The 55809-nt window shown below is 58.3% G+C and carries 52 protein-coding genes, 4 tRNA genes and 1 pseudogene (1 of these 57 only partly in view); 24 read left to right on the top strand and 33 right to left on the bottom strand.

What is annotated here, in order from left to right; all coding sequences use genetic code 11:
* Nucleotides 1–341 precede the first annotated feature (341 nt).
* From ACR0LZ_RS13900 to ACR0LZ_RS13915, 4 genes and pseudogenes are all read right to left on the bottom strand, one after another.
* Nucleotides 342–2147 carry a site-specific integrase gene (locus ACR0LZ_RS13900; RefSeq protein ID WP_480750593.1) on the bottom strand — a complete coding sequence of 602 codons (1806 nt, stop codon included), beginning with the start codon at nucleotides 2145–2147 and terminating at the stop codon, nucleotides 342–344.
* Between the two features lie 57 nt (nucleotides 2148–2204).
* A pseudogene (locus ACR0LZ_RS13905) lies at nucleotides 2205–2435 on the bottom strand (DUF6538 domain-containing protein); the annotation flags it as partial.
* Between the two features lie 44 nt (nucleotides 2436–2479).
* A tRNA-Asn gene (locus tag ACR0LZ_RS13910) sits at nucleotides 2480–2554 on the bottom strand.
* A gap of 68 nt (nucleotides 2555–2622) precedes the next feature.
* Entirely contained in the window at nucleotides 2623–3537 is a 915-nt protein-coding gene (locus ACR0LZ_RS13915) for an MBL fold metallo-hydrolase (protein WP_480750442.1), read from the bottom strand.
* A 44-nt stretch (nucleotides 3538–3581) separates the two neighbouring features.
* Here ACR0LZ_RS13915 and ACR0LZ_RS13920 point away from each other — a divergent pair, with 44 nt between their 5' ends.
* Together ACR0LZ_RS13920 and ACR0LZ_RS13925 are read left to right on the top strand one after the other, a co-directional pair.
* A complete protein-coding gene (locus ACR0LZ_RS13920; RefSeq protein WP_480750443.1) occupies nucleotides 3582–4901 on the top strand; it encodes an ATP-binding protein in 1320 nt (439 codons plus the stop codon).
* A gap of 95 nt (nucleotides 4902–4996) precedes the next feature.
* Complete coding sequence (locus tag ACR0LZ_RS13925; RefSeq protein ID WP_480750444.1) at nucleotides 4997–5224, top strand: hypothetical protein; 228 nt, start codon at nucleotides 4997–4999, stop codon at nucleotides 5222–5224.
* A 32-nt stretch (nucleotides 5225–5256) separates the two neighbouring features.
* Here the strand turns inward: ACR0LZ_RS13925 and ACR0LZ_RS13930 are convergent.
* Nucleotides 5257–5333 (bottom strand) — tRNA-Ile (locus tag ACR0LZ_RS13930).
* A 107-nt stretch (nucleotides 5334–5440) separates the two neighbouring features.
* On the opposite strand from ACR0LZ_RS13930, the gene purM reads away from it, so the two are divergent.
* The 3 genes from purM to rnd all read left to right on the top strand — a co-directional run bounded on the left by purM (nucleotide 5441) and on the right by rnd (nucleotide 8358).
* Nucleotides 5441–6487, top strand: a complete 1047-nt coding sequence (purM, locus tag ACR0LZ_RS13935) for a phosphoribosylformylglycinamidine cyclo-ligase (RefSeq protein WP_480750445.1) — start codon at nucleotides 5441–5443, stop codon at nucleotides 6485–6487.
* Nucleotides 6484–7080, top strand: coding sequence for a phosphoribosylglycinamide formyltransferase (gene purN, locus ACR0LZ_RS13940; protein ID WP_480750446.1), 597 nt, complete (start codon nucleotides 6484–6486; stop codon nucleotides 7078–7080). Before purM ends, purN begins: the two co-directional genes overlap by 4 nt.
* Nucleotides 7081–7197: 117 nt before the next feature.
* The gene (rnd, locus tag ACR0LZ_RS13945) at nucleotides 7198–8358 is read left to right on the top strand and encodes a ribonuclease D (RefSeq protein WP_480750447.1); all 1161 of its coding nucleotides are present in this window, start codon (nucleotides 7198–7200) and stop codon (nucleotides 8356–8358) included.
* A gap of 6 nt (nucleotides 8359–8364) precedes the next feature.
* On the opposite strand, the gene ACR0LZ_RS13950 is transcribed toward rnd, so the two are convergent.
* On the bottom strand, nucleotides 8365–8874 hold the full coding sequence (locus tag ACR0LZ_RS13950) for a hypothetical protein (protein ID WP_480750448.1): 510 nt from the start codon (nucleotides 8872–8874) through the stop codon (nucleotides 8365–8367).
* A 149-nt stretch (nucleotides 8875–9023) separates the two neighbouring features.
* On the opposite strand from ACR0LZ_RS13950, the gene ACR0LZ_RS13955 reads away from it, so the two are divergent.
* The gene (locus tag ACR0LZ_RS13955) at nucleotides 9024–9434 is read left to right on the top strand and encodes a SufE family protein (RefSeq protein ID WP_480750449.1); all 411 of its coding nucleotides are present in this window, start codon (nucleotides 9024–9026) and stop codon (nucleotides 9432–9434) included.
* A 9-nt stretch (nucleotides 9435–9443) separates the two neighbouring features.
* Here the strand turns inward: ACR0LZ_RS13955 and ACR0LZ_RS13960 are convergent, their stop codons facing one another.
* The 3 genes from ACR0LZ_RS13960 to ACR0LZ_RS13970 all read right to left on the bottom strand — a co-directional run bounded on the left by ACR0LZ_RS13960 (nucleotide 9444) and on the right by ACR0LZ_RS13970 (nucleotide 12075).
* Nucleotides 9444–10109 (bottom strand): DUF1638 domain-containing protein, encoded by a 666-nt coding sequence (locus ACR0LZ_RS13960; RefSeq protein ID WP_480750450.1) that lies wholly within the window; start codon nucleotides 10107–10109, stop codon nucleotides 9444–9446.
* 76 nt (nucleotides 10110–10185) lie between these two features.
* On the bottom strand, nucleotides 10186–11223 hold the full coding sequence (locus tag ACR0LZ_RS13965; protein WP_480750451.1) for a Hint domain-containing protein: 1038 nt from the start codon (nucleotides 11221–11223) through the stop codon (nucleotides 10186–10188).
* A 153-nt stretch (nucleotides 11224–11376) separates the two neighbouring features.
* Complete coding sequence (locus ACR0LZ_RS13970; RefSeq protein WP_480750452.1) at nucleotides 11377–12075, bottom strand: corrinoid protein; 699 nt, start codon at nucleotides 12073–12075, stop codon at nucleotides 11377–11379.
* Nucleotides 12076–12373: 298 nt separating this feature from the next.
* Between ACR0LZ_RS13970 and ACR0LZ_RS13975 the strand changes: the two genes are divergently transcribed.
* Complete coding sequence (locus tag ACR0LZ_RS13975) at nucleotides 12374–13441, top strand: PA0069 family radical SAM protein (protein ID WP_480750453.1); 1068 nt, start codon at nucleotides 12374–12376, stop codon at nucleotides 13439–13441.
* Between the two features lie 53 nt (nucleotides 13442–13494).
* Here ACR0LZ_RS13975 and ACR0LZ_RS13980 read toward each other — a convergent pair whose 3' ends face one another.
* Entirely contained in the window at nucleotides 13495–14790 is a 1296-nt protein-coding gene (locus tag ACR0LZ_RS13980; protein ID WP_480750454.1) for a citrate synthase, read from the bottom strand.
* Between the two features lie 122 nt (nucleotides 14791–14912).
* The gene (gene gltX, locus ACR0LZ_RS13985) at nucleotides 14913–16313 is read right to left on the bottom strand and encodes a glutamate--tRNA ligase (RefSeq protein WP_480750455.1); all 1401 of its coding nucleotides are present in this window, start codon (nucleotides 16311–16313) and stop codon (nucleotides 14913–14915) included.
* A 77-nt stretch (nucleotides 16314–16390) separates the two neighbouring features.
* Between gltX and ACR0LZ_RS13990 the strand changes: the two genes are divergently transcribed.
* The gene (locus ACR0LZ_RS13990; protein WP_480750456.1) at nucleotides 16391–18406 is read left to right on the top strand and encodes a ComEC/Rec2 family competence protein; all 2016 of its coding nucleotides are present in this window, start codon (nucleotides 16391–16393) and stop codon (nucleotides 18404–18406) included.
* A gap of 7 nt (nucleotides 18407–18413) precedes the next feature.
* On the opposite strand, the gene lexA is transcribed toward ACR0LZ_RS13990, so the two are convergent.
* The 6 genes from lexA to ACR0LZ_RS14020 form a co-directional block, all read right to left on the bottom strand.
* The gene (gene lexA / locus ACR0LZ_RS13995; protein WP_480750457.1) at nucleotides 18414–19112 is read right to left on the bottom strand and encodes a transcriptional repressor LexA; all 699 of its coding nucleotides are present in this window, start codon (nucleotides 19110–19112) and stop codon (nucleotides 18414–18416) included.
* Nucleotides 19113–19190: 78 nt separating this feature from the next.
* Entirely contained in the window at nucleotides 19191–20363 is a 1173-nt protein-coding gene (locus ACR0LZ_RS14000; protein ID WP_480750458.1) for a molybdopterin molybdotransferase MoeA, read from the bottom strand.
* Nucleotides 20360–20833, bottom strand: coding sequence for a cyclic pyranopterin monophosphate synthase MoaC (gene moaC / locus ACR0LZ_RS14005; protein ID WP_480750459.1), 474 nt, complete (start codon nucleotides 20831–20833; stop codon nucleotides 20360–20362). The genes ACR0LZ_RS14000 and moaC overlap by 4 nt, the downstream gene beginning before the upstream one ends.
* Nucleotides 20833–21645 (bottom strand): indole-3-glycerol phosphate synthase TrpC, encoded by an 813-nt coding sequence (gene trpC / locus ACR0LZ_RS14010; protein WP_480750460.1) that lies wholly within the window; start codon nucleotides 21643–21645, stop codon nucleotides 20833–20835. Before trpC ends, moaC begins: the two co-directional genes overlap by 1 nt.
* Entirely contained in the window at nucleotides 21642–22661 is a 1020-nt protein-coding gene (trpD, locus tag ACR0LZ_RS14015; RefSeq protein WP_480750461.1) for an anthranilate phosphoribosyltransferase, read from the bottom strand. The genes trpC and trpD overlap by 4 nt, the downstream gene beginning before the upstream one ends.
* The gene (locus tag ACR0LZ_RS14020) at nucleotides 22658–23239 is read right to left on the bottom strand and encodes an anthranilate synthase component II (RefSeq protein ID WP_480750462.1); all 582 of its coding nucleotides are present in this window, start codon (nucleotides 23237–23239) and stop codon (nucleotides 22658–22660) included. The genes trpD and ACR0LZ_RS14020 overlap by 4 nt, the downstream gene beginning before the upstream one ends.
* A 196-nt stretch (nucleotides 23240–23435) precedes the next feature.
* Here ACR0LZ_RS14020 and ACR0LZ_RS14025 point away from each other — a divergent pair, with 196 nt between their 5' ends.
* Nucleotides 23436–24911, top strand: coding sequence for a divergent polysaccharide deacetylase family protein (locus tag ACR0LZ_RS14025; RefSeq protein WP_480750463.1), 1476 nt, complete (start codon nucleotides 23436–23438; stop codon nucleotides 24909–24911).
* A gap of 20 nt (nucleotides 24912–24931) precedes the next feature.
* On the opposite strand, the gene ACR0LZ_RS14030 is transcribed toward ACR0LZ_RS14025, so the two are convergent.
* From ACR0LZ_RS14030 to fabI, 6 genes are all read right to left on the bottom strand, one after another.
* Nucleotides 24932–25480 (bottom strand): HutD/Ves family protein, encoded by a 549-nt coding sequence (locus ACR0LZ_RS14030; protein WP_480750464.1) that lies wholly within the window; start codon nucleotides 25478–25480, stop codon nucleotides 24932–24934.
* A 14-nt stretch (nucleotides 25481–25494) separates the two neighbouring features.
* Nucleotides 25495–27006 carry an anthranilate synthase component I gene (gene trpE / locus ACR0LZ_RS14035; protein WP_480750465.1) on the bottom strand — a complete coding sequence of 504 codons (1512 nt, stop codon included), beginning with the start codon at nucleotides 27004–27006 and terminating at the stop codon, nucleotides 25495–25497.
* Between the two features lie 12 nt (nucleotides 27007–27018).
* Nucleotides 27019–28860, bottom strand: a complete 1842-nt coding sequence (locus tag ACR0LZ_RS14040; protein WP_480750466.1) for a peptidylprolyl isomerase — start codon at nucleotides 28858–28860, stop codon at nucleotides 27019–27021.
* A gap of 79 nt (nucleotides 28861–28939) precedes the next feature.
* Nucleotides 28940–30115, bottom strand: coding sequence for an aminotransferase (locus ACR0LZ_RS14045; protein WP_480750467.1), 1176 nt, complete (start codon nucleotides 30113–30115; stop codon nucleotides 28940–28942).
* Between the two features lie 75 nt (nucleotides 30116–30190).
* Nucleotides 30191–30700, bottom strand: coding sequence for a xanthine phosphoribosyltransferase (gene gpt, locus ACR0LZ_RS14050; protein WP_480750468.1), 510 nt, complete (start codon nucleotides 30698–30700; stop codon nucleotides 30191–30193).
* Between the two features lie 5 nt (nucleotides 30701–30705).
* On the bottom strand, nucleotides 30706–31512 hold the full coding sequence (gene fabI, locus ACR0LZ_RS14055) for an enoyl-ACP reductase FabI (RefSeq protein WP_480750469.1): 807 nt from the start codon (nucleotides 31510–31512) through the stop codon (nucleotides 30706–30708).
* Nucleotides 31513–31647: 135 nt separating this feature from the next.
* Between fabI and pdxH the strand changes: the two genes are divergently transcribed.
* The 4 genes from pdxH (at nucleotide 31648) to ACR0LZ_RS14075 (ending at nucleotide 33500) form a co-directional block, all read left to right on the top strand.
* Complete coding sequence (gene pdxH, locus ACR0LZ_RS14060; RefSeq protein ID WP_480750470.1) at nucleotides 31648–32253, top strand: pyridoxamine 5'-phosphate oxidase; 606 nt, start codon at nucleotides 31648–31650, stop codon at nucleotides 32251–32253.
* 121 nt (nucleotides 32254–32374) lie between these two features.
* Nucleotides 32375–32902 (top strand): cold-shock protein, encoded by a 528-nt coding sequence (locus ACR0LZ_RS14065; protein WP_480750471.1) that lies wholly within the window; start codon nucleotides 32375–32377, stop codon nucleotides 32900–32902.
* Nucleotides 32903–32912: 10 nt separating this feature from the next.
* On the top strand, nucleotides 32913–33380 hold the full coding sequence (locus tag ACR0LZ_RS14070) for a DUF192 domain-containing protein (RefSeq protein WP_480750472.1): 468 nt from the start codon (nucleotides 32913–32915) through the stop codon (nucleotides 33378–33380).
* Between the two features lie 43 nt (nucleotides 33381–33423).
* Nucleotides 33424–33500, top strand: a tRNA-Pro gene (locus ACR0LZ_RS14075).
* Between the two features lie 8 nt (nucleotides 33501–33508).
* On the opposite strand, the gene ACR0LZ_RS14080 is transcribed toward ACR0LZ_RS14075, so the two are convergent.
* Nucleotides 33509–33748: a hypothetical protein gene (locus ACR0LZ_RS14080; protein ID WP_480750473.1), complete on the bottom strand. Its 240-nt coding sequence runs from the start codon at nucleotides 33746–33748 to the stop codon at nucleotides 33509–33511.
* A gap of 747 nt (nucleotides 33749–34495) precedes the next feature.
* Between ACR0LZ_RS14080 and ACR0LZ_RS14085 the strand changes: the two genes are divergently transcribed.
* Both ACR0LZ_RS14085 and ACR0LZ_RS14090 read left to right on the top strand, forming a co-directional pair.
* A complete protein-coding gene (locus tag ACR0LZ_RS14085; RefSeq protein WP_480750474.1) occupies nucleotides 34496–38134 on the top strand; it encodes a vitamin B12-dependent ribonucleotide reductase in 3639 nt (1212 codons plus the stop codon).
* A gap of 552 nt (nucleotides 38135–38686) precedes the next feature.
* A complete protein-coding gene (locus tag ACR0LZ_RS14090; protein WP_480750475.1) occupies nucleotides 38687–38923 on the top strand; it encodes an EF-hand domain-containing protein in 237 nt (78 codons plus the stop codon).
* Between the two features lie 52 nt (nucleotides 38924–38975).
* Here the strand turns inward: ACR0LZ_RS14090 and ACR0LZ_RS14095 are convergent, their stop codons facing one another.
* The gene (locus ACR0LZ_RS14095) at nucleotides 38976–40520 is read right to left on the bottom strand and encodes a trimethylamine methyltransferase family protein (RefSeq protein WP_480750476.1); all 1545 of its coding nucleotides are present in this window, start codon (nucleotides 40518–40520) and stop codon (nucleotides 38976–38978) included.
* A 386-nt stretch (nucleotides 40521–40906) separates the two neighbouring features.
* Here ACR0LZ_RS14095 and ACR0LZ_RS14100 point away from each other — a divergent pair, with 386 nt between their 5' ends.
* Nucleotides 40907–41425 (top strand): outer membrane protein, encoded by a 519-nt coding sequence (locus ACR0LZ_RS14100; RefSeq protein ID WP_480750477.1) that lies wholly within the window; start codon nucleotides 40907–40909, stop codon nucleotides 41423–41425.
* 13 nt (nucleotides 41426–41438) lie between these two features.
* Here ACR0LZ_RS14100 and ACR0LZ_RS14105 read toward each other — a convergent pair whose 3' ends face one another.
* Both ACR0LZ_RS14105 and ACR0LZ_RS14110 read right to left on the bottom strand, forming a co-directional pair.
* On the bottom strand, nucleotides 41439–42626 hold the full coding sequence (locus ACR0LZ_RS14105; protein ID WP_480750478.1) for a pyridoxal phosphate-dependent aminotransferase: 1188 nt from the start codon (nucleotides 42624–42626) through the stop codon (nucleotides 41439–41441).
* Between the two features lie 119 nt (nucleotides 42627–42745).
* The gene (locus ACR0LZ_RS14110) at nucleotides 42746–43228 is read right to left on the bottom strand and encodes a hypothetical protein (RefSeq protein WP_480750479.1); all 483 of its coding nucleotides are present in this window, start codon (nucleotides 43226–43228) and stop codon (nucleotides 42746–42748) included.
* Between the two features lie 289 nt (nucleotides 43229–43517).
* Between ACR0LZ_RS14110 and cysS the strand changes: the two genes are divergently transcribed.
* The 3 genes from cysS to ACR0LZ_RS14125 are packed head-to-tail and all read left to right on the top strand — an operon-like array spanning nucleotide 43518 to nucleotide 47314.
* Nucleotides 43518–44900: a cysteine--tRNA ligase gene (gene cysS, locus ACR0LZ_RS14115; RefSeq protein WP_480750480.1), complete on the top strand. Its 1383-nt coding sequence runs from the start codon at nucleotides 43518–43520 to the stop codon at nucleotides 44898–44900.
* A complete protein-coding gene (gene cimA, locus ACR0LZ_RS14120; RefSeq protein WP_480750481.1) occupies nucleotides 44900–46534 on the top strand; it encodes a citramalate synthase in 1635 nt (544 codons plus the stop codon). The genes cysS and cimA overlap by 1 nt, the downstream gene beginning before the upstream one ends.
* Nucleotides 46535–46537: 3 nt before the next feature.
* Nucleotides 46538–47314 carry a squalene/phytoene synthase family protein gene (locus ACR0LZ_RS14125; RefSeq protein ID WP_480750482.1) on the top strand — a complete coding sequence of 259 codons (777 nt, stop codon included), beginning with the start codon at nucleotides 46538–46540 and terminating at the stop codon, nucleotides 47312–47314.
* Nucleotide 47315: 1 nt separating this feature from the next.
* Here the strand turns inward: ACR0LZ_RS14125 and ACR0LZ_RS14130 are convergent, their stop codons facing one another.
* Both ACR0LZ_RS14130 and ACR0LZ_RS14135 read right to left on the bottom strand, forming a co-directional pair.
* The gene (locus tag ACR0LZ_RS14130; RefSeq protein WP_480750483.1) at nucleotides 47316–47906 is read right to left on the bottom strand and encodes a YceI family protein; all 591 of its coding nucleotides are present in this window, start codon (nucleotides 47904–47906) and stop codon (nucleotides 47316–47318) included.
* A 154-nt stretch (nucleotides 47907–48060) separates the two neighbouring features.
* Nucleotides 48061–49284: an MFS transporter gene (locus tag ACR0LZ_RS14135; protein ID WP_480750484.1), complete on the bottom strand. Its 1224-nt coding sequence runs from the start codon at nucleotides 49282–49284 to the stop codon at nucleotides 48061–48063.
* A gap of 104 nt (nucleotides 49285–49388) precedes the next feature.
* Here ACR0LZ_RS14135 and ACR0LZ_RS14140 point away from each other — a divergent pair, with 104 nt between their 5' ends.
* Together ACR0LZ_RS14140 and ACR0LZ_RS14145 are read left to right on the top strand one after the other, a co-directional pair.
* Nucleotides 49389–50021, top strand: a complete 633-nt coding sequence (locus tag ACR0LZ_RS14140; RefSeq protein WP_480750485.1) for a DNA-3-methyladenine glycosylase family protein — start codon at nucleotides 49389–49391, stop codon at nucleotides 50019–50021.
* Complete coding sequence (locus ACR0LZ_RS14145) at nucleotides 50018–50683, top strand: alpha/beta hydrolase (RefSeq protein ID WP_480750486.1); 666 nt, start codon at nucleotides 50018–50020, stop codon at nucleotides 50681–50683. Before ACR0LZ_RS14140 ends, ACR0LZ_RS14145 begins: the two co-directional genes overlap by 4 nt.
* 93 nt (nucleotides 50684–50776) lie before the next feature.
* Here ACR0LZ_RS14145 and ACR0LZ_RS14150 read toward each other — a convergent pair whose 3' ends face one another.
* A complete protein-coding gene (locus tag ACR0LZ_RS14150) occupies nucleotides 50777–51379 on the bottom strand; it encodes a pseudouridine synthase (RefSeq protein ID WP_480750487.1) in 603 nt (200 codons plus the stop codon).
* 214 nt (nucleotides 51380–51593) lie between these two features.
* Between ACR0LZ_RS14150 and ACR0LZ_RS14155 the strand changes: the two genes are divergently transcribed.
* On the top strand, nucleotides 51594–52178 hold the full coding sequence (locus ACR0LZ_RS14155; protein ID WP_480750488.1) for an HNH endonuclease: 585 nt from the start codon (nucleotides 51594–51596) through the stop codon (nucleotides 52176–52178).
* A gap of 8 nt (nucleotides 52179–52186) precedes the next feature.
* Here ACR0LZ_RS14155 and ACR0LZ_RS14160 read toward each other — a convergent pair whose 3' ends face one another.
* Nucleotides 52187–52651 (bottom strand): disulfide bond formation protein B, encoded by a 465-nt coding sequence (locus ACR0LZ_RS14160; RefSeq protein ID WP_480750489.1) that lies wholly within the window; start codon nucleotides 52649–52651, stop codon nucleotides 52187–52189.
* Nucleotides 52648–53226 (bottom strand): YqaA family protein, encoded by a 579-nt coding sequence (locus ACR0LZ_RS14165; protein ID WP_480750490.1) that lies wholly within the window; start codon nucleotides 53224–53226, stop codon nucleotides 52648–52650. Before ACR0LZ_RS14165 ends, ACR0LZ_RS14160 begins: the two co-directional genes overlap by 4 nt.
* 137 nt (nucleotides 53227–53363) lie before the next feature.
* Here ACR0LZ_RS14165 and ACR0LZ_RS14170 point away from each other — a divergent pair.
* Nucleotides 53364–53449 (top strand) — tRNA-Leu (locus tag ACR0LZ_RS14170).
* Between the two features lie 484 nt (nucleotides 53450–53933).
* Here the strand turns inward: ACR0LZ_RS14170 and ACR0LZ_RS14175 are convergent.
* Nucleotides 53934–54356, bottom strand: coding sequence for a hypothetical protein (locus ACR0LZ_RS14175; RefSeq protein WP_480750491.1), 423 nt, complete (start codon nucleotides 54354–54356; stop codon nucleotides 53934–53936).
* Between the two features lie 200 nt (nucleotides 54357–54556).
* Between ACR0LZ_RS14175 and ACR0LZ_RS14180 the strand changes: the two genes are divergently transcribed.
* A protein-coding gene (locus ACR0LZ_RS14180) for a winged helix-turn-helix domain-containing protein (RefSeq protein ID WP_480750492.1) crosses the window boundary here: on the top strand, nucleotides 54557–55809 show its 5' portion. Its footprint extends 379 nt past the window's final position; the window shows 1253 of its 1632 coding nt (coding positions 1–1253); the start codon lies at nucleotides 54557–54559; its stop codon lies beyond the right edge, outside the window.

The following is a 55809-nucleotide window of genomic DNA, read 5'->3' on the forward strand; positions in this document are numbered from 1 at the left end:
CAGCGATGGCCGTATCGAACGTCTATGGAAGCGAGAGGGGCTGAAGGTCCCGCACAAGCAGCCGAAGAAAGGACGGCTCTGGCTGAACGATGGCTCATGTGTCCGACTCAGTCGCCAGATCCTACGCAAAGCCTGCATGCGTGACAATTTTGAACCGTTAAGGGACTGATTGTGCGAAGAAATACCCACGCGGAAATGACGAAACATAGAAATCCAGAAATCGGGAAATGACAGTGCCTTGATGTGATTAAGGGCAAACAGGTTGCCCCGTCTGCCCAAACTCACCACCTGTTTCCAAGTGGCTACCGCCCAAATTTCCTGTGCAAAGGAAGGTGCGCAGATCACACCACACGCAAGCGTTTTCTCGTTGCCTCCAAGTCAGACACTTTCGCCTTCTCGCCATGGGCAAAGGGGCTTTGGATCATCGAAACGTCGATGTCCACGCGCTGCACAATCTCGTGCAGATATTCGAGATCATGGCCATCGCCTCCGTAGTGCTTGAGGTTCACCGTCTCCATCTCGTGCCCCATGAGAATATGGCGCAATTCACTGTCGGTGCGGGCCTTGATCTGTTCGACATTGAACTGCGTGCGGAAGCTGTGGAAGTCGATGCGCTTTTCATAGACATCGTTGGCCTTGCGGAAGCGTGTGAAATCCTTGGTGAAGTTCTCTGACAGGGTTTTGCGGTTTTTCCCACGCGTCAGGTGCGGAAATAGCCGATCCTCACCTTCGCGCCGCCGCATAGCCACCAAATCAAGGAAACCAAGTGCAATCAGACTGTTGTGGAGAGGCACACGGCGCGTTGCCGCTTTGGATTTCAAACGCTGCCATGGTGCGCCTACCTTGATATCGAAATAGACAATACCGTTTTCAGTCCGGATATCATCAAGGCGCAGCTGTAGCACCTCTTCTTCACGTAGACCGTGAAGAACCGCAATGATCACTGCCCAGAACATGGGATCGCCAATGTCGGCAATCCGACCTTGGAATAGCGGGGTTCGGAACAGCTTCGGCAACTCATCTCCCCAGATCTTGCGACTGTTGTCTTCTTGCAGAATTTCGAGACGTTCCAGTTCCCCCTTGGACCACATCACATTTTCCATGAAATTCTCTGAGAGGTAGCCAAGGGCCTCCATATAGCGCACGACACGCTGGGCGTCCTGCATATGCCGATAGACCGTGTTCACACGAAGCCGCGCAATGTTTTCCTGATGCTCAGCGGCTTCGATATTGCCCTGACTTGCACCAGCTTTTTTCAATTGCGCATGAACGCGTGCCTTGTTTTTCTGCTCGTCAAAATCTGTCGCCTCAACGATTTCACGGATCGTTCGCATTTCCTTGGAGGATTTGCCGTGGTTCGCTGGCACCCTTTGGATGATCGAAAACGCCTCGATGAAATCCGCTTTCGTCAAATCGCATAGCTGTTTGTCGCCAATGACGTCGATCATCAGCTTGGCGTTGGCCTTCAGATTTGAAAACGAGTTCCGTTCCCAAGACTCGCCTTTGGCTTTGACTGCAAGCTCTTCCGGTCGCTTGCCCTCTTTGCCCGCCAAACGCGCCTCACTGTATTTCTCATATGCTTCCGATAGCTTGATAGACGCCTTTTTCGTCGGCTTCGGGGGCGAAGGTTGGATCGGTTCAGACGCGGCCAGTGGCGCGCTGGCAGGCGCAGAAGTGGTTACGGTCGCTGGCTCTGCAACCACTTGAGCAACCGGCGCTGCGTGCATCGCTGTGGCCGCAGGTTCCACACGATAATCAGGCATTGAGGGTGCAGAGTCCGCTTTCAAAGCCGCCTCAAAGAAGTGACTGGGCGCAGTGAAAACACCCTGATCGCGCTTTGACCGCTCCACACTGAGATCCAGCAAAACGCGGGTCGCCTCATAGGCCAGAGCCACCCAATCACTGTTATCTTCCGAAACCTGCACGCCCAGGCGCTCCGCCGCCGCGCGGACAGGCTCTCGCGCCACCTCACGATTGCGCAAAAGCAGGGCGTCTCGCAGAGTCGCTTGCAGCGCGTGTTCGCGTTGCAGGGCCTGTTGCGCTTCTTCACGGGTGCGTTCAGGTGCAATGGTGCGTGCATAATCCGACGCTGCGATTTCAAATCGCACCAGCTCGGTCAAAACCCGTTCCATCAGACCTGTTTCCATGTTCGCAACGCCCCTCGAATAGTCGAAGGCAAGGGAGCTGAGCCACGTCAAGCGGCGGGCCAGCACCTCGGCCTCACGAACCACATCGGTCTTCAAGGAAAATACGAAAAACCGGTTTGAGGCGTTTTTTGAAAAAAGTTCCGGGACGCGCCGTCGCCAGTAAAACGACGATGGTCTGCGTTCCAGATGCAGGCATGTGTTTGATCTTCTCAATGCTCCGACTCCCGCATGGGGTTTGTGTAATCGGATGTGACAGAGAATGTGCCCAGAACGACAAAAGCGCCCCAAGGCGGAGCGCTTTGTCGTTTATTTCCAACTTCTTATGAGGAAGTTGGCTCCGGCGGTAGGGATCGAACCTACGACCAATTGATTAACAGTCAACTGCTCTACCGCTGAGCTACGCCGGAACGGTGCGCGCCGTATAGCAACACCGGTTTTCGGCGTCCAGAGGGTTCGGCACGGGAAACGCACATTTTTAACCACTGTGCCGAAACCGCGAGGCCGAAGACAGGGAATCGATCGGTTGAACTTTGGATTTCCCCAAAAGATCAACAAGATGAGCAAAAACATTGCGTTCGGCCGCGGGCAGAAGTGCCACGGGTGTGTCGGTATAGATGCGCTCTGCCAGTTCGCGGGCAGTGAGCGGGGTAGAGTCGAGTTGTTCCAGTATCGCGCGCTCACGTCCCAGCCTGTGCGAAATCAGCCAGTCGAGGCGACCCGCGGGGTCGATCACCGGGGCTCCATGGCCGGGGTGGAATACCGTCCAATCTTTTTTGCGCAACCGGCGGCAGGACGCCATGAAATCGGTCAGGTCGCCGTCCGGCGGAGACACCAGAGAGCTGGCCCAGCCCATCACGTGATCAGCGGTAAAGCAGTGACCGCGCCACGCCAAGGCTATGTGATTGCCAAGATGTCCGGGTGTGTGGATGACTTCCAGTTCCCAACCGTCACCCTGGACGATCTCGCCGTCCGCGACCTCGACACCCGGGCGAAAGTCTTTGTCGATGCCTTCGCCGCCACCAGCCATGCCGTCGGCGGCAAGTTCCCTCATCACGGCGCTGCGCCCGGCCTCTGGCCCACCAAAGGCGAAGACGGTTGCTCCGGTTTGTTCGGCCAAAGGGGCGGCCAGCGGCGAATGATCCAGATGTGTGTGGGTGACGAAAATGTGGCTGATGCGTTGGCCGGGCAGCAATGCGGCTTGAATGGCGGCCAGGTGGGCCTTCTGCAATGGACCCGGATCGATAATTGCAAGATCGGTATGCCCCACCAGGTAGGTGTTGGTGCCGCGATAGGTCATGGGAGAGGGGTTGGGGGCGAGGATGCGGCGCAGGCCCGGTTCAAGTTCGAAGGGTACGCCGACAGGCGGTTGGAAATCGTCGGGCGGTTGCATCTTGACCTCTTCCTCTTGTTCCGGTGGCCCGCTACGCTTAGCGCATGTCCTTCCGCTGGCTCAAACCTTATATGCCGCGTAGTCTCTATGCACGAGCGGCCCTGATCCTGGCGCTGCCGATGGTGGTGGTTCTGCTGGTGGTTGCGGTAGCGTTTCTGCAGCGCCATCTGGAAGACGTTACCATGCAGATGACGCTGACGGTGTCACGCGAAATCAGTTTGCTGCAGGATCAGATGCAAGGCACCTCGAACCGGCAAGACGCGCTTGCCAAAATGGGGCCGACACTGAATGCGCTTGACATGCAGGCGCGGTTTCTGGAAATGCCGGAGGTTCCCGATAGGGATATGCGGCGCTGGTACGATCTGACCGGAAAGATCGTGCAGGAAAACATACACCGGCTGTTGCCAGATGCGAGAGCTGTGCTTTTGCCCAGCAGCCGCGAAACCGAGGTGATTCTGAATACGCGTCTTGGTGCGTTGCAGTTGACGTTCGACCGTCGCCGCCTGTCGCCCGCAGCACCTCATCAGCTGATCGTGACGATGGTGTTTTTTGCAGTGCTGATGACGTCGATTTCCTTTCTTTACATGCGCAACCAGCTCAAACCCATTGCCAAACTGGCGGACGCGGCGCAGGCGTTCGGGCGGGGAAGAGTGGTGCCCTATTCACCACGAGGCGCGATAGAGGTGCGTACCGCCGGCAGCGCGTTTCTGGACATGCGCGCCCGGATCGAACGGCAGATCGAACAACGTACCCTGATGCTGTCTGGCGTGAGCCACGATCTGCGCACGCCGTTGACGCGTCTGAAACTCGGGCTCGCGATGATGCCCGACGACGAGGCGGCACCGCTATTGCAGGACGTCGATGAAATGCAGCGTTTGCTGGACACATTTCTTGATTTCGCGCGAGGAGCCTCGGAAGGCGCACCCGAAGCGGTCGACATAGCATCGTTGCTGGGCCAGATCGTCGAGGATGCCAGACGGGCAGGGCGTCAGGTGGAATTGGGCACATGCGAGGGTTCGGAGCCTGTGACATTGCGTCCGACGGCGATTCGACGGGCGGTCGAGAACCTGATCGGCAATGCGGTGCGCTACGGCACGAGGGCCGACGTGAGCTGTGCCGTCACGTCGAAATCCCTGCGCATTCGGGTCGAGGACGATGGGCCGGGCATCCCGGTCGAACAGCGCGGCGAGGCGATCAAACCATTCGCGCGGCTTGATCCCGCGCGCAATCAGAATCAGGGCGGCGGTGTTGGGCTGGGCCTGGCCATTGTCGCCGATGTGGCCCGTGCCCATGGGGGGATGTTGCGGTTGGGCGAAAGCGAAAAGCTGGGCGGTTTGCGCGCGGATATCGTTATCGCGCGGTAAAAGCCGGAGCGCTTTGGCAGATCGGATGGTATAAGGGGAATGCGCCCGGTTCGAATGAACCCAATTTACCGAGACGCCAGCCAAGGAGGGATAGAATGCCGCAGTTCAATGACATGTTCGAGTTGTCGGTCGAGGATGTGGATCTGATCGAAATGGCCTTGCGGACCGCCTCGGCGTCTATTTCACACCGACCGGCGGAAGAGGATGACGCAAACCGAGCCAAACGCGCAGAAACCGTGCGCCGAATCCATGACCTGCTAGGCCGATTGCACGATCAGAAGATTTTCTATCGTCCAAAGGACGGTGTCTATGTCGGCGGCTAAAAACGCAGTTTTCGTAAGTGAAAAGGGCGGATTGGTAGGCCCGGAGGGACTCGAACCCCCAACCAAAGCGTTATGAGCGCTCTGCTCTAACCAATTGAGCTACAGGCCCGCCTGAGCGCATTGCGTATCACGCGTGTCGCCCGCGTCAAGCCTGACCGTTGCATGCAGGCGCACAATCGACTAACCCGCGCTCAAAGCATTCATGAGGGTTCAGCCATGACAACGGGCAAAAGCGGCATGACGTATGCCGATGCGGGCGTGGATATCGATGCGGGCAACGCACTGGTCGACCGTATCAAACCTGCGGCAAAGCGAACCGACCGGCCTGGCGTGGCAAGCGGGCTGGGCGGTTTTGGCGCGTTGTTCGACCTCAAGGCGGCTGGATACAGCGACCCGATTCTGGTGGGGGCAACCGATGGTGTCGGCACCAAGCTGCGGATTGCCATTGATACCGGGGTGGTTGACGGGGTCGGCATCGATCTGGTGGCGATGTGCGTGAACGACCTGATCTGTCAGGGCGCGGAACCTTTGTTTTTCCTTGATTATTTCGCAACAGGAAAGCTGGAGACGGAAACGGCCGCGCGGATCATCGAAGGCATTGCCGAAGGCTGCGTGCGCTCGGGCTGTGCACTGATCGGTGGTGAGACGGCAGAAATGCCCGGGATGTATCCGGCGGGGGATTTCGACCTGGCAGGTTTTGCTGTCGGCGCGATGGAGCGCGGAACGGCGCTGCCTGCGGGCGTGCAGGAGGGTGACGTGCTGCTTGGGCTGGCCTCGGACGGGGTCCATTCCAATGGCTATTCATTGGTTCGCCGGTTGGTGGAACATTCCGGACTTAACTGGGAATCGGAGTGTCCATTTGCCGAAGGCGCGATGGGAAAGGTGCTGCTGACGCCGACTCGGCTTTACGTGAAATCTGCTCTGGCGGCGATCCGGGAGGGGGGCGTGCATGCGCTGGCCCATATCACCGGCGGTGGGCTTACCGAGAACCTGCCGCGGGTCCTGCCGGAAGGCGCTGGAGCGACCATTGACCTTGATGCGTGGGATCTGCCACCCGTGTTCCGGTGGATGGCCGAAACCGGTGGTATAGCCGAGGCCGAGATGCTCAAGACCTTCAATTGCGGTGTAGGCATGATTGTTGTCTGTGCGCCTGACAAAGCCGATGATCTGGCCGCGCTGCTGCGGGCCGAAGGGGAAACCGTATCGCGCATCGGCAGCGTAACCGGAACACCCGGTGTGACTTACACAGGCGCGCTGTTGTGAGTCATAAGCGCGTTGCCATCCTGATATCCGGGGGGGGGTCGAACATGGTGTCGCTGGTCGACAGCATGTCCGGTGACCACCCGGCGCGACCGTGCCTTGTGATGTCGAACGACGCGCAGGCCGGCGGATTGCAGAAGGCGGCGGATCGCGGTGTGCCGACCGCAGTTGTCGATCATAGGCCTTTTGGCGGGGATCGCGCGGCGTTTGAGGCCGAACTGGTGAAACCGTTGCTGGAGGCCGCAGTCGACATTGTCTGTCTCGCCGGGTTCATGCGCGTGCTCACAGGCGGGTTCGTGTCACAGTTTCAGGGACGGATGCTGAATATCCATCCCTCGCTTCTCCCCAAGTACAAGGGGCTCAACACCCATGCGCGCGCCATCGCGGCGGGTGACGCCGAACACGGCTGCACCGTGCACGAGGTGACCGCAGCGCTGGATGACGGCCCCATTCTGGGGCAGGCGCGAATTCAGATCGAACCCGGCGATACGCCCGAATCCCTCGCGGCGCGGGTGCTGGAGTGGGAACATAAACTTTATCCGGCGGTTTTGCGGCGGTTCTCTTCTGGCAACACAACGCCGGTTCTGTTGCCGTGATCCCTTGTCGGCGTTTACAGCCGCGCCAGCTTTGTCCTATGGTTCAGGAATTGCTCGGGGATGTGTGGGGTCTTTGAGTTTTGGAATGAATAAAAAGTGCAAGAAACAAAACCGCTTATGAAAACCCTTACCACCACGCCCGAGCTTGCGGAATTCTGCAAGGCCGCCGCCGCGCACCCTTATGTCACCGTCGATACCGAGTTTCTTCGCGAGCGGACCTATTACTCGAAACTGTGTCTCGTTCAATTGGCCCTTCCCGCCGAGGGGGAGGACAGCGCCGTGCTGGTCGATCCGTTGGCGGAAGGGATGTCGCTGGAACCGTTGCTGGAACTGTTTCGCAACGAAAATGTGGTCAAAGTGTTTCATGCGGCGCGGCAGGATCTGGAAATATTCTGGGTCGAATCCGGTGTATTCCCCGAACCGTTGTTCGATACCCAGGTGGCCGCGATGGTATGCGGATTTGGCGAGCAGGTAGGCTATGAAACCCTTGTGCGCAAGATCTGCAAGCAGGGGGTGGACAAGACCTCGCGGTTTACCGACTGGTCGCGCCGCCCACTGACCGACGCGCAAAAGACCTATGCGCTGGCGGACGTGACGCATTTGCGCAAGATCTATGAGTTCCTGGCGGCGGAGCTGAAGAAAACCAGACGGGACCACTGGGTTGCGGAAGAATTGCAGATCCTGACCGATCCGGCCACGTATGACATTCGCCCCGAAGAGGCGTGGCGTCGCATCAAGACACGCACGAATTCGGCCAAGTTCCTTGCAATGGTCCGGGAACTGGCCAAATTCCGCGAAGCTTATGCGCAGGAAAACAATGTTCCGCGCAACCGGGTCTTCAAGGACGACGCTTTGATCGAACTGGCCTCGACCAAGCCCAGAACCCCGGCCGATCTGGGGGGGTCACGCCTGCTGCTGCGCGAGGCGCGAAAAGGGGCCATTGCCGATGGCATTCTGGCGGCGGTGGCGCAGGGTATTGAATGTCCCCCGGACAAACTGCCAAAGATCGACAAGAGCCGGGACAAGATTCAGGTCAACCCCGCCTTGGCCGATCTGCTGCGAGTGCTTCTGAAATCGAAAACTGAAAGCGCAGGTGTTGCTGCAAAACTGATCGCCAACAGCGCCGAGCTTGATTTGATTGCGGCCGGAGAACGCGATGTACCATCGCTGTCGGGGTGGCGGTATGAAGTGTTCGGAGAAGACGCCCTGCGGCTTTGCGACGGTCAGATTGCGCTGGCAGCCAAAGGGCAGACCGTTCGGGTCGTTCCGCTGGGCTGACCGGCGTCAGCGCCTGCGGGTTTCGCGAGCGTTTTGCGCAGCCGAGACGCGGATGAGCCGAATACCCTCAAGATCCTGTTTGCTCAGATTGACCGCCTCGGTGATTGTGCGAGTGCGTTCCGTCCCTTGCGCGGTGGCATAATCGGGATAGACAACGCGGAATGTGAAGGCGAGAACGCCGTTCTTTTGATCTTCTTCGGATGAATTCAGCCGCAATTGTGCGTCATAGGCACCCTGTCGGGCAGCAACGCCTGTTGCAACCAGTATCGCGCCGGTCGATGTGGGATCCACCCGGAGCTCGGTAACCGTGGCAATAGGAACGCTGATGTCCACGGCTTCAGGCCCATCAAACAGACCTTTGCCGCCTCTTTGCGGGATCAGTGCGTTGGTTTCATCAACCTGTGTTGGTTCGCTTGGCGTGCTTTTGCCGAACCAGTTGGACGGATTTGCGCGAGAGTCGCGCCAACTGCCGCAGGCAGACAGCGTCAAAGCGGCAACCATAAGGAGAACTGGCAAAGATTTGTTCATGACAACCAACACGTTGAAGGAGCAACCTGAAAACGGGTTAGCCTAAATGAACCGGCTTGAAAAGACGTGGCGGGGCTGGACACGGCCCTGGCGCGGGCTTAGGTCACAGTTTGACGAAGATTTGAGAGGATCGCCGCATGGCCAGCCCCGCCTTTGAGGAAATTGTCGAAGACTTCGAGTTCCTGGAGGACTGGGAAGACCGCTATCGTCATGTGATCGAGCAGGGCAAGGCGATGGAGCCCCTTGACGAGGCGCTCAAGGTACCCGCGACCAAGGTGCATGGCTGCGCCAGTCAGGTTTGGTTGCATCCGACCATCGAAAACGGAGTTTTCAGTTTTGATGGTGACAGTGATGCCCTGATCGTGCGCGGCTTGATCGCGGTTTTGCGCTCGCTTTACAATGGCTTGCCAGTGGGTGAGGTTCCCAAGGTCGACGCACGGGCGGAACTGGAGCGGTTGGGTCTGAACGAGCATCTGTCGGCCCAGCGGTCAAATGGTCTGCGCTCGATGATCGAACGTATCCGCGATGTCGCATCAGAGAACGTGTGAGCGGTGCCTTTATTCTAAAACCTGCTCAGACCAATCGGTAAGCGTGGTTTCAAGATCGCCATAACCGGTGAAGCGATATTCGAATTCCAGCCCCATCCGCGCGGCGCAGGTCTTTGCCTTGTCGACCAATGCCGGATCGTTCGTCTGCGCCTGATAGACCAGTTTGGTGTAATTACCAAAATACATGTCCCTGAGCTGTGGATGGCGATCAAGCCCCAAAGGTTTCCATACGAACGCATCAAACTGACGGGTCAGGAAATCGGTGAGGTAAAACGCCGTCGTGTCACTTTCGTCGCGCGCCGAAAAAGCGTCATTGCCTTCGAAAAAGGAATAGCAGTGTGGTCCGGCAACCATTTCGACACCCAGATCGTCACAGGCCCGCTGCAACAAGCCTCCGGTCCCGCAATCGGCGTAGACAACAAAGATCTTCTCGTATTTGGATCTATGCTTGGCGACCGCTTGTTGTACCGCCTCGGTGATTTTTTCCGGTGTGACGTGAAGGATAGCTGGCAGGCAGGTGAGATCCATGTGATCCCATCCATTGCGGTCGCGGATGTCCAGGATTTCCCGCGCCAGCGCGCCACATGCGACCAGCAGGATACGCCCCGAGCTGGTCTTTGCGTCGAACCCGGTGGTCGTAAGATGGCGATCCTGGGGCGGTTGATGTGCGGTCAATCGAGATCTCCTTGTGCGTTGCACTCAGAGTTATCTTCATTGACCGCCGGGGCAAGTCCTGTTCCGACACTGGAAATCAGGCAACCGACACCTGAGTTTCAAACGTAGACAAAGTGGGGCGGGCACTGGGGCCATATGAGGCCAGTCCGTTTGCTTCCATTTCAGGAAAGAGAGACAGGATTTCCTGTTGCGTCGCCTTTTCCATGCTGTTCCAAGCCAATTCGCCGGGATGAAAGCTTTCGCTTATGCACCCATCGGCCCAGATCAACTCGTGACGATCGAAAAGCAGGTGGAAATAGGTGATGTTACCCCCGGGCTGCAACACGATATTCTTGCCGTCGATCAGCGACTTGGCAGGTGCCAGCGCTTCGCGCTGGCCCGTATGAAGTTCGACTTTCCAGTTGCGCACCAGCATGCGGTGTTGTTGCGAGACCAAAAGATCCCGGGTGTTGCCAATGGCGCCTGCGCGGAACAGCACCGGAGCATATGCGCCGGTTGCCTCTACCGTACGGCTGCCGATCCAGCGCAACTCCTGCGGGCCGCTATCCAGTGTACAGATTTGGTCGTCGGGTCTGAGGGTTTCGACGCGCTTCCAGCCTTTGGCGGTCTTGATACGTGTACCTTTGGCGAAACAGGTGACTATGTTCCATGCTTGCCGATCAGCGTTGGTGCCGGCAATGCCTGTGTTTCGTGCAACGCTGTCCAGAGAAATCGATTGTATAGCGCCGGCTTCGAGAGCATCCTGATCGGTATTGGGCGAGAATTCGGGTACGAGATAGGTATTTCCATCAACGTCTTGCGAAATCACAGCGGATATCGTGGCAGTTGAGCCATCGACATAAGTCAGCTTGGCATTGTAAATTGCCACGCCGTCAAAGGTTTGCGCTGGACCATTGTCGATGGAGAATTGCTCGAACGGTGGGTTGTTCATGTCATAGAACGTGCCGACATCCCCGACAGGACTCCAGGTAACAGCGTTTGTATACAATGGCTCGGTTTCGCTTCCGACCGTGAGACCAACAAGAGCCTCTGCATTTTCTGCGTTGTTGTTGCTTTCGACAGTGTCGATCTCGGAAAATGTACCCAGAAAAATAGCGTTGAATGTAGTTGGCATGTGAACCCCTGGAACTTTTAACTATCGCTAAATAACAAGGGGTTAAGATGGGGTAAATTAGGTGGTCGGGGATTGTGGTGCGGTTCACGCACTTGTCATAGGAAAAGGCCGCTCCGTGATCGGGCGGCCTTTTCATAGAGTGGGTGGGGCGTTTCAGCCAGCCATCTGGTTGTGCTTGCGCGAGACGAAATCCTTGGCGGTTTCAACCGCAACTGCCGCGTCACGGCAATAGGCGTCAGCGCCGATGGCCTTGCCAAATTCCTCGTTCAGCGGGGCACCGCCGACCAGAACGATGTATTCGTCACGCAGGCCTTGTTCGACCAGGGTGTCGATCACGACCTTCATATACGGCATGGTGGTGGTCAGCAGAGCGGACATGCCCAGAATGTCGGGCTTTTCGTTCTCAAGCGCTTCCAGATAGTTCTCGACCGGGTTGTTGATGCCCAGATCGACAACTTCAAAGCCCGCGCCCTCCATCATCATCGACACGAGGTTCTTGCCGATGTCGTGGATGTCGCCCTTGACGGTGCCGATGACCATCTTGCCGACGCGCGGTGCGCCGGTTTCGGCCAAAAGCGGCTTGAGGATGGCCATGCCACCTTTCATCGCGTTGGCGGCCAGCAGAACTTCGGGAACGAACAGGATGCCGTCACGGAAGTCGGCGCCGACGATGGTCATGCCACCGACCAAAGCCTTCGTGAGGATGTTATACGGTGTCCAACCCCGTTCAAGCAGGATGTTTACGCCTTCTTCGATCTCTTCCTTGAGGCCGTCATAAAGGTCGTCAAACATCTGTTCGACGAGTTCCTCGTCGTTCAATTCCGACAGGACGATGTCTTCTTCATCCGACATAAGCCGTTTCCCTGAGCTAAAGGGGCAAAGCCCCCGAGTGGCAATTTGGTCCGTTTTGCCAGTTTGCCATAATTTCACTGTGTCGATTGCGACATGGGCCGCTACGCAACCGACGTATAGGAAATATTTTGCCTCAGATCGATTGAATGTTCTTCAGAAAGAAGCTGAGGCCGCCTCATATCCATCTCGTGCAGCTTCAACTCGCACAAGGTTGGGTTTTGCTTAAATGGCTGACCGAGAATATTGCAGATGTTCACGTATTGTTCTAAATGGATTGTGGTTCATGTGGGAGATTGCAATGCCGCTGCACGTACATGCGCCCGGCAGGGGCGTGACGTCGAACAAAACGGGACAGTTCGAAAAGCACAGTACCGTGTCCGTGGACGACGGTTGGGATCTGGAAGAAGACGTGCCAACACTGCGCACGGTGGTGAGCGACGAGATCGCCCGAAGCCTGATCACGTTCAACCGGTCCCCGGACTTGCCGTTCGATCGTTCGATCAACCCGTACCGCGGGTGCGAACACGGATGTTCCTATTGTTTTGCGCGCCCAACGCACGCTTATCTGGGGCTGTCACCAGGGCTGGATTTTGAAACGCGGCTTGTCGCGCGACCGAATGCGGCTGAAATCCTGCGTCGGGAATTGAGTGCGCGGTCCTACAAGGTTGGCGCGATTGCCTTGGGCACAAATACAGACCCGTACCAGCCGGTAGAAAAAAATCGCTTTATCACAAGAGCTTGCCTGGAGGTTCTGGAAGAATTTCGGCATCCGGTGGCGATCGTGACCAAAGGGGCATTGATCGAGCGCGATCTGGATGTTCTGTCTCGTTTGGCAAAGCAGGGGTTGGTGCGCGTGGGGATATCCGTCACGACGCTGGACCCGGTTCTGTCGCGCAGGATGGAGCCGCGCACACCCGCGCCCAGGCGCCGATTGCAGATGATCGAACGGTTGACCGGAGCAGGCGTGCCCGTGCGCCTGATGACTTCGCCGATAATTCCCGGCCTGACGGATCACGAACTGGAGGACATGCTGCAGGCCGGGCGGGATGCGGGGGCCGATGCGGCCAGCTGGATCATGTTGCGGCTGCCACGCGAGGTGTCGCAGCTGTGGCAGGAATGGTTGGCGCAGCACTATGAGGGTCGCGCGGACAAGATCATGTCGCGTCTACGCGATATGCATGGCGGCAAGGACTATGATCCACGCTGGGGACATCGCATGCGGGGCGAGGGGCAATATGCCGAAATGATTTCGCAGCGGTTCAAGGCCGCAACGCGCAGAATCGGATTGTTGATCCAAACACCACCACTGAGGTGCGATCTGTTTCGGGTGCCCGCCCAGTCCGGCGATCAGTTGTCGCTGTTCTGAAGACGAAAATGCCCCGCCGATGGCGGGGACATTTTTCCGGCTGTTTCTGTCGGTCAGCGCTTTTCGATGTCGACGTAGTCGCGAAGAGTTTCGCCTAGGTACAACTGACGCGGACGACCGATCTTGTTCTGTGGATCGGCGATCATCTCTTTCCACTGGCTCACCCACCCAACGGTACGCGACAAGGCGAAGATAGGCGTGAACATGGAGGTCGGAAAGCCCATCGCTTCGAGGATGATGCCCGAGTAGAAGTCGACATTCGGGAACAGCTTCTTGTCGATGAAATACGGGTCTTCCAACGCCTGCTTCTCCAGCGCCTTGGCAACCTGAAGTTTGGGGTTGTTCTCAACGCCCAACAGATCCAGCACCTCGTCGGCGGACTGCTTCATCACTTTGGCGCGGGGGTCAAAGTTCTTGTAAACGCGGTGGCCAAAGCCCATCAGACGGAACGGATCGTTCTTGTCCTTGGCGCGGGCGATGTATTCGGGAATGCGGTCAACCGAACCGATCTCTTCCAGCATTTCCAGGCACGCCTGGTTGGCGCCGCCATGAGCAGGCCCCCAGAGACAGGCGATACCGGCTGCGATGCAGGCAAACGGGTTCGCACCCGAAGACGAGGCCAGACGCACGGTCGAGGTCGAGGCGTTCTGTTCGTGATCGGCGTGCAGCGTCAGGATGCGATCCATCGCGCGGCTGAGGATCGGGTTAACCTGAAAGTCCTCGGCCGGAACGGCAAAGCACATGTACAGGAAATTGGACGCATAATCGAGGTCGTTGCGCGGATACATAAACGGCTGGCCGACAGAGTATTTATAGGCCATCGCGGCAATGGTCGGCATCTTGGCGATAAGGCGATGCGTTGCGATTTCACGCTGCCGTTCGTCATTGACATCGGTGGAGTCGTGATAGAACGCGGACATCGCACCGACGACACCCACCATGGTTGCCATCGGATGAGCGTCGCGACGGAACCCACGGAAGAAATAGTGCATCTGCTCGTGGATCATCGTGTGGCGGCTGATCGTGGTCTCGAAATGCTCGAGTTCCTCAGCCTGCGGCAGATACCCGTAAAGCAGCAAGAAGCAGACTTCAAGGAAATGCGATTTCTCGGCCAGCTGGTCGATCGGATAGCCCCGGTGCAGCAGTTCGCCCTTTTCACCGTCGATATATGTGATGGTGCTGTCGCAACTTGCTGTCGAAGTAAAGCCGGGATCATAGGTGAACACATCCGCCATGCTGTAAAGCTTGCGAATATCAATCACGTCCGGGCCAGCAGTCGGAGAAAAGACCGGCAGCTCAAAGCTTTTACCATGTACAGTCAGAGTGGCTGTTTTTTGGCTTTCAGTCATGGGTGTCCCTTCCTCAATCATACGCGGCGCGGACCGATGTCCGTACCTGCGGGCAACGGCTGCGCATGGCTGCGCAGTCCTGGTCTTTGCGGAGCAGCGTTGCCCGACCGAAGGTGCGGGACCTAGTTCACTGCATCGGAAAGCCGTGCCAGGGTTTCTTCTCGCCCCAACACAAGCATCATGTCAAATACCGAAGGCGTTACTGCCCGACCTGCCAGCACCGCCCGCAAGGGACCGGCCAACTTGCCGAACTTGACCCCCTGCATTTCAGCGAATGCGTTGAGGTTATCCTCCAGTCCATCTCGCGTCCAGCTAGCATTTTGCAGATGCGGCGTCAATTCATTCAGTATACCGTCGGATACTGACGCGAGGGCGGCTGCTGCTTTCTCATCTGGCTCAATTGGTCGGGTCGTGAGGATAAAATGAGCTTTTTCAAGAAGTTCCGGAAAGGTTCTGGCCCGATCCTTGAGGCAATACATCGCACGTTCAAGGTCGCTTGATTGCGTTGCTGTAAGCGCGGAAAGATTTGCTGCGGCAAGATAGGCTTCGATCTCCTGCCGCAACGCAGCATCACTCGCAATCGCTATGTGCTGACCGCACAGGTTCTCCAGTTTCTTGAGGTCGAAGCGCGCAGGGCTTTTGCCGATACCATCAAGGTCGAACCATTCCTGCGCCTGAACATCGGTAAAAAATTCGTCATCCCCATGGCTCCAGCCCAGGCGCGCCAGATAATTGCGCATGCCCGCGGCCGGATATCCCATCGCCTGATACTCCTGCGCCCCGAGTGCGCCGTGACGCTTGGACAGCTTTTTGCCGTCTGGTCCGTGGATCAGCGGAATATGTGCCCACACGGGCACATCCCAACCCATGGCTTCATAGATCATCATCTGGCGCGCGGCGTTGTTGAGGTGATCATCGCCGCGGATGACGTGTGTGACCCCCATGTCGTGATCGTCCACCACCACGGCTAGCATGTAAACCGGCGTCCCGTCCGAACGCAGCAGGATCATGTCGTCAAGCTGGTCGTTGCGGATGGTGACGTCACCCTGAACCTTGTCGCGGATAACCGTGACACCATCTTGCGGCGCCTTGATCCGGATCGCGAAAGGCGTATCGGGATGTGTCGAGGGGTCGGCGTCGCGCCACGGGCTGCGATATAGCGTGGATTTTCCTTCGGCCCGCGCCTGTTCGCGAAAGGCCGCAATTTCGTCCTGTGTTGCAAAGCATTTGTAGGCTTTGCCCTGAGCCAGTAGTTCGTGCGCAACTTCGGCATGGCGCGCTGCGCCTTCGAACTGGCTGATCACATCACCATCGTGATCAAGCCCCAGCCAGCTCAGCCCCTGCAGAATCGCATCCGTGGCCTCGGGCGTGGACCGCTCGCGATCGGTGTCTTCAATCCGCAACAGGAATTTGCCGCCCCGACCGCGGGCATAGAGCCAGTTGAACAGCGCGGTGCGTGCGCCTCCGATGTGCAGAAAGCCGGTGGGAGAGGGGGCAAAGCGGGTGACGATCTTTTCTGACATATCTGGCGTTTACCTTTTGGTAACCAATGAGGTTCTAGTTTGCGCTTGTCTAACGAGCCAGGCGGGCAGGAGCAACCATGCGCATACTGGCAAGGGTCGAGGCGGCGATGCTGGCTCAGCGCGGGTTTCTGTTTCCCTGGGTGCCGGTTTTTCTGGCCATCGGGATCGGGGGGTACTTCGCTCTGAGCCGCGAACCCGGTCCGTCCGAATACGTCGGGGCGGGGCTGGTGATGCTTGTTTCGCTTCTTGCTGCATGGTTTGCAACCGCCGCGTGGGCACCAATTGCATGGGCGCTGGCGCTGTCGGCCGGGGGTCTGATCCTTGCCGGGGCGCACGCGCACAACGTGGCAGAGCCGATTCTGCAATGGCGCTACTATGGCCCCATAGAGGGGAGGGTCGTAGGCCTGGATCGGTCTGCTTCGGATGCGCTGCGGGTAACGCTCGATCAGGTGCGCCTCAACGGTGTACCGGAGGGGGAGCGCCCCGCGCGCATCCGAATTTCCCTGCACGGTGGCACCGTGCCGCTGGTACCGGGCCAAAGGATCATGACGACCGGACATCTGTCGCCGCCGCAAGGGCCGGTGGAACCCGGCGGATTTGATTTTCGTCGTCACGCATGGTTTCAGCGCCTCGGGGCCGTAGGGTATACGCGCGTGCCGGTCTTGACTGCTTCGCCGCCCGGAATGGGGCGGGAAGGTGTTCGGATATCAGCGGTGCGGACCGCGATCTCCAATCACATTCGAACCGAGTTGCCGGGGGATCTCGGTGGGTTTGCAGCTGCCGTGACCACCGGAGACCGGAGCGCGATCGGACAGCAAACGCTGGATGCGCTCAGGGCATCCAATCTGGCCCATCTGCTTGCAATTTCCGGGCTTCACATGGGGTTGCTGGCCGGATTTATTTTCTCCGCCACACGTATCGCCCTGTCCCTGATTCCCGCACTGGCGTTGCGCGTGCCGGTCAAAAAGATTGCCGCTGTGCTGGCGCTGGGGGCCGCCACCGCCTATCTGTTGCTTTCAGGCGGCAGCGTCGCGACCGAGCGCGCCTATGTCATGGTGGCAGTCATGTTATGTGCAATCCTCGTGGACCGTCGCGCAATATCGCTAAGGGCGGTGGCGGTTGCGGCCACGATCGTGCTGGTCCTGCAACCTCAGGCTTTGCTCAGCCCCGGTTTCCAGATGTCCTTTGCCGCGACCACCGCACTGGTCGCCGTGTTTGGCGCGCTCCGGAACTCTGAGATCGCGGTGATGCGCGGTCCGTTCCGGTCTGTTTTTGCGCTGGTCTTGTCTTCGGCGGTCGCCGGCCTTGCGACGGCGCCGGTCGCGGCGGCGCATTTCAATGCGCTGGCACATTTTGGCCTGTTGGCAAACCTGTTGTCCGTTCCTGTGATGGGAAGCCTTGTCATCCCGGCGGCGGTTCTGGCGGCGTTGCTGGCTCCGTTTGGACTGCAATGGATCGGTTTGGGGCTGATGGGGGTCGGCCTGCGCTGGATACTGGCCGTTGCGGAGTGGATTTCCACGCTTGACGGCGCAAGGGGTTATGTCGTCAGTCCACCGACCTATGTGTTGCCTGCGCTGGCTCTGGCCGCGTTATTCCTGATCCTGTGGCAGGGGCGCTTCCGCTGGTTTGGTGCAGTCGGCGTGGTCGCCGCGCTGTCCTTGTGGGGGCAGGGGCAGCGGCCCGAAATTCTTGTGGCGGATACCGGAGCCTTGGTCGGCGTGATGACACCAGAAGGGCGCGCACTCAGCAAGGCGCGCGGAGCGGGATTCATTGCGTCGGTTTGGCTGGAGAACGACGGGGATGGGGCAGACCAGCAACAGGCGGCGCTACGCTGGCCTCAGGATGAGGACATGCTGCGCCGGATTGATCTTGGCGATGTCGAGCTTGTCCACATTACCGGCAAAAAGATGGCCGGTGGACTCACCACGTGCTCGGAGAAACAGATCGTTGTCTCTCAGGTTCCACTAAACCTTTCGGGCGATTGCCTTTTGTTCGATCCGGCCAAGTTGTCCATGACGGGGAGCCTGGCGATTTCCGGCGGTCAGATCCAACAAAGCCGCGCGCTTTCGGGAGCGCGGCTTTGGTCACCGTAGGCAGGTATCAATACGTTCGGATCAGCCCGACCAGCCGTCCCTGCACCTTGACCTTGTCGGCAGGAAGGACGCGGGTTTCATAGGCGGGGTTCGCGGCCTCCAGCGCGATGGTGGCGCCTCGGCGAAAAAAGCGTTTCAGAGTGGCCTCCTGATCCTCGACCAACGCAACGACGATGTCGCCGTTGTCGGCGACCGAGGTTTCGCGGATCACCACGACATCGCCGTCGTTGATCCCGGCTTCAACCATCGAGTCGCCGCGCACCTCCAGCGCGTAGTGCTGTCCCTTGCCGGATAGCATGGAACCCGGAACCGCGACCTGATGCGAGACATGGCTGATCGCCTCGATCGGGACACCGGCGGCGATCCGGCCCATGACAGGCACCTCGAGCGCATGAGCCACGACCGGTTCGACATTTGCGGGACGCGGCCCTTCCGGGCGGTCGCCATCGATTACACGGGGTTTGAACCCGGTCGTTGGTTCGCCGCCCAGGCTCTCGGGCAGTTTTACAATCTCGATGGCGCGGGCGCGGTGCGCGAGGCGGCGGATGAAGCCGCGTTCTTCCAGCGCCGTGATCAAACGATGGATGCCGGACTTGGACCTGAGATCCAGCGCCTCTTTCATCTCGTCGAAACTGGGTGGCACGCCATCCCGTTGCAGGCGCTTGTGGATGAATTCCAGCAAATCCAACTGCTTCTTTGTCAGCATCGCTCATACCTCGTCGTTCATGCGTTTGCTTTTGTTCTACGCATGTTCACGTTTTGTGTCAACGGATATGAGCCAGTTCTACAATGGGAGATACAAGACCTGGGCCCCGGCATTACGTGCGGGATCGTCCGGTGGTCGCACGAGCAGGGCATCGGCGCGGGCCAGAACGCTGAGCAGAGAACTGTCCTGATCGTCGCAGGCGCGGATGCCGTTTTCGTCGATCGTGGCGCGCATATAGTGCTCGCGCGGTCCATTCCGGGACAGCGGCGCGGCAAGGCGTGCGCGGCGAAAGGCGGGCACGACATCCGACAGGCCAAGCATGCGCCGCACCATGGGCGCGAGAAACAGATAGCCACAAACCATTGCCGACACCGGGTTGCCCGGCAGGCCGACCATTGGCGTCTGCCCGATGCGCCCGGCCATCAACGGTTTTCCGGGCCGCATTCGGATCTTGTAGAACGCGCGCTCCATGCCCAGTCCGGCGGCTACATCGGCAACCAGATCGTGGTCGCCTACGGATGCGCCGCCGATGGTGACAACCAGATCGGCCCCTTTGGCCAATCCAAACGCGGTCTCCAGCGAGGATATCGTATCGCGGGCAATCGGCAGGATGCGGACATGTGCCCCGACCCCTTCAAGCAGCGCCTTGAGGCCAAACGTGTTCGACGCGATGATCTGATCGGGGCCGGGGATTTCACCCGGCATGACCAACTCATCCCCGGTCGAGATCAGGGCAATCTCGGGCTTTTTCACAACCGGAACTTCCGGGATATTCATGGCCGCCATCAGGGCGACATCCTCGGCCCGCAGAACGCGAGGTGCCTGAATTATTGTTCCTTTTGCGAAATCGATGCCGACGGGGCGGACATTCGACTTGGTACCGGGATCACGTGAAATGGTGATCAGATCTCCACGGCGATCGACATCCTCTTGAATGACAACGAAATCCGCGCCGTTGGGCATCGGGGCGCCGGTAAAGATGCGAACCGCCTGACCCGCGCCCACAGTGGTGCTGAAACGGTGGCCCGCTGCCGCCTCGCCAACCACTTTGAACATCGCGTGCAGTTCGACCTCTGCGGATTTGACGGCATACCCGTCCATCGATGAAGCCGCGAACGGGGGCTGATCGCGGGTTGCCGAGACATCTTCTGCCAGAACACGCCCGGCAGCATCCGTCAGGCCAACGGGTTCGGTTGGCAATGGCGAAACCAGATCGAACAGCAGAGAGCGGGCTTCGTCTACCGTAATCATTTCGCCTCGTAACGACCGGATTTTCCACCATCTTTCAAAAGAACGCGTATACCGCCGATTTCCATCGCCTTATCGACGGCCTTGGCCATGTCATACACGGTGAGCGCGGCTGTCGAAGCAGCCGTCAGCGCCTCCATCTCGACGCCTGTCTGGCCAGATGTCTTGACCGTTGCCTCGATGCGCACGCCGGGAAGTCCAGGGTCCAGCGTCAGTTCGACGGCAACCTTCGTAACCGGCAGCGGATGGCAAAGCGGGATCAGATCCGGTGTTTTCTTTGCCCCCATAATGCCCGCAAGCCGAGCGACGCCCAGAACATCACCCTTTTTTGCGCGACCTTCTGAAATGATTTCAAAGGTTTCCTGCGCCATCTTGATGTGAGCTTCGGCTACGGCCACCCGGTCAGTCACCGCCTTGTCCGAGACGTCCACCATATGAGCGTCGCCCTTGCTATCAAAATGCGTGAGTGACATTACATCGTACCTCGCACCAGAGGGTTGGCCAGCAGACTGCGCGTCGCCTCGGCAACATCTTCCTGGCGCATCAGGCTTTCCCCGATCAGAAAGCTGCGCGCACCATAGCGGGCGATATCGGCCAGATCCTCTGGCGTGTTCAGGCCGCTTTCACACACAATCATCCGGTCGACCGGAACAAGTTTCGACAATCTGCGCGTCGTATCAAGAGTGGTCTCAAAGGTCTTGAGATTGCGGTTATTTATTCCGATCAACGGGCTTTTGAGGTCGGTCGCACGCTCAAGTTCCGCCTCATCATGCACCTCGATCAAAACGTCCATGTCCCAATCAAAGGCGGTCTGTTCCAGCTCTGCCGCCTGCCCATCGTCGACCGAGGCCATGATGATCAGAATACAGTCCGCCCCAAGCGCCCGTGCTTCGGCGACCTGATAGGGATCATACATGAAATCCTTGCGCAATGCGGGCAGGTCGCATGCAGCACGTGCTGCCGTCAGGTATTCCTTTGCACCCTGAAAGCTGGGCGTATCGGTCAACACCGACAAACAGGAAGCCCCGCCGGCTTCATACGCCTGAGCCAGGGAAGGAGGATCGAAGTCTGCACGGATCAACCCTTTGGATGGACTGGCTTTTTTGATTTCGGCAATCAACCCGTACCCGGATCGGGCCGCAGTTGTCAGCGCTTTGGCGAAACCGCGAACCGCGTCGGCATCACGTGCTTCGGCCTCGACCTCTTGCAGAGATTTTCGTGCTTTGTCAGCGGCAACTTCTTCAAGCTTATAGGCTTTGATCTTGTCCAGTATCGTCTCGGTCATGCGCCTTCCTGTGTAATTCGGGCCAGTGCGGCGGTCTTTTCCTTTGCCTTGCCGCTGTCGATGCTCTCAGCCGCCATGGCAACGCCGTCGCGCAAGTCGCTAACCTTGTCGGCCACAACCAGTGCCGCAGCCGCGTTCAGCAACACCGCGTCGCGATAGGCCGAGGGTGCGCCATCCAGAAGCGCACGGAAGGCGACTGCGTTCTCCTCTGGCGTGCCGCCAAGGATGTCTTCGAAAGGGTGTACGGCAAGCCCGGCATCTTCGGGATGCAACTCAACATCCTTGACCGTCCCGTCTTCCAATGCGGAAACCCAGCTGACACCGGTAATGGTCAATTCGTCGGTGCCGTCCGAACCATGAACCAGCCAAGCGCGCTCTGCCCCCAGAACGCCTAGTGTTTCGGCCATGGGGCGGATCAGGTCGCGGCTAAAGGTCCCGGTCAACTGGCGCTTGACACCTGCAGGGTTGGTCAAAGGCCCCAGAATATTGAAAATCGTGCGCGTGCCCAGTTCCTGCCGGGTTGGCATCACATTGGCGATCGACGGATGGTGCATGGGCGCCATCATGAACCCGATTCCGACTTCATTCAACGCTTTTTCAACTACTTGCGGGCCAACCATCACGTTGATACCCAACTGTCCCAACGCATCCGCCGCACCCGATTTCGAGCTGAGATTGCGGTTTCCGTGTTTGGCAACCGTCACCCCCGCGCCAGCTACGACAAAGGCCGTGGCCGTCGAGATGTTCAGAGTACCCTTGCCGTCACCCCCGGTCCCCACAATGTCCATCGCGCCCTGGGGCGCTTTTACGGCGTGGCATTTCGCTCGCATCACGGCGGCGGCGGCGGCGTATTCATCCACCGTTTCGCCCCGGGTGCGCATGGCCATCAGCAATCCGCCGATCTGGCTGGGCGTGGCCTCGCCTTCGAACAGGATGGAAAAGGCGGCCTCGGCCTCGGCCCGGGTCAGGGCGCGGTCGGCGGCCGCCCCGATCAGCGGTTTCAGCGCATCGCTCATGCAGGGACTTTCATTTCTTTCAGGAAGTTTTCGAGCAAAGCATGACCATGCTCGGAGGCAATCGATTCGGGGTGGAACTGTACGCCGTGGATCGGAAGTTCCTTGTGCTGAAGGCCCATGATGGTTCCATCTTCGAGCTCGGCGGTGATTTCCAGGCAATCCGGCAGGCTTTCGCGCTCGACCACCAGGGAATGATACCGCGTGGCTTCAAACGGAGAGGGCAGGCCAGCAAACAAACCCTTGCCGGTGTGATGCATCATTCCCATCTTGCCGTGAACGATTTCATGGCAACGCACCACCTTGCCGCCAAAAGCCTGACCGATTGTCTGATGGCCAAGGCAGACGCCCATCAAGGGTGTTCGTGTTTCCGCGGCAGCTTCGGTGAGGGCGAGACAAATGCCTGCCTGATCGGGATCACAGGGGCCCGGGCTGAGCAAAATGCCCGCCGGGTTCATCGCCATCGCCTCCTGTACATCCAGCGCGTCATTTCGGCGCACGACCATCTCGGCGCCCAACTCTCCGAGATAATGAACGAGGTTGTAGGTAAACGAGTCGTAGTTGTCGATCAGCAGCAGCATCTTGGTACGTGTCTTGACTTGGGCATATTGGGACTGGCGTTGCGGTCCCGGGCCACATTACAATGTTCGGGACATACATGCTCAGGCTTGTGCGGCAGCGTCAAGGGCACTTACGTCCCTTGCATCCGCGCAGGTCAGGGCCGCATAACGCGGTGAAACCGGAATTGGCGACAGACCAGGATAGGGGCAAGCAGAGATGCAAGGTTTTCTGGGAGGGGTTCTAGTAGGCGCGGCCATGCTGGTGGGCGCGGGGGTTTATCTGTCGCTGACGTCTCCGATGGCGCGCAACCCCGAAGTGGGCAGCGTCACACCGGTCCCCGCTTCGGTCGAGCAAGCATCAACAGACGAGACGGTGGACAAGGCCGGGGCGGATGCCGATGTGGTGGAGCTTGCACCGCGCGCTCTGGACCCGGAGCCGGTGGGCGACGATAATGTCACGGTTCTCGAAGAGACAGACAAAACGCCGATTTCACGCCCGGAACTTGCAACAGATACCAATGCGATCACCTCGCCGGAGATTTCGACAGACGTCGCCGTAAACGTTGCGCCGGTGGCGCCGGTCGAACCGGTCCAGCCGGCTGCCCTGCCAACATTCCCCCAGCATGACGTCGAGTTGGTTCAGGTTGATCAAAGCCCTGCGCAGCCGTCGCCCGAAAAAGCACCTGAGGTGGCGGAAATTCAGCCGCGACAGAATGATATTCCCGCACCATTGTCTGTTCCGACAGCAGAGACTGAGTTGCCCGAGGCCGACACCGAAGTGGCGGCCCTGCAGCCGGAAAACGCTGAGCCCGACTTTTCTGCAGAACAAAAAGAGCCGGAACAACAACCGGTACCTGAAACGCCCGATCTCCCCAAGGTGCGTGAGTTACCGCAGATCGGAGGCGATGATGCGGCCTCTACCGCGTCAGGCGTGGGCACGCCGGTGGTTCCGCTGACTGAACGGGACGACGAACCGCAACAACAGTCCGACGGAGCAACGGCACAGGAAGCGGCCGGTCCACCGATCGAGGAATATGCCGCTGACTTTGAAAATCCGGGCGGTCGGCCGTTGATGGCAATCGTTCTGATCGACGATATCGGGTCCTTGGGTGCCGAGGCATTGGCGGACTTTCCCTATCCACTTACCTTTGCGATCAGCCCGGTCGATCCGGAAGCCAGTGAAAAAATGGCCCGTTACCGGACGGCCGGTTTCGAAGTCATGATGATGACCGATATGCCACTGGAAGCGACCGCAAAAGATGCCGAGGTTTCGCTGGCGGTCTGGCTTGAAACCTTGCCCGAAACGGTCGGCATTCTCGAAGGCACGTTGACCGGTGTTCAGGGCAACCGGGACCTTGCCGAACAGGTCGCGGCCATTGCGGGCGGCACCGGGCGCGGAGTGGTCATGCAGGACAATGGCCTGAACACCGCACAGAAACTGGCGGCGCGTAACGGCGTTCCCTCGGCAGTTGTGTTCCGGGATTTTGACGGTGCGGGTCAGGAGCCCAAGGTGATGCGGCGTTTTCTGGATCAGGCGGCATTCCGGGCCGGGCAGGAAGGTTCCGTGATCATGTTGGGTCGGGTGCGCCCTGACACTATCTCGGCGCTGGTGCTTTGGGGCCTCCAGGACCGCGCGAGCCGGGTTTCTCTGGCGCCGGTCTCAGCGGTTCTGAAAAGCGGGGCCGGGGGGTGATGCAGGACTGGCGGGTGCTCTCAATTCTTTGGTGAATTCACGGCTCGCAATTCGACGCACAGTGCCGTTGCGCCCGGATCCAATGCAACGTCATCGTTCGGTTCAAGAACGAAGGACCCGGACTTCAGTTTGATACTGCCGATGCCAGCCTGCCCCGAAACCATATACACCCCACAAGGGTGGTCCGGAAAACGCAAACGCTCCGGCCCACTGTGACACGTGACGCGGGGACAAAGCCGGGTGGGCTCAAAGATTAGATTGAAGTTTCGTACCGGCCCACTCCGCAGCCTTCCGCAAAGTTCAATATCACCTGAAAAAGTGAGCGGTGAAAAAGGTGGCGCAGGCAGGTTCCCCTGTACGCCTTCCAAGACCATTCCGGCGCCCGAGACAACCGTGAGAATGCGGTGCAGGCCCGGAAAAACCGAAAACGGCCCGTCCCGGTCGACCTCAGCCAGACTCAGCCGCCAGAGCAGGTGACCGTCCTGATTACCGCGCGCAATTTCATGCGTGATGCCACCACCGTTTTTCCACTGCGACGTAACGTACTGATCTGGCGTGAATATCTGCATGCCCGAACCGGATGTCACCGGTTGCCATTACCCGTGAACCGGGACGCGTCTGCAGCAGCGCGGCGGATCGCGTTGGATTTGTGCACGGTTTCCATATATTCCGCCTCGGGGTCGCTGTCATAGACAACACCACCGCCTGCCTGGATATAGAGCTTGCGATCCTTCACGATGGCGGTACGCAGGGCGATGCACATATCCATGTCGCCGCCAGCCGAGAAATAACCGACCCCGCCGCCATAGATGCCGCGCTTTTCCGGCTCCAGTTCGTCGATGATCTCCATCGCGCGCACCTTGGGCGCACCGGAAACGGTGCCTGCAGGCATTCCAGCAAAAAACGCATCCAGCGCGTCTTTGTCCTCGGCCAGTTCACCAACGACGTTCGACACGATGTGCATCACGTGGCTGTAGCGTTCAATGATGAACTTTTCAGTCGGGCGAACTGTGCCGATCCTGGCGATGCGTCCGGTGTCGTTTCGACCCAGATCCAGCAGCATCAGGTGTTCGGCCAGTTCCTTTTGATCCGCCAGCAGATCGGCCTCGAGTGCGCGGTCCTCCTCGGGGGTGGCGCCGCGGGGGCGGGTGCCCGCGATGGGGCGGATGGTCACCTCGCTGCCAAAAACCCGCACAAGGATCTCGGGCGATGCACCAATGACCTGAAAGCCGCCAAAGTTGAAATAGAACATGAAGGGCGACGGATTGGTGCGCCGCAGCGAACGGTAGAGCGCAAAAGGAGGCAGCGGGAATTCCTGTGTCCAGCGCTGCGCCGGAACCACCTGAAAGATGTCTCCTGCGCGGATGTATTCCTTGGCCTTTTCGACCGCCTCCATATAGCCGGATTTGGTGAAATTCGACACCGGCGGAGCGACTTCCTGTGCCTCGCCCAGATCACGCGTTTCGGCGGGCATGGCGCGCTCCAGATCGCGAACCGCGTCCATCACCCGCTCGGCGGCCTGGGCATATGCTGCCTTGGCGGTTTGCCCCTCGCTGATCCATGCGGGCGAGACCACCGTGACTTCGCCCTTGACCCCGTCGAGCACCGCCACAACCGAAGGGCGCATCATCACCGCGTCCGGCAGACCCAGCGGATCGGGGTTTACGTCCGGCAGATTTTCGACCAGACGCACCATGTCATAACCCAGATAGCCGAACAGACCCGCCGCCGCCTGTGGCAGGTCATCCGGCAGGTCGATGCGACTCTCGGCCAACAGGGCGCGCAGGTTGTCCATCGGGTTGCCGTCCTGCGGATCAAAGGCATCCGCATCAAAGCGGGCCGAACGGTTCAGCGCGGATTGCTGACCATGACAGCGCCAGATCAGGTCCGGTTTCATCCCGATGATGGAATAACGCCCGCGCACCTCTCCACCCGTCACGGATTCAAGCATGAAGGCGTCTTTCTGCGCGCCAGTCAGCTTGAGCATCAGTGACACAGGCGTGTCCAGATCCGCGGCCAGCCTGGCATAGACGACCTGATTTTCGCCGGCCTCATAGGCGCGCGCAAAGGTTTCGAAGTCGGGGGTCAGGGCCATGTCAGTCTCGTGTCAGAAATTGGATTGCACGGCATTCAGGGCGCGTTGATCCAGCGTCGGACGCGCGCGGGTCTGAGCGTCGCGCACATAGACGTCAAAGACGTTTTGCGCCAGCGCCTGATTGAGCTGTTCGCCCAACGCCGCGCGCATCTGTTTCAGATCATCGGTGTCCGCTGGTGGCAGGACATCGTCAAGCCTCACGATCAGGGCGGTACCGGCGCCAGAAAGCACACGCAGTTCACCCGGCTCCATCTCGAATACCTGATTCATGAAATCGACCGGAGTTCCGTCCAGATAGGCGGAACGGGTCAACCCGTTTTCAACCCGGAACGGCAGGCCGATGGCGGCGAAATCTCCGTCGGTCGCTAGCTGTGCCAGCACCGTGTTCGCCTGCTCTCCAAGAACCTTGGCGGTTTCCGCCTGCACCCACGCAGCTATGACCTTGTCGCGTGCGCTGACCAGCGGTTCGGGTCTCGGGCCAAGCTCCTCGTCCAGACGCAGCGCAAAGATCGAGCCGTCTTCGAGAAAGGCGATCTCGGGAAAATCACCTTCCTGCACGGCTTCGGCAGCATCGCGGAACCCGTTGTAAGCCGCTACGCCATCGCTGCTTTCTTCGGTCCAGTCAATCTGGCCAAGCTCCATCCCGGTCTCACCTGCCAGCTCCTCAAGCGTTGCTCCGCCCGCCAGCAGGTCATTGATGTCCTCGGATTGCGCCTCTATCTGGCGACGCGCGCGGTCAGCGGCCAGTTCATCGCGCAACTCGGCCTCGGCCTGTTCAAAGGTCACGATCTGTTCGGCCAGTGATCCGTTGATCCGGAACAGCGCCGGGCCGAGATCGGAGGGCAGGGGACCGACCACTTTGCCGACTTCGGCTGCAAAAACGGTATCGGCCGCAGCGCCAAGATCGTCAGCTGTCACGTCGCCCAGATCAATATCACGTAGTTCCAAGCCTCGATCCTGTACCAGTTGCTCGAAACTCGCACCGCCCACTTCGATCTGGGCCATAGCGCTTTTGGCGGCTTCTTCGTCGCCAAAAACCAGCCGCTCGACCAGGCGGCGCTCGGGCTGGCGGAACTCGGCTTCGCGCTGAGAGTACAGGTTTCGCACAGCATCCTCGTCCACTTCGATCGTGTCCAGCAGCATCTCGGGCGACAGCAGTGCATATGTCAGCCGCTTGGTGCGTGGCAGGGTGAACTGATCAGGGTTCTCGTCGTAATAACCCTGAACCTGTGCATCGGTCGGCGCAGAAACCGGAGCTTCGAGGTTTTCCGCGCCCAAGGTGGCCATCGTAAAGCTGCGGCGCGCGCCGATGTAATCGACCAGCGTGTCAACCATTGTGTCCGGCATGGTTACCCCTGCCATGACGGCGCCCTGCACCAATGTCCGCGCAGTCTCCTTGCGAATGTCTGCTTCGAACTCCGCCTCGCTCAACCCGACCTGCTCAAGCTGAAAACGATAGGCTTCGCGATCGAAAGATCCGTCTATACCCTGAAAAGCCGGGATCTGAACGATCTCTTTTTGCAGGTTCTCGTCGCCAACCGACACGCCCATTTGCGCCACTTCGTTGTCGAGTGAAGCAAGAGCAACGAGACGGGCCAGTGCCAACTGGTCGAGGCCGAGTTCGCGTGCTTGCGACATCTGCATGGGTTGGCCTGTCTGCGCCTCGACCGCGCGAATTTCTCGCTGCAGTTCTCGGGCGTAGGCATCGACCGAGATGGATTCATCCCCGACCTGAGCCACGGTGCGGATCGTGCCGCTGAGGTTGACCGCGCCGAACCCGGCAAGACCCAGCATAAGCAGGCCCATCAGGATCCAGACAAAGGTTTTAGACAAGCTCTTGATGCGCGCGGCCATGATGCCCCCTAGTCTTGCGGCGTTATTCTGCCCTTTTCGTTGCGGCCCTGAATACGACGCGCACTGGCGGGGGGCAAGATCAGAAGGTGACCGCCTGTAACCGCTGGAACAACTGTCCGATCCCGGCCCGATCCAGATTGGCAAACGCGACGCGAACCTGACTTTGGCCCGCGCTGTCGTGGGCAGGCATGAACATGGTGCCGGGCAGCAGCAGGACGCCTGCCTTCCTGACCAGTTCACGTGCCAGTTCGTCCGACGGCATGTCGAAGGGGTGCTCAAGATAGGCGAAATAGGCACCCAGGCCCAGCAATTTCCAGCCTTTATTCTCCAGCGCAGGCATCCCTTCGGTAATCGCGGCACGGCGGTCAAGAATTTCAGCACGTTCACCGGCCAGCCACTGCGACAGGTTCTGCATCCCCCAATGGGCTGCAAACTGACCGATCTGGCCGGGGCAGATCGCAACCGTATCCAGGAATTTTTCGATTTCGGCCAACAAGGCTGGGCTGCTGGCCAAAGCCCCGACGCGATGGCCGGTCAGACGATAGGCCTTGGAGAAGGAATAGAGATGCACCAGCGTTTCGTCCCAGTCGGGGTCGGTGAAAAGGTCGTGCGGTGCGCCGCTGCGGCTGTCGAAATCGCGATAGGTTTCGTCCACCAGCAAGCGAATGCCGTATTCCCTGGCAAGATCGTAAAAGGCGCGCACCAACTCCGCCGGGTATTCGACGCCGCCGGGATTGTTGGGTGTCACCAACGAAATTGCCCGGGTCTTGTCCGTGATCAGCAACCGCGCCTGTTCGGGATCGGGCAGCAAATCATCCCCGGTACGCAGGTCCACCGCGCGAACGCCCGCCATATCAAGCCACATCTTGTGATTGAAATACCAAGGCGTAGGCAGAATCACTTCGTCGCCTTCACCGGTAATGGCGGAAATCGCGGCAGAGAACGCCTGATTGCAGCCGCTGGTGATCGCGACTTGGGTCGCTTTGACAGAGCCGCAATAGTGTTCAGATATCTGACTGGCCAGTTCCGTGCGCAGATCGTCATTGCCCAGAACAGGACCATAAAGGTGGGCGCCATCCTCGTTGATCGCAAACTCGGCCATGGCGCGACGCAATGGTTCGGGTGGAGGGTCGACCGGGGCTGCTTGGCTGACATTGATCAGCGGTCGGTCCGCTGGAAATTCGACCCCTTGTATCCAGCGACGCGCTTCCATGACCGGCGGCGCGAATGTAGCGGCGGTTCGGGTCTGTGTCATTGTGAATCCGTCCTGGAGTGTTTCGGTATGCGCCGATGGTCCAAAAAAACGCGCCCGGTTGGGCGCGTCTCGGTTTCAATCCGTGCCGCGATAGGGCTCGACATATTGCAGGGCCATGTCCCACGGGAAAAAGATCCAGGTGTCCTGGCTTACCTCGGTGATGAAGGTATCCACCATCGGGCGGCCTTTGGGTTTGGCGTAGACGGTTGCGAAATGTGCCTTGGGATACATCTTGCGCACGAGCTCCAGCGTTTTGCCACTGTCCACCAGATCGTCGATGATCAGAACGCCTTCACCATCCCCCATCAAATCGCCATCGGGCGATTTCAGCACTTCGGCTTCACCCTGGGCCTGATGGTGATAGGACTTGACGCTGATCGTGTCGACCGTGCGGATATCCAGTTCGCGGCTGACGATCATCGCGGGCGCCATGCCGCCACGGGTGATTGCCACCACAGCGCGCCACGCGCCGTCATCCGGGCCTTGCCCGTCCAGGCGCCAGGCCAGTGCGCGGGAATCGCGGTGAATCTGGTCCCAGCTTATGTGAAAGCCCTTTTCGTGCGGCAGTCGATCCTTGGCGCTCATGCCGGTTATCCCTTTTCAACATCGGGCGCATCGACGGCCTTCATGCCGACGATGTGATAACCCGAATCCACGTGCAGGTTTTCACCGGTCACGCCGCTGCTGAGATCGCTGAGCAGATAGAGCGCCGACTTGCCTACGTCATCGATTGTTACGTTGCGGCGCAGCGGCGAGTTATACTCGTTCCACTTCATGATATAGCGGAAGTCGCCGATGCCGGATGCGGCAAGCGTCTTGATTGGGCCGGCCGAGATCGAATTGACGCGGATTCCATCCTTGCCCAGATCCTCGGCCAGGTATTTCACCGATGCTTCAAGCGCTGCCTTGGCAACGCCCATGACATTATAATGCGGCATCACCTGTTCGGCACCGTAATATGTCAGCGTTATTGCGCTGCCGCCATCAGTCATCAGCTTTTCGGCGCGCTGCATAACGGCGGTGAAGGAATAGACCGACACGTCCATAGTCAGTTTGAAATTGGCCCGGCTGGTATCGACATATCGCCCGCGCAATTCGTTCTTGTCGGAAAATCCGATGGCATGCACGACAAAATCCAGCTGCCCCCATTTCTCACCCAATGCCGAAAAAAGAGCATCGATCGAGTCCTCGTCGCTCACGTCGCAGGGCAGGACAATTTCACTGCCAAGCTGTGCGGCCAGCGGATCGACCCGTTTCTTCAATGCATCCCCCTGGTAAGAGAATGCAAGCTCGGCCCCGGCCTCGGACAAGGCGCGGGCGATGCCCCACGCGATGGATTTGTCATTGGCCAGTCCCATGATGAGGCCGCGCTTGCCGGCCATCAACTGATTTGACATGTTCGGTTCTCCGCCTGTCGTCGCGTTGTGTTGATGTGGTTTATGCCATTGGTCTGATTGCTTCAAGGCCGCTGGCTATTGCTTGAGCGGAGTTCTCGCCGTAGGGTCACCGCCAAGTCGTTCAAGGGGATGGAAATGAGCGAGCGTGATGGCATCTTTGCCGGTGCCGATCCGTTTGAAATAGCGGGCCGGTGGCTGCACGAGGCCGAACAGTCAGAACCGAACGATCCGAACGCGATCGCGCTGTCCACCGTGGATTCGAGTGGCCTGCCGAATGTGCGCATGGTTCTCCTGAAAGATATCGAGCCTGATGCGTTTGTTTTTTATACGAATTATGAAAGCGCCAAGGCGAAGGAACTGGAAACTGCCGGAAAAGCGGCCTTTGTGATACACTGGAAATCACTGCGACGTCAGATTCGCGTTCGTGGAACCATTTCCCGCGAAGAGGGGCCAATGGCTGACGAATACTACGCTTCGCGCTCCCTCAAGAGCAGATTGGGCGCATGGGCCTCGCGCCAGTCGCAACCATTGTCCAGCCGTGCGGCCCTGATGGCAGAAGTGGCGAAGGTGACGGCAAAGCTGGGTCCCAATCCACCGCGCCCTCCCTTTTGGGGCGGATACCGGTTGGTCCCGACTGAAATCGAGTTCTGGGCAGATGGCGCGTTTCGGTTGCATGATCGGTTCGTATGGCGTCGACAGGATATGGTGTCAGAGTGGTTAGTGCAGAGGTTAAATCCATGACGTTTGCGTGTCGTGAAATGCAGAACGCTGAAAAGGCTAGAGTTTTTCAGCTTGAATTTACCAACCAATTCCATACACATCGTCAGCCTATGGGATGGGCAGAAGTCACGTTGGGAAGCAAGTGCCGGAAGATTTGAACAACATGCAACGAGTCCGCGGACACGTAAAATGGTTCGACCCCGCCAAGGGGTACGGATTTGTCGTGTCCGACGCAGGCGGGCCGGATATCTTGTTGCACGTGAACGTACTTAGGAACTTTGGCCAGAGTTCGGTCGCCGACGGTGCGGGCATTGAGATTATGACCCACCGCACCGACAGGGGTGTGCAAGCCGTCGAGGTTGTTGCCATCGCACCGCCCGAACGGGCCGAATCGATGCTGCTTTCCGATTTTGCAGACCTTTCACCGGATGCGATTGAACAGGCGCCGCTGGAAGCCGCGCGTGTGAAATGGTTCGACAAGGGCAAGGGTTTTGGCTTTGCCAACGTATTCGGTCGCGACGAGGATGTGTTTCTGCATATCGAAGTCCTGCGCCGTTCGGGGCTTTCCGATCTTCAGCCGGGCGAAGCGCTTGCCATGCGGGTGATCGACGGTAAACGTGGTCGAATGGCGGCCCAGGTTCTGGCCTGGGAAGCGGCCGTCGACCATTGATTCCGCGGTGTTGAAGAAACTACTCCTGTTTTTGGGGCTGTTTCTGGCGCTCCGGGCCGAAACCGCGTTGGCGCAATGCGCGCCGACGGTGCTTGACCTCAAGAACGACACCTCTCAGATCCGCTTCAACATCGAACTTGCCGTGACACCTCAGGAACGGTCCAAAGGTCTGATGTTCCGCGAAGAGATGCCGGATCGCTCGGGCATGCTTTTCGTGTTCGACCCGCCGCAACCGGTCGTGTTCTGGATGAAGAATACGTTGATTCCGCTGGATATGATTTTCGTTGATCGAACCGGTATCGTGCAACGGGTTCACGAGAACGCAATCCCCCATGACGAAACCGCGATCTTTGGCGGTGATGACATATATGCGGTGTTCGAAATCAATGCTGGGCTGGCCCGTCGTTATGGAATTTCGCCGGGAACCCGCTTGCGGCACGAAATTTTTTCGGGTGGGCCCGCAATCTGGCCCTGTTAGGTCTTTTCAAATCAGAAACACATCGCTAGGAAGGCGCACGGTCCGGGGCGTGGCGCAGTCTGGTAGCGCACCTGTTTTGGGTACAGGGGGTCGTAGGTTCGAATCCTGCCGCCCCGACCACACTTCAGTCAGAGAGAAGTTCCACCAGTTGCCCGCAGCAGTCGCGCAACTTTTCGATCCAACCTGTCGCTTTCGATCCTGACCCGTGTTACGCCACGATCCTTGCGCGGGATATCCAGAAAAAACTCGGTATCGACCCGATGACCGCCGGATATTTCGGTGACACTCATGCGCATCACGCTTTCCGGCAATTTCTCGGGCGTGCCGTCATATGTGAGGATGAGATAGGCCGTCGTTTGGGGCGGCATCAACTGTCTGCACTCAATTGAGGTGCGGCTGGGGCGAAGAATTCTTTCGCCCGTGTCCGAACATGCGGCCTCGAACGCCCGGATGAGAGATTCGGGGTATTCCGGATAAGAAGCGCTGCGCGATGTCTCTATATCTTGTGGTGCACAGGCCACGATCAAGGTCATGAACAAGGGGAAACAAACTGCGCGCATGGGTCGACGGTCCAATTCAGGTCACAGGTCATCAACCGCGCATGGAACCATCCGCATCGCCAGGCGATAGTGATTCCCGGAACCCTGTCAGAGCCTTCGACGGTATCTGCCACGAACAGTACGCGACATAACCCGACCTGAAAACAAAGAAAAAAATCGCAGAAGGCGTTTGGACACGGTCGTATTGGCCTGTGAACAACTTGTGGAGGAATCGGATACGTCGCCGGGCCGGGCGAGAGTGAATTGGGGGGTCAACAAAAAAGATTCGAATTTGGGCCAAAAATGGCGTTGACCTTCTATGGATATATACGCCAAATTGTGTGGGCCGGATGCGTTGCCACTAAATCTGGTAGGTAATGACCAGAAAGGCAACGGGCAAGGGACGGAAAGCAATTCAAGGAAACGTGTGGTCGGTGATCGACTTCGCGCTGTGAATTTCAGCGCCGGGAATTCTTTGGCGTCTCGAACCGGTTCCCAGGGTGGGCAAGCACCCGCAGGAAGATAATTCGGCCGATCGGTCGGGGACATGTTGATTGAGAAGCTAGGGCGGCGGACATGAAGATTGAAAGAAAATTCACCAAGACCGGTCAGGATGCATATGCGGATCTGGATTTTGTGTCCGCAACCTCCGAAATCCGAAATCCGGATGGCACCATTGTCTTTCGTCTCGACAACATCGAAGTTCCTGCCCGCTGGAGCCAGGTCGCCAGCGATGTGATTGCACAAAAATACTTCCGCAAGGCCGGCGTCCCGTCGCGGCTGAAGAAGGTCAAGGAAAAGGACGTCCCCGAATTCCTCTGGCGTTCGGTGCCGGACGACGGAGCCGAGTTCGAAGGTGAGACATCGTCCAAGCAGGTCTTTGATCGTCTCGCAGGCGCCTGGGCCTATTGGGGCTGGAAAGGCGGCTATTTCTCGACCGAGGACGATGCGCGCGCCTATTTCGACGAGATGCGGTACATGCTGGCGACCCAGCGCGCCGCACCTAACAGCCCACAATGGTTCAACACCGGACTGCACTGGGCCTATGGCATCGATGGCCCGGCGCAGGGGCACCACTATGTCGACTACAAGACCGGCAAGCTGACCAAATCGAAATCCGCCTACGAGCATCCTCAGCCGCACGCCTGTTTCATCCAGTCGGTCGATGATGACCTCGTGAACGAAGGCGGGATCATGGATCTGTGGGTGCGCGAGGCGCGCCTGTTCAAGTATGGCTCGGGCACGGGCACCAACTTCAGCCACCTGCGCGCCGAAGGCGAGGCTTTGTCTGGCGGTGGCAAGTCCTCGGGTCTTATGGGTTTTCTAAAGATCGGCGACCGCGCAGCGGGCGCGATCAAATCAGGCGGGACCACCCGTCGGGCAGCGAAGATGGTGATTGTCGATGCGGACCACCCCGACATCGAACAGTTTATCGAGTGGAAAGTGATCGAAGAGCAAAAGGTGGCCTCGATCGTAGCCGGATCGAAAATGCACGAAAAGATGCTGAACGGTATCTTCGAGGCCATCCGCAGCTGGGACGGCACAGCTGATGACGCTTATGATCCCAATACAAACGACAGCCTGAAAACCGCGATCCGCGAAGCGAAAAAGGTCGCGATCCCGGAAACATACATCAAGCGCGTGCTGGATTACGCCAAGCAGGGCCACGACAGCATCGAATTCCCGACCTATGACACCGACTGGGACAGCGAGGCATACAGCTCTGTCTCGGGACAGAACTCGAACAACTCGATCCGCGTCACCAACGCATTCCTGACCGCGGTCGAAAAAGATGCCGACTGGGAGCTGATCAACCGCACCAACGGCAAGGTCGCCAAGACCGTCAAGGCGCGGGATCTGTGGGAAAAGGTCGGCCATGCCGCCTGGGCCTGCGCCGATCCGGGCATCCAGTACCATGACACCGTGAATGAATGGCACACCTGCCCGACAGACGGCCCGATCCGCGGCTCGAACCCATGTTCCGAGTACATGTTCCTTGATGACACCGCCTGCAATCTGGCGTCGATGAACCTGCTGACCTTCCTCAAGGATGGCGTGTTCCAGGCCGACGACTATATGCACGCAGCTCGCCTCTGGACGCTGACGCTGGAAATCTCGGTAATGATGGCGCAGTTCCCGTCCAAGGAAATCGCGCAACTGTCCTATGATTTCCGTACCTTGGGTCTGGGGTACGCCAATATCGGCGGTCTGCTGATGAACATGGGCTACAGCTATGACTCGGTCGAAGGCCGCGCGATCTGTGGCGCGCTGACCGCGATCATGACCGGAGTTGCCTATGCCACCTCGGCAGAGATCGCGGGCGAGTTGGGGCCATTCGCCGGTTACGAACGAAACGCCGATCACATGCTGCGCGTCATCCGCAACCACCGCCGTGCGGCGCAAGGCGTGACCCAGGGTTACGAAAAGCTCGCCGTCAAGCCGGTGCCGCTGGATCATGCCAACTGCCCCGACAAGCGCCTGATTGATCTGGCCATGTCCGCCTGGGACGAAGCGCTGAGCCTGGGCGAGCAGAACGGTTATCGCAACGCGCAGGCCACGGTGATTGCGCCGACGGGCACGATTGGGCTGGTGATGGATTGCGACACCACCGGGATCGAGCCGGATTTCGCGCTGGTCAAATTCAAGAAACTCGCCGGCGGCGGTTATTTCAAGATCATCAACCGCTCGGTTCCCTCCGCGCTTGAGAAACTGGGCTACACCTCGGCCCAGATCGAGGAAATCGTGTCTTACGCCGTCGGGCACGGCACCATCGGCAACGCGCCGGGGATCAACCACACTTCGCTGACAGGCCACGGCTTTGGCCCGAACGAGCTGCGCAAGGTGGACGAAGCGCTGGAATCGGCCTTTGACATCCGGTTCGTGTTCAACCAGTGGACACTGGGCGAAGAGTTCTGCACCGGTGTTCTGGGCATTCCTGCGGCCAAGCTGAACGACCCGACCTTCGATCTGCTCCGCCATCTGGGCTTTACCCGCAAGGATATCGAGGCCGCCAACGACCACGTTTGTGGCACCATGACCCTTGAAGGTGCACCGCACCTGAAGCCCGAGCACTATGCGATCTTCGATTGCGCCAATCCTTGCGGCAAGAAGGGTAAGCGTTTCCTCAATGTCGACAGCCACATCACCATGATGGCTGCTGCGCAAAGCTTCATCTCAGGCGCGATTTCGAAAACGATCAACATGCCGAATGACGCGACCATCGAGGATTGTCAAAAAGCCTATGAGCTGTCGTGGTCGCTGGGGATCAAGGCCAACGCGCTTTATCGCGACGGCTCAAAACTCAGCCAGCCGCTGGCCGCGGCCCTGGTCGAGGACGACGATGAAGCCGCCGAAATTCTGGAAAGCGGCTCGCCTCAGGAAAAAGCGGTGACGCTGGCCGAAAAGATCATCGAAAAGGTGGTGGTCAAGGAAATCATCCGCAGCCACCGCGAAAAGCTGCCGCATCGCCGCAAGGGCTATACCCAAAAGGCGATCGTGGGCGGACACAAGGTGTACCTGCGCACGGGCGAGTTCGAAGATGGTCAGCTTGGCGAAATCTTCATCGACATGCACAAGGAAGGTGCCGGGTTCCGTGCGATGATGAACAACTTCGCCATCGCCGTGTCGGTCGGCCTGCAATACGGTGTTCCGCTGGAAGAGTTCGTTGACGCCTTCACCTTCACCAAGTTCGAACCGGCAGGCATGGTGCAGGGCAACGACTCGATCAAGAACGCAACGTCGATCCTTGACTACATCTTCCGCGAACTGGCGGTCAGCTATCTCGACCGCACCGATCTGGCCCATGTAAAGCCCGAAGGCGCCACCTTTGACGATCTGGGCCGGGGCGAGGATGAAAACGTCTCTAACATTGCCGAGGTTAGTGAAAGTGCGGCTTCCAAGTCACTGGAAGTGCTGAAACAAATCAGTTCGACGGGATATCTGCGCAAGCGGTTGCCGCAAGAACTGGTGGTGTTCAACGGCGGTGCCAGCGCCTTTGGCGGCATGGCTGAGCCGGCGGCCGGGTTCAAGGCGCAGGCGACTGAAACCGTCGTGGTCAGCGAAACCGTGACCGCAACTGGCATGGACGCCCGCACCAAGGCCAAGATGCAGGGATACGAGGGCGACCCCTGCGGCGAATGCGGCAACTACACGCTGGTGCGCAACGGCACCTGCATGAAGTGCAACACCTGTGGATCCACGAGCGGGTGCTCGTGACCCACTAAACTGAATCGCGCCGGCGACGGCGTGTAGGGGCTTGGATCTCCCTCGGTGATCCGGTCCCGACCACACCCGGGATGACAGTCAAGTCCAAGACTTACCCGTGACGCGTCATCCCACTCGGCGGAACATGCCCATGTTCGGCCGGAACAGGGTGGGACGGAATATCGGTCCTTCCCACTCTCACATGGGGCGGGTGCGCTCGCCCTGGACGACGTCCAGGCCGCAGGCAAAAAAACACCGGGCGGTCAATGTAATGAGCCTGGACGGCGAAACTCGAAAAGGGGGCTTCGGCCCCCTTTTTTCTGTTTTCAACCCGAAATGATCGGCCAGATCGCGCCACTTTTCGGTTTTTCCGTAAGGGAAGAATTGCCGACAAGGCCAATCCACCATCAGTTGTGCGGAACGCTGCTGAACGACTCTGGCGGCTTTCGCGGGCTTTGGCTTGAAATTGCCCGCCAAGGGCGTCGGTGCTGACACAGAACGGGATAGGGGGTTTGTTGGCCTCGTCCGGACGTCAACAATTCCTTTTAATCAGGAGAAACCGCAATGACCCTGAAATATCTGGCCGCGCTGGTCGTCAGTATCCCGACCATCGCCTTTGCTCAATCCGGTGCCGATTCCAATGGCGACGGTGTTCTGACAATCGAAGAAGTGCAGGCCGTCTTTCCCGAGATTGGTGCCGATCAATTCTCGACCATGGACGCCAATGGTGACGGCGCGCTGGATCGCGACGAAGTTGCCGTGGCGCAGCAGGCAGGTCTGATACCCGCAACCGACGGGTAACTCACACGCAAATAGGGCAGCCGGATCGCTCCGGCTGCTTCTTTTCAACAGGTTACGACGGCAAGTGAATGTTGAACTTGGCGCGAATGCTTGCGTCCAATGTCGCGTCGAACCGGGCCGGAGACCGCTCGGCAAGGATCGCTTCCTTGCGTGCTATCGCTTTTGCAATAAGGTCGGGCTTGTCGCGTTCCGCCCATTCCTTGGGCGAGGTTCGGTCACCAAGCGCAGGATAGACATAGTCGATCTGCATCCGGCTCAGTGTGGCGTCGGTGCCCAGATAGTGGCCGGGGCCGCCAAGGCAAACTTCGGCCATCTGATCCAGCGCCAGAGTTTCGTCGGTCACTTCGATACCGCGTACACAGCGCAAGGCTTGTCCGATCAAATCGTCGCTCAGAATGAGTGACTCGTGACAAAAACCCAGCAGCGAGGCATGCATGCCTGCCGCCTCATAGACCATGTTCAGCCCCGACAGCCCGGCCATGACGTTCGAACACATCTGCTCCCACCCGGCCTGCATATCGGGCATCTTGGAATCCGACGCCCCCGCAGCCGCTCCGCCGGGCAGGTCATAGAACTTGTGCATCTGCGCGCAGCCCGCGCTCAGCAATGCCTGTTCTCCCGATCCGACCGTCATCGCACCCGTTCGCAAATCCAGCCCGAAAGGCCAGGTGCCAAAGATCGCCGGCGCGCCGGGTTTGACAGCGTTCACATAGACGAGACCCGCCAGGCACTCGGCGGTGGCCTGTGTAATCGCGCCGGCAACTGTCGAAGGGGCGGTCGCACCCGCCATGCCCGCAGACAGCAGCAGCACCGGCATGCCCGCCTTGATGCACTCCTCCATCACCTGACAGCTTTCGGTGGCGAACTTCATCGGTGGCACGACGAAGCAGTTCGAGTTCGACACGAATGGCCGCTCACGCCACTTGTCCTCGCCGCCCGCGATCATGTGCAGCATTTCCATCGCCGGGGCGACATAGCTGGGATCGGTGAACGACGTTCCGACGTGTTTGTACGTTCCCGAACAGCAGGCGTAGATCGTGTTCAGGTCCATCTCGCGATTGTCCAAAATGTCACGACATACCATGGGGCGTTGTACAAAATGGACATTTTCCAGGTTTTCGCAGATCCGCGAAGCATCGTGCAGATCCTGAACGGTCGAGTCGCGATAGTTGCGCCCCTCGACATCCACCATGTGAACCGCAGCGCCCGCAGTGCCATAGTGGACACGGTTGCCCGACAGGTTCAGATCGGTTTTTCCATCGCGACTATAAAGAGTTACCGACCGATTGGCCCTGGCAATCGTGTCTTCGACCAGGGCGCGGGGAAAGCGAATGCGGCCATCGTCGCCCAGGATGCATCCGGCATTCACTAGATAATCGATGCCGCTTTGCGGCGCATCGGCCAGGCCAATTTGTTCCAGAGCGTCCAGCGCCGCACGGTGAATGCGCTCCATTCCCTCTTGCGTCAGAGGTTTCAGCCAGCCGCCTTCCTGACCCGGGCGGACGGGGCGCATATGTTCGGGAAGAGAGGTTGCGCGGGCGGCGCGACGGGCTGCACGGCCACCGCTGCGAGAGGAGCTACGGGATTGATCGTTCATAAATTTTTTCCGTGTAGGGTTGTGGAAGGTGCTGAATAAAAACAGCTTTCACGGCCTTCCACGCGCGGCACGGCCCCGGTCGGCGCCGATCGTCCGACTAACCAAGCAGATTTTCGACTGCTCGCCCTGCATTAATTTCTCCATCCACGCCTGTCAGGACATTAGGCCTATGTGCGCGACTCGATCTGTTCTGTTTGCGACCACGAAATTGGTCGGTTTACAGGAATTTACCCACGGTGATCACCGAATCTGTTATGGTTGAAGCAAGGGTCGGTGATTTGCATCGTTGTATTGAAAGCCTCAGGCAGGTTGCCCACGTAAGTAGTTGAATATTTGGAAAGTACGGCATCACGGTCATGCGATGCCGAGGATCAGAAGGAAGGAAGATGAAAGTCATCTCCGCAGCATTGGCAATCCTGTTGCTCGGTTTTGCCACACCGGCAACGGCTGAGGACTGGACTGGTGTGTATGGCGGATTCAGTTTCGGTTATACGGATGCGACCGGGCCGGGAAGCCTTGGCGGGAATGACTTCAATTTCGGGCCTCATATCGGCTACGACTACGATTTCGGCAGGTTCGTGGTCGGCGGCGAACTGGAATATAACTATGCCAACATCAATCTGGGTGCCGGGGGCGGTGATATCGACGATATCAGCCGTCTCAAGCTGCGCGGCGGTTATGATTTCGGCTCGGCCCTGGGTTATGTCGTCCTTGGAGCAGCGCGTGCGCATACCTCGGGCAACAGCGATAACGCGGCCGTCTATGGCATTGGCGTTGCATATCCCATCACTGACCGGCTGGTAATCAGCGGCGAGGCGTTGCATCACGACTTCAAGGACTTGAACGGCGCGTCAGGCGATTTTGGGACAAATACGTTCAATCTACGAACAACATTCCGGTTCTGACCTTCTCCGACAATCACACCGCCGCACGTTGTTGCGTCAGCGTGGCGGCGAATCTGCAAACTTGTTCCAGCGAGCGTACAAATGCCGCGTCCTCGATTGTCATTGCAACGCGGATATGCCCTGCTGCGGCTTGCCCAAAGCTCTCTCCGGGCATGACCGCGATTCTGTGGGTGTCCAGCAACGCATTTGCAAAAGATTCGCCACTCAACCCGGTCGCCCGGATATCGAGCATAAGATACATGGCCCCCTGCGATGGCACTGGGAGAATCGCGTTTTGACGCGCCAATATCTCTTGCGCCAAGGCTCTGCGACGCAGGAAAGGGGCCGAAATCTCGTCTTCCAGCTCTTGACCCGCAGCCAGTGCATAGCTGGCTGCGTCCTGTATGAATCCCGGCACGCCGTAAGTCGTGTGTGTGGCAAGGTTAATCAGATGCCCGATAACGTCGCTTGGCCCCACGATCCAGCCGCAGCGTGACCCGGTCATCGCGTGCGATTTTGACATCGACCCGACAACCAGTGTGCGTTCGGCCATACCGGGCAGGGAGCGAGGTGAAACATGTTCACCTTTCCAGATCTGAGTGTCATAGACCTCGTCCGAAATCAGCCATAGATCTCTGGCTTTGCTGACTTCGGCAATCGCATTGATCGTCTCGCGGGAATAAATCACACCGGTAGGATTGTTTGGGGAGTTGATCAGAAGGGAAACGGCGCCTTCTGCCGCTGAATCAATATCCGTTGCTCGGGGTTGGAAGGCGTCTGTGGCGCGGGCCTTGACCGCCTTTGCAACGCCACCCACGCCGCGAATGGTGCCGGGATAGGTTGCGTAATAGGGATCGAGATAGAGAGCCGTATCGCCGGGATTGCAGACCGCAGTGTGGGCGGCAAACAGCGCCGCTTGACCACCCGGTGTGATCAACACGTTGTCTCGTGTCGTCGCCACGCCTGTTCGGGCTTGCACCCGTGCGGCTACGGTATCGCGTAACAACGCTGTTCCCGGCACCATGGCATACCCGGTATGCCCACCAAGCGCCGAATCGTTCATGACCTTGAGTATCGAAGGGTGTGTGCGAATGTCGTGCTCACCGATTGTCAGTTCGGTCACCGATGTTCCCTCGGCAATCATCCGTCGTGACCGATAGAAAACCTCCCAGCCATCCGAACCACCTCCGGTCAGATGAGTAATTCGATGTGACAGTTTCATGATCCGCTCCCTTGGTAATTCGACAGAGAGGGGCAGGACCGCTTTGATTCGTCAATCTCACGAGGACGGATTGGGAAACTCAAAAAAAGATATGCTTGTGTGGTGCCCAGGTTTGATCTTCACAGAGTAGATTTGATTACCATGCGCGATACCGGGATCATGTTGGCAACGGTTTTGAAAGCTTCGATCAACTTGACGGCGTCTGCCAGGTCGGTTTCGATCGATGACGATATCTTGGACGCCTCCTTCATGGTTTTGTGATAGGATTCTGTTTGTTTTTTGATTTTGTCTTCAATTGTCTTGCACTTTTTAACGTCACCTGCCGCATGTGCTTTTTTCAACGCCGTCATGTGCTTTGCGATGATCTTCTCATGCCCATAAATCTGTGTTGTGCAGGTTACTAGAGCACCGCGCTGATTCTCGACTCTGGTAATGGCCGTGTCGAGTTCGTTCAGGTTTTTTTTGACGTCGGTGTCGAATTTCTTTTGTTTCACCCGGAGGTCGATGACCAGCTTGGCGCATTCCTTGTCCAAGTTCTTCACTTCACTGCTGGTGTATTTGGCATTCGCTTCCTTGATTTGCCGCTGCAAGCCGGGCGGCAAGGTATCGAACAGGGGTCCCTTCGTGAACATTGGCAAATTTCCTCGCTCCTGACAAAAGACCTGCTGAGCAGCTTAGCATAGCGGGCAGTAATTCGCATGTTTTGAGCGGCAACTTGATCTGGGCGAACTTGCGAGGTATCCAGAACTCATGAACCGGAGCATTTGCATCATTATGTGCTGCATTACCTGCTGAACTTTCAGGCGGGCCGGTTTCTTTCGTTTTCATCCCTGAGACAAGTTGCTAAGCCCGCGCCAAGGCGCTTGCGCATGCTGTTGAGGACTAGACCCGATGACCACGATCAAACTGCACAACACCCGGACCCGGAAGAAAGAAGAATTCGTTCCGATCGACCCCGACAATGTGCGGATGTATGTCTGTGGCCCCACCGTCTATGACCGGGCGCATCTGGGCAATGCACGGCCGGTGGTGGTCTTTGATGTTCTCTATCGGTTGCTGCGCCGTGTCTATGGCCCTGATCACGTGACCTATGTGCGCAACTTCACCGACGTGGACGACAAGATCAATGCGCGGGCAGCCGAAACTGGACGCAAGATTGGTGACATCACCGCCGAAACGACTCAGTGGTTTCTGGATGATATGGGCCAGTTGGGTGCGCTGGAGCCCGATCACATGCCACGCGCAACCCAATATATCGGCCAGATGGTCGAGATGATCGAGGTGCTGATCGAAAAGGGCCACGCCTATGCCGCTGAGGGGCATGTGTTGTTTGCAGTGGACTCGTGGAAAGAACATTATGGCAAGCTATCCGGCCGGTCCGTCGACGACATGATCGCGGGTGCTCGGGTCGAGGTTGCGCCCTACAAGAAAAACCCGATGGACTTCGTGTTGTGGAAACCTTCGACCGACGACCTGCCGGGTTGGGACAGCCCCTGGGGCCGCGGGCGGCCGGGCTGGCATATCGAATGCTCGGCTATGAGCTATGAGTTGTTGGGGGAAAGCTTTGACATCCATGGTGGCGGCAATGACCTGATGTTCCCGCACCACGAAAACGAAATTGCCCAAAGCTGCTGTGCCCATCCCGAGGGGCGGTTCGCCAATGTCTGGATGCACAACGAGATGTTGCAGGTCGAAGGCAAGAAGATGTCCAAATCGCTGGGTAATTTCTTTACCGTTCACGACCTGCTGGAACAGGGCGTTCCGGGCGAGGTGATCCGGTTCGTATTTCTGTCGACGCACTATCGCAAGCCGATGGATTGGACCGAGAAGAAGGCGCGCGAGGCGGAGGCGACGCTGCGCAAGTGGCGGGCCGCAACTAAGGGACTTATTCCAACGCCTGAACTAGACAATGTCAGAATTGAGCCGGTTGAACGGGAAGTGGCAAATGACCTGAACACTGCGGCTGCGATTAATGTTCTCCACGCTTACTACAACGCGAAGATGTATGATGCGCTGCTCGTAGGTGCTAGACTGTTGGGTTTTCTTTTACCTCAGATGGGCGACTGGGCAGCTACCGCATCTGTCGACCTGACCGCCCATGCAGATCGTTTGGCAAAAGCACGTGCAACCGCGATGCAAAGCAAGGACTTCTCGGAAGTTGATCGCTTGAAAGCAGCTTATGTTGCGGCTGGGCTTGAAGTCCGGATGAGCAAGAACAGTGTTGAGCTGGTGCCCTGCGCCGGTTTTGATGCCGCCAAGCTGGAGGAGGTCTGATGACCAAGGAACGCCTCTATCTCTACGACACCACCCTTCGGGACGGCCAGCAGACGCAGGGTGTGCAGTTCTCGACGGCTGAAAAGATGCGGATTGCGCAGGCGCTGGATGTTCTGGGCATCGACTATATCGAAGGCGGCTGGCCCGGTGCGAACCCGACCGACAGCGCGTTTTTCGATGCCGCTCCGACCACCAAGGCGCGGCTGACGGCCTTTGGGATGACCAAAAGGTCGGGTCGGTCGGCGGAAAACGACGATGTTCTTGCGGCAGTTATGAATGCGGGTACTCAGGCGGTCTGTCTGGTCGGAAAGGCGCATGACTATCACGTGACTCATGCGCTTGGCATTTCGCTGGAGGAGAATATCGAGAATATTCGGGCCTCGATGGCGCATATCATGGGGCAGGGGCGCGAGGCGTTGTTTGACGCCGAGCATTTCTTTGACGGCTATAAAGACAACCCGGAATACGCCGTTGCGACCTGTCGCGCCGCGCTGGAGATGGGGGCCCGCTGGGTGGTGCTATGCGATACCAACGGCGGCGCATTACCCTCCGAGGTGGGGCGGATCGTGGCCGAAGTGATTGCTGCCGGTCTTCCCGGTGACCGGCTGGGTATCCACACGCACAACGATACCGAAAACGCCGTGGCCTGTTCGCTCGCGGCCGTGGATTCAGGCGCGCGGCAGATTCAGGGTACTCTGAACGGGTTGGGCGAACGCTGCGGCAATGCCAATCTGACCGCATTGATCCCGACGCTGTTGCTCAAGGAACCTTACGCTTCAACCTTCGAAACCGGTGTGAGCCACGAAGCGCTTGCCGGTTTGACGCGGATCAGCCGGATGCTGGATGAAATCCTGAACCGGGTACCGACCAAACAGGCGGCTTATGTGGGTGCGTCGGCCTTTGCCCACAAGGCGGGCTTGCATGCCAGCGCCATACTCAAGGACCCGTCGACATACGAGCATGTGGACCCCTCGACAGTTGGCAATTCCCGCGTCATCCCGATGTCGAACCAGGCCGGTCAGTCTAACTTGCGAAAACGGTTGAACGAGGCCGGACTGGCGGTTGAGCCAGGCGACTCGGCCCTGGGACGGATTCTGGAGCGGATCAAAGAGCGCGAGGCCGAGGGTTATTCCTATGACACCGCGCAGGCTTCGTTCGAGCTGCTGGCGCGAGAGGAGCTGGGGCAGCTTCCCGAGTTTTTCGAGGTCAAGCGGTATAAAGTCACCGTTGAGCGCCGCAAGAACAAGTACAACAAGATGGTCAGCCTGTCCGAGGCCGTTGTCGTGGTGAAAGTTGACGGTGAAAAGAAACTGTCGGTAAGCGAGTCCCTTGACGAAAATGGCAGCGACCGGGGGCCGGTGAATGCGCTGGCCAAGGCGCTCGCCAAGGACCTGGGACGGTATTCAGAGATCCTGGATGACATGCATCTGGTCGATTTCAAGGTGCGTATCACCCAGGGCGGAACTGAGGCGGTAACGCGGGTCATCATCGACAGCGAGGACGGCAAGGGGCGGCGCTGGTCAACGGTGGGTGTCAGCGCCAACATAGTTGATGCCTCTTTCGAGGCGTTGCTCGAAGCGATCCAGTGGAAACTGGTACGCGATTGTGGCGCGCAGGCAAGCGCGGCGGAGTAGGACGTGACGTTTGACGACGACCTGAACGCGTGCGCGGCGTTGGTGCAACGGGCCGATCCCGATCGGTTTCTAGCGACCATGGCAGCACCGGTCGACGCGCGTCGGGTGCTGTTTCCGCTTTATGCACTGAACGTCGAGGTCGCCCGCGCGCCTTGGGTCACGCAAGAGCCGATGATTGCCGAGATGCGCCTGCAATGGTGGCGTGACGCCTTGGAAGCAATTGCGAAGGGGAGACTTGTCAAGCGGCACGAGGTGGTGACGCCTTTGGCCTCGATCCTGCCTGCCGATCTGGCCGGGAAAATGGATGAATATGTCGCGGTAAGGCGTTGGGATATATATAAAGATGCCTTTGTGGATGCTGAGCATTTCGCCACTTATCTTGATCACAGCACTGGTACGCTGGTCTGGGTCGCCGCCCGTATACTGGGAGGAGCCAAAGAAGATGTTGTGCGCGACTATGCTTTTGCCACTGGCGTAGCGAACTGGTTTCGGGCCATTCCAGAGCTAGAGGTGCGCGGACGCATTCCTTTGCTGGATGGGACAACGAAAGGTATCCAGACTCTGGCGCAACTGGCTTTGGACCGGTTGCACCGCGCCCGCCAACGTCGTGTTGACGTGTCAACGCAGGCACGACCGGCGCTGTTGTGTGGGTGGCAGTCTGAGGCCATCCTGAAACAGGTGCTGAATGAACCGCGGCGCGTCTCGGAAGGGACCCTTGGCCAAAGCGAGTTTCACCGAAGGGCATCACTGATGTGGGTTGCTTCTACCGGTCGTTGGTAGATCAGTTCCAGCCGCCCGCTTTCATCTCTGCCGAGATTTCCAGCCTGATTTCATCGGAAATCAGGGGCGCGTACTGCCCGACACCAAGGTCGCTGCGCAGCAAGGTACTTGTAGCGTGCACCCCGATCCAGTCGCCGCTGTAGTAGTCAAAAAAGGCGCCCATCGGGTTGGTTCCCATGTACGTTAAGCGAACGTCCAGAATGATCGGTGCCGTCACGTCCCTTATGGTCAGATCACCGGTCAGCCTGAGGGAATCGGCGCCGGTCTGAACTGCGGACGTCGAGACGAAGTTCATTTTGGGGAACGCCGACACCTCAAAGAAGTTCTTGCTTTTCAGATCGTCGTCCAGAGCTGTGACACCTGTCGAAACGCTTGCGGCATCGACCGTGATGGTCGCCATTGTAGCGGTGACGTCATTCGGGTCGAATTCGATTGTTCCTGAAACTCCCGTCCACTCGCCGGATTGTTCGGTTATACCTGCGTGGTTGTAATATACGCGGATTTCCGTGTGGCTTGGGTCGACATGATAGGTTTCAGCAACTGCTGGGCCCGTGAAGGCAAGCGCCAAAAACGACAATGCGGCTTTGTTCATTTCGAACTCCCTGAAATACAGACGGATAATCTGATCAGGGTACCTTCCTGATCGTGGTCATCGAAACGAAACTTGGCTATTCACGGATGTTTGATCGGTTTTCGCGTTGCCAAGGCTGGCGGCCGCCCATCCCAAACCGTGATCATAGTCCGGCTCACCTTACGGAATCACGGCCGCTCAGCGTCAGCCAGATCAAAGACCCACCTGCCAATGTCAACAACGGCACCATGGCAAGGTTGACCGCTGTCCAGCCTTCGACCGGCGAGCCACCCGAACAGTTCATCAACCCGCCTGACGACAAGGATGCCAGTGTTACCCCACCGAACACCAGCAGATCATTGAGCCCCTGCATCCGCCCACGCTCATTTATGTCATGTGCGCCAGCCAGCATCGTGGTCGCGCCGATGAACCCGAAATTCCAACCAATGCCCAGCAGGATGAGGGCGACAAAGAAGTTACCAAGATTCACACCTTGCAGCGCGACAAGACCGGCACCTGCGAGAATGGCGAGTCCGCTGGAAACGATCTTTTCTACGCCGAAGCGCGCAATCAGATGCCCGGTGAAAAAACTGGGAACGTACATAGCAAGGACGTGGCTGGTCACCACGTCTGCCGCATTGCTTTCAGAGAACCCGCAACCCACGACCGCAAGGGGAGTTGAGGTCATGACGAGATTCATCAGGGCGTAAGACACCATGGCACAAATAACGGCGACGGCGATGCGCGGGGTTCGAAGCAGCTCCAGCCGAGTCCGGCCACGTGGCGCGTCATCAGAAGGTGCCGAAGGCTTGGGGATGTTCAGGAACAGAAACAGCCCGGAGCCGATAACATTCAGCATGATGACCGCAAAATATGTACCGAGAAATGGAACGACATAGGCTTGCGACGTCAGTTTTACGATCTGCGGCCCGATAACCGCTGCAGCCAAGCCGCCTGCCATCACATAAGAAATCGCCTTGGGTCTGAATTCGTCAGAGGCCGTGTCAGCGGCGGCAAAACGATAGAATCCGTGCGCGCTCATATAGACACCGGTCAACAGGCTGCCGCCCAGAAAAACCGGAAAAGAGCCAAGATAAAGGCCATAGGCGCCGACTGCACCGCCCATAGAACCGGCGGTGGCGCCGACGAGAAATCCGGCTTTCCGGCCCCATTTCTGCATGATCGCGGATATCGGTGTGGCCGCCAACATCGAGCCCAGAACGATCAGCGAGATGGGCAGGGTGGCCAAACAAGGGTTGCTGGCAAGAGACTGCCCGGCCAGGCCACCGACAATGAAAACCATTGGCATCTGCGCGCCCAAAATAGCCTGCGCTGCCACCAGAACGATCACGTTCCTTTTGGCAAGGCTGTTGTCTTGATATTGGGCCGCCATTGTCATGGCCAGATCCGTACCGGCGAATCCAAAGGTTCACAAGCGGGTTGAATGTGCTGTGGCGCACCTTAACCTGTGAAACGTTGCGTCCCTTGAAACGGAGTGTCCGGATGAGCACCGGCCGGATAATCGAAACGTCTGATTGTGTCGCCGAAGGGGCGGCCTGGCTGGCGGGTCAATGCCCGCGTATGGCGCGTGCGATGGAACTGACGGGTCCCCTGCCACTACGTCGCAGGCCAGACGGGTTTGCGCAGTTACTGAGCGCGATTGTCAGCCAGCAAGTCAGTGTCGCATCAGCCAACGCGATCTGGATCCGGCTTAGGCAGGCCAGACTCACTGGGCCGCGCAAGATCATGTGGGCGACCGACGACGACTTGCGAAACGCAGGCCTAAGCCGACAGAAGATCCGCTATGCCCGCGCTTTGGCTGAGGCGCGTATAGATTACAACGCCTTACGTTCAGCATCAGATGCGGAAATCATCACAACTCTGACCGAAGTTCCGGGCATCGGAGCCTGGACGGCCGAGATTTACGCCATGTTTTCTCTGGGACGTGCGGACGTCTTTGCACCGGGCGACCTGGCACTTCAGGAGGCTGCGCGCGTTCTTTATGACCTTTCGGAACGGCCAACAGAGAAACAACTGCGGCAAATGGCCGAAGCCTGGTCCCCGTGGCGGTCGGTTGCAGCCCGTGTGTTGTGGGCCTATTACCGCGTGGCGAAGGACAGGGAAGGGATCAGATGACACGGGTATTGAATGCGGGCCGCAAAGAGCCGGTTTCTGGCAGCACGCGCTCGGCTGTCGTGTTCGTTCACGGATACGGAGCCAATGGGGCCGATTTGCTGGGGCTGGCAGATGTGTTGGGAGAGCATTTGCCGGATACGCTGTTCGTCGCACCTGATGCGCCCGAAACCATTCCGGGGATGCCATTTGGATTTCAGTGGTTTCCGATTCCGTGGATTGACGGCTCGTCCGAGGAAGAGGCGCGTCGTGGCATGGAAATGGCTGTGGAGGATTTCAACGCCTTTCTGGACGCACTTATGGTGGATGAGGATCTATTGCCCGAACAGGTCGTTCTGTTCGGGTTCAGTCAGGGCACGATGATGAGCCTGCACGTGGCGCCGCGCCGCGAAGATCCGGTGGCAGGGATCGTGGCCTTTTCCGGACGGCTGCTGGAGCCCGACATTCTGGTCGACGAAGTAATCAGCCGGATGCCGGTTCTTCTTGTTCATGGCGATGCCGACGATGTCGTACCGCCACAATCCCTGCCAGAGGCCGCCGAGGCACTGCAAGGCGCGGGGTTCAAGGAAGTATATGCGCATGTGATGAAAGGCACCGGTCACGGTATTGCTCCGGATGGGCTGAGTGTGGCGTTGGCGTTCATGCGCGACAAGCTGGGCTTGTAATCCGCTGGAGAGGATGAGGGGCGCTGCCCCTCTTGTCCTTTGGGCAATTCACCCCCAGGGTATTTCGAACCAGAAAGAAGCCCGTCTTGCTGGTCATCGTCTTGTCTTTTCGTGGTTGTCCGGTCTTCGTGCGACCGAAGCTGGAAGGGGAAGGGCTTCCCAAGCACCGGGAGCGAGATCATCCAGTGTCCACTCTCCGATACTATACCGGATAAGGCGCAGGGTGGGGTGACCGACGGCGGCGGTCATGCGGCGCACCTGCCGATTTCGGCCTTCACGAAGGGTCAGTTCGATCCAACTGTCGGGCACGGACTTCCTGACCCGGATTGGCGGGTTGCGCGGCCAAAGATTCATCGGCTCTCCGATCAGGCGGGCCTTGGCTGGTCGCGTCAAGCCATCTTTCAGTTCGACCCCCTGTCTCAAAACGGACAATGCGGCGTTGTCGGGAAGTCCCTCGACCTGAACCCAATAGGTCTTGGATGTTTTGTGTTTCGGGTCCGCGATCCGGGTTTGTAGCCTGCCGACATCCGTCAATAGCATCAGTCCCTCGCTGTCCCGGTCGAGACGTCCGGCGGGATAGACGCCAGGCAAGTCGATGAAATCCGACAGGGTCCGGCGCGGCGACGCGACGCTGCCGCGATCGGTGAATTGTGGCAGCACGTCATAGGGTTTGTTGAAGCGGATGAACCAGGACATGATCACTCACATATCCTGCTTAGGGGATACTGGGCAAGCTGTGGATAACTGTCACCCGCTTGTTGCCGAAGTACAGTATTCTTTCTTCGACATATTGTAGAAACTCTGGGCTTGTCAGAGTTTTGACACGATATATAGTCAAGGTAAGGCTGGGGCGGGTGCTCCCCGCTCTGGTGTCACGAACGGGCAGTAGAGAGCGAGGAGCGAGTCTGTGATGGACGGAGACTTCAGGACCGAATTTGTCAGGGAACCCGGTGCGTTGAAACACCATCCGGCGTTGGTTCTGAACGCGGATTATCGGCCTTTATCCTACTATCCCCTGTCACTTTGGCCCTGGCAGGAAGCGATCAAGGCCGCCTGGCTTGACAGGGTGGATATCGTGGCGGAATACGACGAAGTTGTCCGCAGTCCCAGCACAGTGATCCGAATACCGTCGGTGGTTGTGCTGAAAGACTATGTGAAACCTCAAAAGCGCGTGGCCTTCACGCGCTTTAATTTATTTTTGCGCGATGAATTCCGCTGTCAGTATTGCGGTGCAAAAGGGGATCTGACCTTTGATCACGTCGTTCCGCGTGCGGCGGGCGGGGTTACAAGTTGGCAGAATGTGGTAGCTGCGTGCAGTTCATGCAATCTGCGCAAAGGGTCGAAATCGCTCAAACGCGCCGGGATGACATTGCGCAAACCGCCGCGCCAGCCACAGGCCGAAGAGTTGCGAAATATCGGGCGCAAGTTCCCGCCCAACCACCTGCACGACAGCTGGATGGATTTTCTGTATTGGGATGCAGAGCTGGAAGCCTGAAATTGGCGCTATCTGGCGCGGGCGGCTGCAAGCCAGATTACGGCCAGCCCCATTGAGACAACCGCGTTCCAGCTGGCCATGGATAGCCCGAACAATTCCCACGGCACTTCGTCGCAACGTACCAGTGGCGCCGCCATGATTTGCTCCATCAACTGTTCAGCCGACAGGCCGCCGATGTCTCCGGATGTGCAGGTTGTCGGACCTTCCCACCAACCGCGTTCAACCCCGGTGTGATAAAGCCCGATAACAGCTGTCGTCAGTGCGGCGAACGCACCTGCATAAGGTAAGGAGCGAAGCGAGGGCAGGGCGAGCGCCACGCCGCCAATCAAAAAAGCTGCTCCATGAGGATAGCGCTGCCAGATGCATAGCTTACAGGGAGCCATGCCGCCGAAATACTGAAACCCCCACGCCCCCAAAAGCATCGCCGCGGACCCGAGTGCGGCTAAGATGATAAGGTTTTTTTTGTTGGTCATAGGTATCTCACCAGCATGAAACCACCGATCAGAAGCACGATAAACAATGTGAAAACCAGACCGAGCCTTTTTTCGATGAAATCTCGGATTGGCTCACCAAAACCCCACAACAGCCCTGCAAGCACAAAGAACCGAAGCGCGCGGGCTAGGATCGAAGTTGCAATGAAAGTTCCAAGTGGCATTCCTGTCCAGCCTGACATGATGGTGATGACTTTGTAGGGGAATGGGGTCACACCCGCAGTCAACACCGCCCAAAAACCGAAATCGTTGAAGCGGGTGTTGAACTCCTCCATCGCCTGAGCCTTGCCCATGGCCTGCAATATTGGCTGGCCGACGCTGTCATAAAAGAAGGCGCCAATGGCATAGCCCAGCAATCCACCAAGAACCGACGCGACCAGGGCGACCGAGGCAATCAGCCAGGCTCGTGAGGGGCGGGCCAGAATCATCGGAATCATCAGCACGTCAGGCGGGATCGGAAAAACCGAGCTTTCTATGAAAGCAACCGCGGCAAGCGCCCACATGGCGTGCGGATGTTCCGCCAGACGAATTGTCCGGTCATAAAGAGAGCGCAGCATCGGGTTTCCGTTTCCACCAATCAATCTCGACTGCAGGGCAAATCATGCGGATCGCGAGCCGTCAACATCTGCAATAGGCAATTGCTGATTTTTGCCTCTGGACCTTCCTCAAATCGGACGCTAATCCAGTGTTCGTGGCCCAAGTGGCGGAATGGTAGACGCAGGGGATTCAAAATCCCCCGCCTTTGCGGGCGTGCCGGTTCGAGTCCGGCCTTGGGTACCATGAAAAGGGGCGCTTCCGAATTGCATCGGAGGAGCCCCTTTTTTTCTTTAGTAAATAAGGGTTTAGTTGTGCTGGTAGTGGCCGCGTCAGCGGCTTGAATCGCCCTGCAAGAAACTCGTCTTAAAGGCGACGCTTGTGATCTTGAAACGTTTTCTCGGACATTCAAAGCCTGCGTTTTTGAGATTGCGCGCGAGTAAACCGTGCCTCAGATAGGCAATTCTCATGCGGCCATATCGAGGGGCTGGACGTCTTCCAGCCCTTCGAAAAAGTGTGCGTAAACTTCCAGCGTGACAGACGGCGTGTGGTGAGTGGAATTATCTTCATCAATCGCATCGGGTTCGGGTGGCGAATCCCGCTGGATCAGTGCAAGGGAATTTCTTGCAGGGTTCGCTCGGACCAATGCGGGATGAGAAAGGTCGTTTGCAGGACCAGCATGCTAGTTTCTAGAAAAATCAGATCAATCTGAGGTTTTCTTGTGTAAGGGCTAGGGACTGGCCCGTGCATTCAACAACCTTTCGGCAAGCTTTTGTTTTTGCCATTTCAGATAGAGCAGATAGCTGAGCCGGTTGGTCTCGGAGCGCTGGATCGGGGACATCGCCTCAAAGTCTTCCAGCGAGATATTCGGCAGAAATGAAAGCTTGAATTCGAGGTATTTCGTCGCGCAACCCTGCGCCTCGATTGGGGACAGCACAGTTCTGGTGGCTTTGTTAGCGCAACGGAAGTAGGCCTGAGCCTTATCGCGTGAAGGCACCTCGACCGCGATGCCCGGTGCGCATTCGGTCTTGGTGCAACTGCCGAAACCTGGGGAGTGGCTGCGGCGCGGCGCCGAATTCAGGGACAGTGCTGCGGCGAATGCGATGATGGCGCAGGATGGTACGATTGCGGTAGCGGGCAGAGAATCCAGCATCTGTCGTCCTTTCGCGGGTTATCTAGGAATGGCATCCAGTCTCGGGGCAGCCGACGCCGGGGGGCAAACGAAATTCCATGAAACCTCATGAAATCAACGGACCCTGAGAGCGCGGTTGTGAACAGGAATAGTGAAAAGACGGGATTTTCGGTGTAATATCACTTTATGCGTCCGGCCTGACAGGAAGGAGCAAGACCCGAGTGAGGTACGTTTTCAGCGAATTCGAAATGGACTTGATGCGCCGTCAACTCTTTAGCGGCGGTCGTAAGGTTTCTCTGCGTCCAAAAAGCTTCGATGTTCTGGCCTTCCTGGTGCGGAGTGCCGGGAAGCCGGTGGAAAGACAGGCGCTTTTGAATGCCGTCTGGCCCGACACTATCGCGTCGGCCGATACGCTGGCCCACAGCATCTGCGATATTCGAGACGCGCTTGGTGACGTGGGTAAGCAGCTTGTGCTGACAATTCCCGGCAAGGGTTATCAGCTGGCAGCCCCCGTCGTGGTGGCCGAAGAGCCGCAAAAGGAATCAGTCAGGTTACAGCACAGGGGAAACAGCAGGTTTCCCGTGATACTGGGAGTACTGGTTGTTCTGGCGGTCATCGCTGCTTTGATGATCCGCAAGTCACCCACTCGAGAGGAAGTTGTACTTCTTGCTGACCCGCCTTCGATCGCTGTCATTCCTTTCAGGAACCTGTCCGGAGACCCCGAAATCGAGCCGTTCGTGGCTGGACTCAGCTCGGATGTCAACGTGGCACTGTCGCGGGTTCCGGAACTGCTGACCATCGCGGAAAACACGGCGGCGCGGTACCGGAACCGGGAAATTGACATTGCGGCTATCGCTGCTGAACTGGGGGTCAGCCATGTCATGACCGGATCGGTACAGCGCGACGGGTCTTCTTTGCGAATCTTTGTCGAGGTTTCTTCGGGCCAGGATGCGTCTACTGTTTGGTCGAGACGGTATGACCGGAACCTGTCGCATTTTCTTGAACTGCAGGATGACATCGTACGTAATGTTCTTGTCGGCTTGCAGATCGAACTGACGCATGGCGATACTGCCGGATATCTCAGCGGCGGAACCAGAGACATCGAGGCGTGGCTGACCAATTTCGAAGCACTGTCGGAAGGCTTCAAGTTTCGCGAAGACAGCAACTTGCGCGCACGACATTTGTATGAAACGGCGGCGCAGCTGGATCCGAATTGGGCCGAACCGCTTGCCGGGCAGGCTTGGACCTATCGTGAAGCATTGCGGCGCGGCTGGTCGCATGACCCGGAGGGTGACAGAAAGAAGTGGCTTAACCTAGCGGAAGCCTGCGCCGAACTGGACCCGGTGAAACACAGCTGTTTCATACAGCTTGGCAACTATTACATCGAGAACGGGCAGGTGGAGCAGGGGCTGGAGCTGAGAGAAATCGCGCTGAAACTCGCGCCCAGCGATCTGTCGGCCCTTTCCGGCCTGGC

The organism is Ruegeria sp. CI1, assembly GCF_056536925.1.

Bases quoted from the DNA above. Each gene is read 5' to 3' on its own strand.
- ACR0LZ_RS14085 (WP_480750474.1), top strand. From the start codon at position 34,496: ATGAAGATTGAAAGAAAATTCACCAAGACCGGTCAGGATGCATATGCG.
- ACR0LZ_RS14160 (WP_480750489.1), bottom strand. From the start codon at position 52,651: ATGACCAACAAAAAAAACCTTATCATCTTAGCCGCACTCGGGTCCGCG.
- trpE (WP_480750465.1), bottom strand. From the start codon at position 27,006: ATGGCCCTGACCCCCGACTTCGAAACCTTTGCGCGCGCCTATGAGGCC.
- cimA (WP_480750481.1), top strand. From the start codon at position 44,900: ATGACCAAGGAACGCCTCTATCTCTACGACACCACCCTTCGGGACGGC.
- purM (WP_480750445.1), top strand. From the start codon at position 5,441: ATGACAACGGGCAAAAGCGGCATGACGTATGCCGATGCGGGCGTGGAT.
- ACR0LZ_RS13980 (WP_480750454.1), bottom strand. From the start codon at position 14,790: ATGACTGAAAGCCAAAAAACAGCCACTCTGACTGTACATGGTAAAAGC.
- ACR0LZ_RS13975 (WP_480750453.1), top strand. From the start codon at position 12,374: ATGCCGCTGCACGTACATGCGCCCGGCAGGGGCGTGACGTCGAACAAA.
- ACR0LZ_RS14105 (WP_480750478.1), bottom strand. From the start codon at position 42,626: ATGAAACTGTCACATCGAATTACTCATCTGACCGGAGGTGGTTCGGAT.
- fabI (WP_480750469.1), bottom strand. From the start codon at position 31,512: ATGTCAAATCAGTTGATGGCCGGCAAGCGCGGCCTCATCATGGGACTG.
- ACR0LZ_RS14175 (WP_480750491.1), bottom strand. From the start codon at position 54,356: ATGCTGGATTCTCTGCCCGCTACCGCAATCGTACCATCCTGCGCCATC.
- moaC (WP_480750459.1), bottom strand. From the start codon at position 20,833: ATGTCACTCACGCATTTTGATAGCAAGGGCGACGCTCATATGGTGGAC.
- lexA (WP_480750457.1), bottom strand. From the start codon at position 19,112: ATGCTGACAAAGAAGCAGTTGGATTTGCTGGAATTCATCCACAAGCGC.
- ACR0LZ_RS13925 (WP_480750444.1), top strand. From the start codon at position 4,997: ATGCCGCAGTTCAATGACATGTTCGAGTTGTCGGTCGAGGATGTGGAT.
- trpC (WP_480750460.1), bottom strand. From the start codon at position 21,645: ATGACCGAGACGATACTGGACAAGATCAAAGCCTATAAGCTTGAAGAA.
- pdxH (WP_480750470.1), top strand. From the start codon at position 31,648: ATGAGCGAGCGTGATGGCATCTTTGCCGGTGCCGATCCGTTTGAAATA.
- ACR0LZ_RS14145 (WP_480750486.1), top strand. From the start codon at position 50,018: ATGACACGGGTATTGAATGCGGGCCGCAAAGAGCCGGTTTCTGGCAGC.
- ACR0LZ_RS13990 (WP_480750456.1), top strand. From the start codon at position 16,391: ATGCGCATACTGGCAAGGGTCGAGGCGGCGATGCTGGCTCAGCGCGGG.
- ACR0LZ_RS13915 (WP_480750442.1), bottom strand. From the start codon at position 3,537: ATGCAACCGCCCGACGATTTCCAACCGCCTGTCGGCGTACCCTTCGAA.
- ACR0LZ_RS13900 (WP_480750593.1), bottom strand. From the start codon at position 2,147: ATGGAAACAGGTCTGATGGAACGGGTTTTGACCGAGCTGGTGCGATTT.
- ACR0LZ_RS14155 (WP_480750488.1), top strand. From the start codon at position 51,594: ATGGACGGAGACTTCAGGACCGAATTTGTCAGGGAACCCGGTGCGTTG.
- trpD (WP_480750461.1), bottom strand. From the start codon at position 22,661: ATGAGCGATGCGCTGAAACCGCTGATCGGGGCGGCCGCCGACCGCGCC.
- ACR0LZ_RS14020 (WP_480750462.1), bottom strand. From the start codon at position 23,239: ATGCTGCTGCTGATCGACAACTACGACTCGTTTACCTACAACCTCGTT.
- ACR0LZ_RS14000 (WP_480750458.1), bottom strand. From the start codon at position 20,363: ATGATTACGGTAGACGAAGCCCGCTCTCTGCTGTTCGATCTGGTTTCG.
- cysS (WP_480750480.1), top strand. From the start codon at position 43,518: ATGACCACGATCAAACTGCACAACACCCGGACCCGGAAGAAAGAAGAA.
- ACR0LZ_RS14140 (WP_480750485.1), top strand. From the start codon at position 49,389: ATGAGCACCGGCCGGATAATCGAAACGTCTGATTGTGTCGCCGAAGGG.
- ACR0LZ_RS14095 (WP_480750476.1), bottom strand. From the start codon at position 40,520: ATGAACGATCAATCCCGTAGCTCCTCTCGCAGCGGTGGCCGTGCAGCC.
- ACR0LZ_RS14100 (WP_480750477.1), top strand. From the start codon at position 40,907: ATGAAAGTCATCTCCGCAGCATTGGCAATCCTGTTGCTCGGTTTTGCC.
- rnd (WP_480750447.1), top strand. From the start codon at position 7,198: ATGAAAACCCTTACCACCACGCCCGAGCTTGCGGAATTCTGCAAGGCC.
- ACR0LZ_RS14130 (WP_480750483.1), bottom strand. From the start codon at position 47,906: ATGAACAAAGCCGCATTGTCGTTTTTGGCGCTTGCCTTCACGGGCCCA.
- ACR0LZ_RS13955 (WP_480750449.1), top strand. From the start codon at position 9,024: ATGGCCAGCCCCGCCTTTGAGGAAATTGTCGAAGACTTCGAGTTCCTG.
- gltX (WP_480750455.1), bottom strand. From the start codon at position 16,313: ATGTCAGAAAAGATCGTCACCCGCTTTGCCCCCTCTCCCACCGGCTTT.
- gpt (WP_480750468.1), bottom strand. From the start codon at position 30,700: ATGAGCGCCAAGGATCGACTGCCGCACGAAAAGGGCTTTCACATAAGC.
- ACR0LZ_RS14150 (WP_480750487.1), bottom strand. From the start codon at position 51,379: ATGTCCTGGTTCATCCGCTTCAACAAACCCTATGACGTGCTGCCACAA.
- ACR0LZ_RS14135 (WP_480750484.1), bottom strand. From the start codon at position 49,284: ATGACAATGGCGGCCCAATATCAAGACAACAGCCTTGCCAAAAGGAAC.
- ACR0LZ_RS14090 (WP_480750475.1), top strand. From the start codon at position 38,687: ATGACCCTGAAATATCTGGCCGCGCTGGTCGTCAGTATCCCGACCATC.
- ACR0LZ_RS14025 (WP_480750463.1), top strand. From the start codon at position 23,436: ATGCAAGGTTTTCTGGGAGGGGTTCTAGTAGGCGCGGCCATGCTGGTG.
- ACR0LZ_RS14045 (WP_480750467.1), bottom strand. From the start codon at position 30,115: ATGACACAGACCCGAACCGCCGCTACATTCGCGCCGCCGGTCATGGAA.
- ACR0LZ_RS14080 (WP_480750473.1), bottom strand. From the start codon at position 33,748: ATGCCGCCCCAAACGACGGCCTATCTCATCCTCACATATGACGGCACG.
- ACR0LZ_RS13965 (WP_480750451.1), bottom strand. From the start codon at position 11,223: ATGCCAACTACATTCAACGCTATTTTTCTGGGTACATTTTCCGAGATC.
- ACR0LZ_RS14165 (WP_480750490.1), bottom strand. From the start codon at position 53,226: ATGCTGCGCTCTCTTTATGACCGGACAATTCGTCTGGCGGAACATCCG.
- ACR0LZ_RS13970 (WP_480750452.1), bottom strand. From the start codon at position 12,075: ATGTCGGATGAAGAAGACATCGTCCTGTCGGAATTGAACGACGAGGAA.
- ACR0LZ_RS14040 (WP_480750466.1), bottom strand. From the start codon at position 28,860: ATGGCCGCGCGCATCAAGAGCTTGTCTAAAACCTTTGTCTGGATCCTG.
- ACR0LZ_RS13920 (WP_480750443.1), top strand. From the start codon at position 3,582: ATGTCCTTCCGCTGGCTCAAACCTTATATGCCGCGTAGTCTCTATGCA.
- ACR0LZ_RS14030 (WP_480750464.1), bottom strand. From the start codon at position 25,480: ATGCAGATATTCACGCCAGATCAGTACGTTACGTCGCAGTGGAAAAAC.